The 57,671-nt window shown below is 46.1% G+C and carries 50 protein-coding genes (2 of these 50 cut by a window edge); 31 read left to right on the top strand and 19 right to left on the bottom strand.

The window, feature by feature from the left end:
- The 4 genes from FXO21_RS17760 to FXO21_RS17745 all read right to left on the bottom strand — a co-directional run.
- Window positions 1-666, bottom strand: the 5' portion of a protein-coding gene (locus tag FXO21_RS17760; protein ID WP_149641337.1) for an acetyl-CoA C-acyltransferase. It extends 519 nt beyond the left edge of the window; only the first 666 of its 1,185 coding nucleotides appear in the window; its start codon is at window positions 664-666; its stop codon lies off the left edge, out of view.
- Between the two features lie 4 nt (window positions 667-670).
- Window positions 671-922, bottom strand: coding sequence for a DUF6814 family protein (locus tag FXO21_RS17755; RefSeq protein WP_149641336.1), 252 nt, complete (start codon window positions 920-922; stop codon window positions 671-673).
- A 33-nt stretch (window positions 923-955) separates the two neighbouring features.
- Entirely contained in the window at window positions 956-2,482 is a 1,527-nt protein-coding gene (locus tag FXO21_RS17750) for an MFS transporter (RefSeq protein ID WP_149641335.1), read from the bottom strand.
- Between the two features lie 130 nt (window positions 2,483-2,612).
- A complete protein-coding gene (locus FXO21_RS17745; protein WP_149641334.1) occupies window positions 2,613-2,894 on the bottom strand; it encodes a hypothetical protein in 282 nt (93 codons plus the stop codon).
- Window positions 2,895-3,172: 278 nt separating this feature from the next.
- Here FXO21_RS17745 and FXO21_RS17740 point away from each other — a divergent pair, with 278 nt between their 5' ends.
- From FXO21_RS17740 to FXO21_RS17700, 9 genes are all read left to right on the top strand, one after another.
- Entirely contained in the window at window positions 3,173-3,910 is a 738-nt protein-coding gene (locus tag FXO21_RS17740; protein ID WP_149641333.1) for a carbohydrate-binding family 9-like protein, read from the top strand.
- A gap of 49 nt (window positions 3,911-3,959) precedes the next feature.
- The gene (locus tag FXO21_RS17735; protein WP_310586914.1) at window positions 3,960-5,057 is read left to right on the top strand and encodes a lactonase family protein; all 1,098 of its coding nucleotides are present in this window, start codon (window positions 3,960-3,962) and stop codon (window positions 5,055-5,057) included.
- A gap of 292 nt (window positions 5,058-5,349) precedes the next feature.
- Window positions 5,350-6,570, top strand: a complete 1,221-nt coding sequence (locus tag FXO21_RS17730; RefSeq protein ID WP_149641332.1) for an aminotransferase class V-fold PLP-dependent enzyme — start codon at window positions 5,350-5,352, stop codon at window positions 6,568-6,570.
- Window positions 6,571-6,608: 38 nt separating this feature from the next.
- On the top strand, window positions 6,609-7,859 hold the full coding sequence (locus FXO21_RS17725) for an amidohydrolase/deacetylase family metallohydrolase (RefSeq protein ID WP_149641331.1): 1,251 nt from the start codon (window positions 6,609-6,611) through the stop codon (window positions 7,857-7,859).
- A 206-nt stretch (window positions 7,860-8,065) separates the two neighbouring features.
- A complete protein-coding gene (locus FXO21_RS17720) occupies window positions 8,066-9,808 on the top strand; it encodes a c-type cytochrome (RefSeq protein WP_149641330.1) in 1,743 nt (580 codons plus the stop codon).
- Window positions 9,809-9,925: 117 nt separating this feature from the next.
- Window positions 9,926-10,360 (top strand): c-type cytochrome, encoded by a 435-nt coding sequence (locus FXO21_RS17715; protein ID WP_149641329.1) that lies wholly within the window; start codon window positions 9,926-9,928, stop codon window positions 10,358-10,360.
- A gap of 18 nt (window positions 10,361-10,378) precedes the next feature.
- Entirely contained in the window at window positions 10,379-11,860 is a 1,482-nt protein-coding gene (locus tag FXO21_RS17710) for a PQQ-dependent sugar dehydrogenase (RefSeq protein ID WP_149641328.1), read from the top strand.
- A 33-nt stretch (window positions 11,861-11,893) separates the two neighbouring features.
- Window positions 11,894-12,352: a RidA family protein gene (locus FXO21_RS17705; RefSeq protein ID WP_149641327.1), complete on the top strand. Its 459-nt coding sequence runs from the start codon at window positions 11,894-11,896 to the stop codon at window positions 12,350-12,352.
- Window positions 12,353-12,538: 186 nt separating this feature from the next.
- A complete protein-coding gene (locus FXO21_RS17700) occupies window positions 12,539-13,150 on the top strand; it encodes an RNA polymerase sigma factor (protein WP_149641326.1) in 612 nt (203 codons plus the stop codon).
- 8 nt (window positions 13,151-13,158) lie between these two features.
- Here the strand turns inward: FXO21_RS17700 and FXO21_RS28980 are convergent, their stop codons facing one another.
- The 6 genes from FXO21_RS28980 to FXO21_RS17680 are packed head-to-tail and all read right to left on the bottom strand — an operon-like array spanning window position 13,159 to window position 17,590.
- A complete protein-coding gene (locus FXO21_RS28980; protein ID WP_225865742.1) occupies window positions 13,159-13,740 on the bottom strand; it encodes a T9SS type A sorting domain-containing protein in 582 nt (193 codons plus the stop codon).
- Entirely contained in the window at window positions 13,659-15,161 is a 1,503-nt protein-coding gene (locus tag FXO21_RS28975) for a hypothetical protein (protein ID WP_225865741.1), read from the bottom strand. The genes FXO21_RS28980 and FXO21_RS28975 overlap by 82 nt, the downstream gene beginning before the upstream one ends.
- 51 nt (window positions 15,162-15,212) lie before the next feature.
- Window positions 15,213-16,286 (bottom strand): hypothetical protein, encoded by a 1,074-nt coding sequence (locus FXO21_RS28970; protein WP_225865740.1) that lies wholly within the window; start codon window positions 16,284-16,286, stop codon window positions 15,213-15,215.
- 27 nt (window positions 16,287-16,313) lie between these two features.
- On the bottom strand, window positions 16,314-16,727 hold the full coding sequence (locus FXO21_RS17690) for a hypothetical protein (RefSeq protein ID WP_149641325.1): 414 nt from the start codon (window positions 16,725-16,727) through the stop codon (window positions 16,314-16,316).
- Window positions 16,728-16,747: 20 nt separating this feature from the next.
- Window positions 16,748-17,149, bottom strand: a complete 402-nt coding sequence (locus FXO21_RS17685; protein ID WP_149641324.1) for a carboxypeptidase regulatory-like domain-containing protein — start codon at window positions 17,147-17,149, stop codon at window positions 16,748-16,750.
- Between the two features lie 36 nt (window positions 17,150-17,185).
- The gene (locus FXO21_RS17680; protein ID WP_149641323.1) at window positions 17,186-17,590 is read right to left on the bottom strand and encodes a hypothetical protein; all 405 of its coding nucleotides are present in this window, start codon (window positions 17,588-17,590) and stop codon (window positions 17,186-17,188) included.
- 208 nt (window positions 17,591-17,798) lie between these two features.
- Here FXO21_RS17680 and FXO21_RS17675 point away from each other — a divergent pair, with 208 nt between their 5' ends.
- The 4 genes from FXO21_RS17675 to FXO21_RS17660 all read left to right on the top strand — a co-directional run bounded on the left by FXO21_RS17675 (window position 17,799) and on the right by FXO21_RS17660 (window position 25,167).
- A complete protein-coding gene (locus tag FXO21_RS17675; protein WP_149641322.1) occupies window positions 17,799-18,902 on the top strand; it encodes a FecR family protein in 1,104 nt (367 codons plus the stop codon).
- Window positions 18,903-19,098: 196 nt separating this feature from the next.
- Window positions 19,099-22,533, top strand: coding sequence for a SusC/RagA family TonB-linked outer membrane protein (locus FXO21_RS17670; RefSeq protein ID WP_149641321.1), 3,435 nt, complete (start codon window positions 19,099-19,101; stop codon window positions 22,531-22,533).
- A 15-nt stretch (window positions 22,534-22,548) separates the two neighbouring features.
- A complete protein-coding gene (locus FXO21_RS17665) occupies window positions 22,549-24,108 on the top strand; it encodes a SusD/RagB family nutrient-binding outer membrane lipoprotein (RefSeq protein WP_149641320.1) in 1,560 nt (519 codons plus the stop codon).
- A gap of 132 nt (window positions 24,109-24,240) precedes the next feature.
- A complete protein-coding gene (locus FXO21_RS17660; RefSeq protein WP_149641319.1) occupies window positions 24,241-25,167 on the top strand; it encodes an RraA family protein in 927 nt (308 codons plus the stop codon).
- Window positions 25,168-25,224: 57 nt separating this feature from the next.
- On the opposite strand, the gene FXO21_RS17655 is transcribed toward FXO21_RS17660, so the two are convergent.
- Window positions 25,225-27,108 carry an acyltransferase family protein gene (locus FXO21_RS17655; RefSeq protein WP_149641318.1) on the bottom strand — a complete coding sequence of 628 codons (1,884 nt, stop codon included), beginning with the start codon at window positions 27,106-27,108 and terminating at the stop codon, window positions 25,225-25,227.
- Between the two features lie 123 nt (window positions 27,109-27,231).
- Window positions 27,232-27,735 carry a GNAT family N-acetyltransferase gene (locus tag FXO21_RS17650; RefSeq protein WP_149641317.1) on the bottom strand — a complete coding sequence of 168 codons (504 nt, stop codon included), beginning with the start codon at window positions 27,733-27,735 and terminating at the stop codon, window positions 27,232-27,234.
- Between the two features lie 155 nt (window positions 27,736-27,890).
- Between FXO21_RS17650 and FXO21_RS17645 the strand changes: the two genes are divergently transcribed.
- The 3 genes from FXO21_RS17645 (at window position 27,891) to FXO21_RS17635 (ending at window position 30,717) form a co-directional block, all read left to right on the top strand.
- Entirely contained in the window at window positions 27,891-28,940 is a 1,050-nt protein-coding gene (locus FXO21_RS17645) for a HesA/MoeB/ThiF family protein (RefSeq protein WP_149641316.1), read from the top strand.
- A 138-nt stretch (window positions 28,941-29,078) separates the two neighbouring features.
- Complete coding sequence (locus FXO21_RS17640) at window positions 29,079-30,218, top strand: ATP-binding protein (protein WP_149641315.1); 1,140 nt, start codon at window positions 29,079-29,081, stop codon at window positions 30,216-30,218.
- 28 nt (window positions 30,219-30,246) lie between these two features.
- Window positions 30,247-30,717: an NADH-quinone oxidoreductase subunit A gene (locus tag FXO21_RS17635; protein ID WP_149641314.1), complete on the top strand. Its 471-nt coding sequence runs from the start codon at window positions 30,247-30,249 to the stop codon at window positions 30,715-30,717.
- A 476-nt stretch (window positions 30,718-31,193) separates the two neighbouring features.
- Here FXO21_RS17635 and FXO21_RS17630 read toward each other — a convergent pair whose 3' ends face one another.
- The 3 genes from FXO21_RS17630 to FXO21_RS17620 all read right to left on the bottom strand — a co-directional run bounded on the left by FXO21_RS17630 (window position 31,194) and on the right by FXO21_RS17620 (window position 33,432).
- A complete protein-coding gene (locus tag FXO21_RS17630; protein WP_149641313.1) occupies window positions 31,194-31,625 on the bottom strand; it encodes a hypothetical protein in 432 nt (143 codons plus the stop codon).
- A gap of 567 nt (window positions 31,626-32,192) precedes the next feature.
- Window positions 32,193-32,957, bottom strand: coding sequence for a C10 family peptidase (locus FXO21_RS17625; RefSeq protein WP_225865739.1), 765 nt, complete (start codon window positions 32,955-32,957; stop codon window positions 32,193-32,195).
- 100 nt (window positions 32,958-33,057) lie between these two features.
- On the bottom strand, window positions 33,058-33,432 hold the full coding sequence (locus FXO21_RS17620; RefSeq protein WP_149641311.1) for a Spi family protease inhibitor: 375 nt from the start codon (window positions 33,430-33,432) through the stop codon (window positions 33,058-33,060).
- A 226-nt stretch (window positions 33,433-33,658) separates the two neighbouring features.
- Between FXO21_RS17620 and FXO21_RS17615 the strand changes: the two genes are divergently transcribed.
- A complete protein-coding gene (locus FXO21_RS17615) occupies window positions 33,659-33,994 on the top strand; it encodes a helix-turn-helix domain-containing protein (protein WP_149641310.1) in 336 nt (111 codons plus the stop codon).
- On the opposite strand, the gene FXO21_RS17610 is transcribed toward FXO21_RS17615, so the two are convergent.
- Window positions 33,988-34,743 (bottom strand): hypothetical protein, encoded by a 756-nt coding sequence (locus tag FXO21_RS17610; RefSeq protein WP_149641309.1) that lies wholly within the window; start codon window positions 34,741-34,743, stop codon window positions 33,988-33,990. The two genes, FXO21_RS17615 and FXO21_RS17610, sit on opposite strands and share 7 nt — an antisense overlap.
- Before the next feature lie 135 nt (window positions 34,744-34,878).
- Here FXO21_RS17610 and nuoB point away from each other — a divergent pair, with 135 nt between their 5' ends.
- From nuoB to FXO21_RS17580, 6 genes are all read left to right on the top strand, one after another.
- Complete coding sequence (nuoB, locus tag FXO21_RS17605; RefSeq protein ID WP_149641308.1) at window positions 34,879-35,403, top strand: NADH-quinone oxidoreductase subunit NuoB; 525 nt, start codon at window positions 34,879-34,881, stop codon at window positions 35,401-35,403.
- A gap of 11 nt (window positions 35,404-35,414) precedes the next feature.
- A complete protein-coding gene (locus FXO21_RS17600) occupies window positions 35,415-35,957 on the top strand; it encodes an NADH-quinone oxidoreductase subunit C (RefSeq protein ID WP_149641307.1) in 543 nt (180 codons plus the stop codon).
- 101 nt (window positions 35,958-36,058) lie between these two features.
- Window positions 36,059-37,732, top strand: coding sequence for a hypothetical protein (locus FXO21_RS17595; protein ID WP_225865738.1), 1,674 nt, complete (start codon window positions 36,059-36,061; stop codon window positions 37,730-37,732).
- A 190-nt stretch (window positions 37,733-37,922) separates the two neighbouring features.
- On the top strand, window positions 37,923-39,641 hold the full coding sequence (locus FXO21_RS17590) for a BamA/TamA family outer membrane protein (RefSeq protein WP_225865737.1): 1,719 nt from the start codon (window positions 37,923-37,925) through the stop codon (window positions 39,639-39,641).
- A gap of 198 nt (window positions 39,642-39,839) precedes the next feature.
- On the top strand, window positions 39,840-42,683 hold the full coding sequence (carB, locus tag FXO21_RS17585) for a carbamoyl-phosphate synthase large subunit (RefSeq protein WP_149641304.1): 2,844 nt from the start codon (window positions 39,840-39,842) through the stop codon (window positions 42,681-42,683).
- 10 nt (window positions 42,684-42,693) lie between these two features.
- Window positions 42,694-47,004, top strand: a complete 4,311-nt coding sequence (locus FXO21_RS17580; protein ID WP_149641303.1) for a T9SS type A sorting domain-containing protein — start codon at window positions 42,694-42,696, stop codon at window positions 47,002-47,004.
- Here FXO21_RS17580 and FXO21_RS17575 read toward each other — a convergent pair whose 3' ends face one another.
- From FXO21_RS17575 to bshA, 3 genes are all read right to left on the bottom strand, one after another.
- Complete coding sequence (locus FXO21_RS17575) at window positions 47,005-47,484, bottom strand: hypothetical protein (RefSeq protein WP_149641302.1); 480 nt, start codon at window positions 47,482-47,484, stop codon at window positions 47,005-47,007.
- 145 nt (window positions 47,485-47,629) lie between these two features.
- Window positions 47,630-47,881 (bottom strand): DUF4834 family protein, encoded by a 252-nt coding sequence (locus tag FXO21_RS17570; protein ID WP_149641301.1) that lies wholly within the window; start codon window positions 47,879-47,881, stop codon window positions 47,630-47,632.
- 136 nt (window positions 47,882-48,017) lie between these two features.
- Window positions 48,018-49,157: an N-acetyl-alpha-D-glucosaminyl L-malate synthase BshA gene (bshA, locus tag FXO21_RS17565; RefSeq protein ID WP_149641300.1), complete on the bottom strand. Its 1,140-nt coding sequence runs from the start codon at window positions 49,155-49,157 to the stop codon at window positions 48,018-48,020.
- A gap of 177 nt (window positions 49,158-49,334) precedes the next feature.
- On the opposite strand from bshA, the gene FXO21_RS17560 reads away from it, so the two are divergent.
- The 8 genes from FXO21_RS17560 to FXO21_RS17525 form a co-directional block, all read left to right on the top strand.
- A complete protein-coding gene (locus FXO21_RS17560; protein ID WP_149641299.1) occupies window positions 49,335-50,216 on the top strand; it encodes a geranylgeranylglycerol-phosphate geranylgeranyltransferase in 882 nt (293 codons plus the stop codon).
- Between the two features lie 109 nt (window positions 50,217-50,325).
- Entirely contained in the window at window positions 50,326-51,021 is a 696-nt protein-coding gene (locus FXO21_RS17555) for a TapB family protein (RefSeq protein ID WP_149641298.1), read from the top strand.
- 121 nt (window positions 51,022-51,142) lie between these two features.
- A complete protein-coding gene (purN, locus tag FXO21_RS17550) occupies window positions 51,143-51,712 on the top strand; it encodes a phosphoribosylglycinamide formyltransferase (protein ID WP_149641297.1) in 570 nt (189 codons plus the stop codon).
- Between the two features lie 6 nt (window positions 51,713-51,718).
- Window positions 51,719-52,639, top strand: a complete 921-nt coding sequence (locus FXO21_RS17545) for a hypothetical protein (RefSeq protein ID WP_149641296.1) — start codon at window positions 51,719-51,721, stop codon at window positions 52,637-52,639.
- Window positions 52,640-52,976: 337 nt separating this feature from the next.
- A complete protein-coding gene (locus FXO21_RS17540) occupies window positions 52,977-53,621 on the top strand; it encodes a porin family protein (protein ID WP_149641295.1) in 645 nt (214 codons plus the stop codon).
- 80 nt (window positions 53,622-53,701) lie between these two features.
- Window positions 53,702-55,126, top strand: coding sequence for an ArnT family glycosyltransferase (locus FXO21_RS17535; RefSeq protein WP_192579233.1), 1,425 nt, complete (start codon window positions 53,702-53,704; stop codon window positions 55,124-55,126).
- Window positions 55,127-55,231: 105 nt separating this feature from the next.
- The gene (locus tag FXO21_RS17530) at window positions 55,232-56,560 is read left to right on the top strand and encodes a DEAD/DEAH box helicase (protein WP_149641293.1); all 1,329 of its coding nucleotides are present in this window, start codon (window positions 55,232-55,234) and stop codon (window positions 56,558-56,560) included.
- A gap of 44 nt (window positions 56,561-56,604) precedes the next feature.
- Window positions 56,605-57,671, top strand: the 5' portion of a protein-coding gene (locus tag FXO21_RS17525; protein WP_225865736.1) for an ABC transporter ATP-binding protein. The gene runs 679 nt beyond the window's last position; the window shows 1,067 of its 1,746 coding nt (coding positions 1-1,067); the start codon lies at window positions 56,605-56,607; its stop codon lies off the right edge, out of view.

The raw sequence follows: 57,671 nt of genomic DNA, 5'->3' as shown, positions 1-57,671 counted from the left end.
GAATTCCTCATCTTCACCGACCCGGGCAGGATCGCCGCCTTTCAGAGAAGGGATTTCGACAGGTACCAGCTCTGCCGCAAATGAGCCGTTTTCAGTTGCTTCTGCGCTTCGTTTGTAAGATAAAATAGCGAATTCATCCTGCTCTTCCCGGCTGATCTCATATCTCGCAGCTGTGCGGTCGCCGCATAGCCCCATCCCGATCTGGTCGTAAACGTCGGTCAAGCCGTCCTTTAATAGCCCGTCGATGATCTCGCCGTGACCATATCCGTATCCGTTTCTTGCTTTGGGTAAATAATACGGAATCTGCGACATACTTTCCATCCCGCCCGTCACAACCACCTGCGCGTCGCCCAGTTGAATCGATTGCGCACCGAAAACGGTCGCTTTCATACCCGAAGCGCACACTTTATTGACCGTCGTGCAGATTACACCGGTAGGCAGGCCCGCGTAAATTGCCGCCTGACGTGCAGGTGCCTGGCCTAAATTGGCAGACACTACATTGCCCATCAATACTTCTTCCACCTGCCCCGCTTCCAAACCAGATTTCGCCAGTGCGCCCTGGATCGCAGTGGCGCCGAGCCTGGCCGGGTGTATGGAAGCCAGACTGCCGCCGAAACTGCCGATTGGTGTACGCGCCGCAGACAGGATATATACTTCTTCTTTCATGTGACTACAATTCCGATGAACTTTCCGGCAAGTGTTCGTACTCGCCTTTCCAGGCGTAATAACCGAAAATCACCAGTCCTGCGCAAATCGGAATAAAAATCAATATGATGATAGACCACTGCAAAGTAGTGTTCGTACGGTCTATTCCCTCTGCTGCCAGACCAATCTTATCGGCTGCCTGCATAAATAAAAAGAGGATAATTACAGGTCCCAACAACATCCAGACCAAACCCAGAAATTTCTTTAAAGCATTCATAATTAATTATATATAATTTTTTAGAACAAAATCTCAGTCCATTACATTATTATCCACGCGGTTGTTGATGTAAACTGCGCCGATCACAAACGAGAGCGCCGCAATCCCGATCGGGTACCAAAGCCCCGAAAGCGGCGTAGAGCCGCTGAAAGAAGCGACCAGCGTGGCAATAAACGGTACCAGCCCGCCAAAAACGCCGTTTCCAATATGGTAAGGCAGTGACATGGAGGTGTAGCGGATCTGGGTTGGGAACAGCTCCACCAGGAATGCAGCAATAGGACCGTATACCATGGTAACCAGCAAAACCTGGAAGAAAACGAGGAATATGACCATGATATAAGTCGAGCCGGACAATGTCACATCCTTGATTACAACTTGTTCCGTCACCTCCGAATCAGGTGATATTATTTCTGTCTTCACCTCCCTGAAAGTCATTCCGCTGGCGAGGGTTTTAACGACCATAGTGGTGACGAGCGAGTCGGTTCTATCAGCTGCCAGCCCGCGTTCAATTACCGGTTCTGAAACATTTGCCAGACTGGTTTTTTCAAATTCCCGAACATTGGTAGCGTCAATAAAATATTGATAAATAGGCCGGTAGCAAATAACGCCAAGCAGCATTCCGGTGAGCATGATCCATTTACGCCCTACTTTATCGCTCCACGACCCGAACACGACAAAGAATGGCGTGGCAAAGAATATCGCCCATAGCAAAATATATCTTGATTCATTGAAATCCAGCTTGCAGGTGTTTTCCAGAAACGATTGCGCGTAAAACTGCCCGGTGTACCAGATAACCCCCTGCCCCATTGTAGCCCCGAAAAGTGCCAGCAGTACCATTTTGAAATTGGCCTTTTTCTGAAAACTCTCTTTCAATGGATTTGATGATACTTTCCCCTCCGCTTTCAGTTTGGTAAAAACCGGCGATTCATGCATTTTCATCCGGATATAGATCGACACACCTACCAGAAGGATCGAAACCAGGAAGGGAATCCGCCAGCCCCAGTCAGCAAAAGCTTCACTACCGAGCAAATTTTTAGTCAGCACAATAATGCCCAGCGACAGGAAAAGTCCGAGTGTGGCGGTAGTTTGTATCCAGCTTGTAAAAAAACCTCTCTTTCCCACCGGCGCGTGTTCCGCTACGTAAGTGGCCGCCCCGCCGTACTCGCCGCCCAATGCAAGTCCCTGCACCAGGCGCAATATCAAAACCAGGATCGGAGCTGCATAGCCAATGCTCGAATAAGAAGGTATGAGACCAATCAGAAACGTGGAGCCGCCCATTAAAACCAGCGTAAGCAGAAAAGTGTATTTGCGCCCGATCAGATCCCCTAACCTTCCGAAAACCAATGCTCCAAATGGCCTTACAATGAATCCCGCAGCGAAAATCGCCAGTGTATTGATCAATGCAGAAGCACCGGCGTCGCTGGGAAACAGCTGCTGGCCGATGATGACGGCGAGACTGCCAAAAATGTAGAAATCATACCATTCGATGAGTGTACCAAGTGACGAAGCGGCAATTACCTGGGTAATACTTTGGGTAACGTTTGGGTTGTCGGAACGCATGGGTTTGGGAAAAGTGAGAAAAACAGAATTTAGCTGAATAAGTCAGAACGCCCTTCCCGATACTCATTATAAAAGCAAAAGCCCTCGGGAGTTTGTCCAAAGGGCTTTTAGGTATGATGCTGTAATTGTATCAGATATCATCGTCTTCGTCGTCATCTGCATCGATGATTTCGTCACCGTCTTCGATAACCACTTCCCTGTCTTCGATATCTTCGTCGAACTCGTCAACTGCCTCTTCTTCGTCATCAATCACATCATGATCTTCGTCGTCTTCGTCGCCCCCTATAAGATCCGGATCCTGGGCAACAGGCCTGGATTGCTGGGTATTTTGGGGATAGTCTGGAAAAACCGGCGGTTCAATAATCGGCTTACTTGTATCTGCAATAGCAGGTTCTCCTCTTTCGCGTATCATGGTATTTGAAGTTAAAGTTCCACTAAACATTTGTCTGCATTCCTTTAAATAATCGTTCCAATAAATGCATTACACTACCCTAAAACACGGTCATTTATCAAAAATAAGGTTCTGTTAATCATTTGGTAAAATGTAAAAACCTGTTGAAATTGCCGCACCGGGCCTGGTTATCGTGCACACCCGGCCGATGCACTGGTTTTGGCGGGCGGGTACCACACCTGGCTACAAATGACCACAACCATGACCTACCGTTTCATTCCTAAACCGAACAATTACCCATGAACCGAACAACCGCCTTAGCCTGCTGTTTCCTGTTATGCACGCTTTCCCGGCTTTGCGCTGCCGACATGATTCCTGACTCGGTGCTGATCGTTAAGAAAACAACTGATTTTAAAGTAAACGGCGAAGGTACTGCCAGCAACTGGGCAGCGGCGAAGTGGTTTGATATTACGGTTCAGAAAGGCCCCAAACAAGCCACGCCGGGCAAACAGTTTCCGACCAAAGCCAAGATCATGTATTCCGACAAGGGCTTATATTTTCTATTCGACTGCACCGACCAGAAGCTGACCGCTACGATTATGGAGGATTACGGCATGCTATTCAAGGAAGATGTGGTGGAAGTTTTTCTGTGGCCGGATACCAACGTCCCCATTTACCTGGAATACGAAGTATCCCCGCTCAATTACGAGCTGCCGATCCTGGTACCGAATATCAACGGAAAGGCCCAGGGATGGAAACCCTGGATCTACAACGAAAGTACCCGCGTTCACCACGAAACCAGCGTGCAGGGAGGACAGAAAAAAAGTATGGCTTCGGTAGAAGGCTGGAAGGCGGAGTTTTTTATCCCTTATGCTTTAATGAACCCGATTGTACCCTCGGTCCCGAAAAAAGGTAGCAGGTGGAGAGGCAACTTTTACCGTATTGACTACGATTCCGAAACCGCCTATTATTCATGGCAGAAAACAGGGGGCAGCTTCCACGAATTTCAGAAATTCGGGACACTCGTTTTTGAATAAAAAAAGTGATTAAGCTGGTACTTATTTTAAACCTCATATTACTAAACCTATGAAATTGACCATTCTGACATTATTCTGCCTGATCACTATGACCACATTGGCACAAAAAACAAAAGAGATCCTTTACCTGGGCACTTATACCCAAAAAGGAGAGGGCATTTACGTTTACGAGCTCGATCGCAGTAATATGTCTTTCAAAGAGTTACAGATTGTCACCAGCAAAACGAGCCCGTCTTTCCTTGAATTTCATCCCAACAAAAAGTACCTGTACGCGGCCAATGAAGGCACAGGCACCGTGTCTGCCTATGCGATAGATCCGGCTACCGGAAAGCTGACCGTGATCAACGAGCAACCTTCGCACGGAAGCGGCCCGTGCCACATTGGTGTGGACCCGAAAGGCAGGTTTGTGTATGTTTCCAACTACGGCAGCGGGGACCTGGCTGTATATAAGCTGAATCAGGATGGCAGTATCGGGGCACTTGCCGATACGATCCAGGACAAAGGCGGCCCCGGCCAAAAGCCGCACATGCATTCCATGATCCCTTCTTCCGATGGTAAATTCGTATATGCTTCGGATTTGGGTATTGATAAAATTATGGTCTATGCCGTTGATCCTAAAACAGGTAAACTGACTCCCGGCTCCGTACCGTACGCGGAAGTACAAAAAGGCGACGGCCCGAGGCATTTTGCGATTCACCCGAATGGGAATTTTGGTTACTCGGTGGGAGAGCTGAGTTCTGTGGTCAATTCATTCAAGATCGTAAAAAATTCGGGCGCGCTGGTTCCACTGGAACGGGTTACCATGCTTCCGGCTGATTTTACCGGTAAAAATTCCGCGGCGGATATTCATTTTTCACCCGATGGAAAATTCCTGTATGCTTCCAACCGGGGACATGAAAGTCTCGCGATTTACAGTGTCGATGCTGCGACCGGCAAGCTGACCGTAGTCGGGCATGCAGACACCCATGGCAAGCATCCCCGCAACTTCCTGATCGACCAGAAAGGAGAATTTGCTATCGTTACCAACCGTGATAATGACAATGCCGTGTTTTTCAAAAGAGATCAGGCAACCGGGAAGCTGACGTTTGCAAACAAGGAAATCAGCGTGCCGACTCCTGTTTGCGTAAAGCAGCTTTTCTTGAAATAGCTTTTCAAATACCCTCATCATACCTTAAACAAAGCCTGCCGGAATGCAAGAAATTGCTTCCGGCAGGCTTTTTTGCATCTCAATGTGTTCGAACACCCGTCATAAAAAACCATTATTTACTTCAAAACAAAAGAACTCCAAACACTATATTGACCAAACTTTATTTTATAAATTGCGCAGATCAAAAAAAATAAAGCTACCAGAAGAGTATTCACACATATTTCCTGCATCCTTATTTCAGAGTACCTCAAAAAATCTCAAAATAAGTAATTAAAATCAGTCCTCGACCATTATGATCAATCGCAGAGATCTAATCAAGCATTTGTCCGCCTTTCCTCTTCTGGGCGGTTTTTTAGGGCAGAACGGAGCCGAAACTGCCGGGCTGGTTGCCAAAATGCCGGCCAGAAACCTGGCCAAAGAGCTGGGGATCCGCACATTCATTAATGCCGCGGGCACCTACACAGCTATGACGGGCTCGCTGATGCACGAGGAGGTAATGGAAACAATCCAGGGGGCTGGGAAAGAATTTATGATGCTGGACGAGGTACAGACGAAAGTAGGCGAAAAGATCGCAGCGCTGACGCACGCGGAAGCTGCGGTGGTAACGGCGGGCTGCTTTTCCGCGCTCACCCTCGGGCTTGCAGGCGTACTCACCGGAATGGATCAGAAGAAGGTGGAAGCATTGCCGCATCTGGAAGGTACCGGTATGAAATCGGAAGTGATTATTCAGAAAGGACATAATATCGGCTATTCGCACGCGCTGACCAACACAGGCTGCAAGATCGTTCAGATCGAGACGGTCGAGGAATTACAGAAAGCGATTAATGAAAAAACCGCATTGCTTTGGTTCCTGCATATTCAGTCGGACAAAGGGCAGATCAACCACCAGCAGTGGGTTGAGATTGCGAAAAAGAATGGTATCCCGACGATGATCGATATGGCTGCCGACGTTCCGCCGGTCGAAAACCTCTGGAAATTCAATGATATGGGCTTCGACCTGGTTTGTGTTTCGGGTGGAAAAGCGATGCGCGGGCCACAGAGTGCGGGGATCTTGATGGGCAAAAAACACCTGATCGACGCAGCGCGCCTGAGTATGCCGCCACGTGGCTCGACGATCGGCCGGGGAATGAAAGTGAATAAAGAAGAAATACTGGGCATGTATGTGGCGATCGACAAATTTGTGAAAATGGACCACAAAAAGGAGTGGAAAATGTGGGAAGACCGCGCGGCGCTGATCAGTAAAGCGGCCAAAAGTATTGCCGGTGTAAGTGTGGAAACTTTCGCGCCGGAACTGGGAAACCACACGCCCACCCTGCGGATATCCTGGGATGCAACGAAGGTATCGCTACCGGTAAAAGTATTGCAGCAAAACCTGCGTGACGGAAACCCTTCCATCGAAATTATGCCCGGCGAAAACAATACCCTGACCATTACCACGTGGATGTTGAAGCCGGGAGAAGAAAAGACCGTTGCCAGCAGACTGAAAGAAGAACTGTCAAAAGCAGTAGTTTAAAGCATTTCGACAAAGCAATACCTAAGCCCTTTTTAAAAATGAAATATAAATTTATCACCATCTGCCTGCTATGGGCTGCCAGTTTCGTTGTTGCCAACGCCCAGACTTACAGCATTCTGATCAAAGGCGGAACTGTTATTGACCCGAAGAACAATATCAACCAGGTCATGGATATTGGGATTTTTCAGGGGAAGATCAAAAAAGTAGCCAAAGACATTGACCCCAAGGAAGCCCGTCAGGTGGTGGACGCAAAAGGGATGTACGTCACGCCCGGCCTGATCGATATTCACGGACACGTATTTTTTGGCACGCAGGTCAATCACTACCTCAGCAACGGGTTTATAGCGCTCCCACCCGACGGATTTACTTTCCGGGTAGGCGTCACCACGATCGTCGACGCAGGCGGTGCGGGATGGAATTCTTTTGAGGAATTCAAAAACAATATTATCCTCAACTCCAAAACCCGGGTACTCTCTTTTATGAACATTGTAGGCCAGGGAATGCGCGGCGGCAACTGGGAGCAGGATACCTCTGATATGGACCCGAACCTGGCCGCAGCGGTGGCTTTAAGAAATAAAAACGATGTGGTCGGTTTCAAAGTCGCACACTTTGTGGGGCAGGACTGGAAGCCTGTCGACAACGCTGTGAAAGCCGGAAAGCTGGCCAATATGCCTGTCATGGTCGATTTTGGAGGCAGTAACCCACCACTTCCATTGGAAGACCTTTTCATGAAACACTTGCGCCCTGGTGATATTTTCACACACGCCTACACGCTGCTGGAAGGAAATGTGCGCGAAACGATCGTAGACGAGGCGACCAAAAAAGTGAAACCGTTTGCATTTGAAGCACGTAAAAAAGGGATCGTTTTCGATGTCGGTTACGGTGGTGCAAGCTTCAATTACTCGCAGGCCATTCCGGCTGTCAAAGCGGGTTTTTACCCCAATACCATCAGTACCGACCTCCACACCGGCAGCATGAACGGTTCGATGAAGGACATGCTCAGCATTATGTCGAAGTTTTATGTAATGGGGATGGACCTTCCGGCTGTCATCAAAGCGAGCACCTGGACTCCGGCGCAGGTGATTCACCGCGAGAACCTGGGACATATTTCCGAAGACGCGATAGCCGACGTAGCCATTTTCTCCATGCGCAAGGGAAACTTCGGCTTCTACGACAAAACGGGGTATAAGATGGAGGGCAAAGAAAAACTTGAATGTGAAATGACAATCATGGGCGGCAAGATTGTTTATGACCTGAACGGGATAGCGAAGCCGGTTTATTTGAATTGAGGATTGGCTATTAGCTATTAGCTTTTAGCAGTTAGCCTTTAGGTTTTAGGTTTTAGGTTTTTTTATTAGAGGGGAAATTTTTGGAAGTCATTAAGAATTCGTTTTAGAAAAGTCAAATGCATAAAAAATAGACAACAAAGAGCTAAAAGCTAACAGCCAATAGCTAACAGCTAAAAGCCAACAGCCCACTCCCCCACCCAACGCCAATGAACAAACGTTACCTCAAATACATTCTTACTGCCCTTACCTGCTGCGTGTTGGGTTTCACCCAGCGTGCGGATAAGCAAGTCTCTCCTGTTAATTCCAAAAATGGCGGTTTGTACCTGCCGGAGGGTTTTGAGGCGGTGGTGGTCGTTGACAGTCTGCCTGGCCGTGCGCGACATATTGCAGTGAATGATAACGGGGATATATATGTGAAAGCCAGGTTTGCCGATACCGGCGAGTCGGTGATTGCGTTGCGGGATACGAATGGCGACGGAAGGGCGGATATGATCAAGCGTTTTGGTGGTGTAGGCAGAGAGCGGGCTTATGGAACGGCCATGCGCATTTACAAAGGTTACCTCTATTTCAGCTCTGAGCTGGTGGTGTACAGGTACAAACTCACGCCCGGAGACCTTGTTCCGCAAAGTAAAGAAGAGGTGATATTGACCGACGATCACCCCCACGGGATGCACGAACACATCGCAAAACCGATCACATTCGACGATAAGGGCAATATGTATGTACCTTTCGGGGCCAATTCCAATGCATGTCAGGAAGAGAACAGGATACCGGGTTCACCGGGAATAACCCCCTGCCCGATTCTCGAAGATCATGGTGGCATATGGAAATTCGATGCCAATAAGACGGGACAACTTCAAAAGGACGGGGTGAAATTTGCTACCGGCCTGCGCAGCGTCGTTGGTATGGACTGGAATTTCGCGGATAATAATCTTTACGCATTGCAACACGGCCGCGACGATTTGCTACGTTTGTGGCCTCAGCTTTTTGACGGCTGGCAAAGCGCAATGCTTCCTTCTGAGGAGTTTTTGAGGGTAAAAGAAGGCACGCACGCCGGCTGGCCCTACTGCTATTGGGACCAGATGCAGGATAAAAAAGTACTTAATCCTGAATATGGCGGCGACGGAAAAAAGGTAGGCGACTGCGCGCAGTATGAAAAACCAATCATTGGTTTCCCCGGCCACTGGGCACCTAATGACCTTTTGTTTTACCAGGGTAACCAGTTTCCTGAGCGCTACAAGAATGGATCTTTCATTGCATTTCACGGTTCCACCAACCGCGCGCCTTATCCGCAATCGAGCTATTTCATCGGCTTCGTTCCATTTAAAAACGGTCAGCCGGCGGGAGAATACGAGATATTTGCCGACGGTTTTGCAGGTGTAGACCCGATCGAGAATGTGAGCGACGCAGTATATCGCCCGATGGGGATCGCCATGGGTCCCGACGGTTCCGTTTACATTGCCGAGACTGAAAAAGGGAAGATCTGGAAAGTTACTTATACCGGCGGCAAAAAGAAATTCCCGAAAAAAGCACTGGCCGGAATGGAAAAAAGAAAGACCATGAGCCACATCCGCACACCCGATTTCACCAAAGATAATCTTGACAAAGACAAGCCGGTAGCAGGCGGAATGGTGTATAGCACTTACTGTTCAGCCTGCCACCAACGCAACGGAATGGGCGATTCGCAACGATTCCCTCCGCTTGGCGGCGCGGATTGGGTGACGGGGGATAAGGAAAAGTTGATCAAAGTATTATTAAAAGGTCTTGAAGGACCCATTGAAGTGAAGGGGCAATCATACAATAATGTAATGCCACAACATAGCTTTTTGAAAGACGAAGAGATTTCGGAAGTATTGACACACATTCGCAGCAATTTCGGAAACTCGGCCAGTGCTGTCAGCACGGAGGAAGTGGCTGGTGTGCGGGCTGCTTTGGATAGTTTAAAATAAGGCATTTCTCTTTCCAACCTCATTAAGTGGATATTACTCTCCGGCAATTGAGTATTCCTTTTGGGGGTTGGAGGGAGAAATGCTGATATCTCTATATTCACCTTTTCTGTATACTGAATGCATCAAAACAAGAGTGTCGCCGCAAGCTTTATTTTGTTGTTCGGCCTGGCCCTGGCCGGGTTCTCGTCGCGTAACTTCCAGTATGAAGACAGTCAGCACCAGGATCCCTGGAAGGCGCCTGCCTGGGCTGATACCCTCAAAAATCCACACCACGAAGAGCCGCTCACACTCGCGCAAGGCGAAGAACTTTTCACTTTATACTGCGCTTCCTGCCACGGCGACGAAGGGTATGGAGACGGAGCTGCGGGAGGAGCCCTGGGGCAGAAACCTGCAAATTTTCACGATACGCTGGTTAAAAGTCAGTCCGACGGTGCCTTATTCTGGAAACTATCTACCGGGCGGGGAAATATGCCGCCTTTCAAGGATGTATTTGAAGATGAGCAAAAATGGCAGCTTGTCGCGTACATCCGTCATTTGGGCAAAAAAGAATAACCCTGAACCGATATATCCATGTCAAACCGCAGCAATATTTACAGGTACGGACTAGCAGCCCTGCTTTTACTCGGCAATGCCGGCCACGCATTTTCCCAGGCGAAAGAAACCGGCACGAAAACGCCGGTTGCGCTTCGGAATGATATTACCATTGAGGAATACATGAAGGTAGAGCCCGAAGCAGTGCGGATCATCCGCCATCCATTGACGGGTGAGATCTACTATACTACCTTTTTTGGCGATGTGATCAAAATCGTGGAAGTGGACGGAAAGCCGGAAAGCAAAAAGATTTTTTCGGTTGAAGACCACGGTATCCCGCGACTGCAGGGCGCTGCATTTAATGGCAATACCCTTTTCCTGGCGGGGAACGTGAGTGTCAATAACAACAAGGGAAATAAAGGCCGGATGGTCCGTTATGAAATGACGCCGGGAGTTGAAAAACCCGAAATGACGGTTGTTTTCAATACGGTTGAATACGGGGCTAACAAAACTACTTTTGATCACGGCTGGAATGCGCTGGAAATCAGTCCCGACAAGAAATTCATTTACGTTAATACCGGCGCAAGAACGGACCACGGAGAAGTACAGGACAATGGAGGAGAATACCCAAACGCACGCGACAATGCACTGACTGCCAATATTTTCCGTATTCCCATCACTTCCAAAGATCTGGTATTGACCACAGATATCTCGCAAATGAAAAAGGAAGGATATCTCTTTGCCGAGGGAATCCGGAATGCTTATGATATGGCGTTTGATGCCAAAGGAAATCTTTTTGCGGTATCAAATTCGGGCGATTACGACCACCCGGAAGATATGTTTTGGGTGAGAGAAGGGCACCATTACGGATTTCCCTGGGTCATGGGAGGAATCGACAATCCGCAGCAGTTTCCCGACTACCAGCCCGATCCCGAAAAAGATCCGTTTTTAAGCAAGTTTGCTTTCGCCTGGCTCATGAAGTATTTTCACAATGACCCGGATTTCCCTAAAAGACCGGAAGACGTCAAATTCACCCCGGCAGTACAGAACCTGGGACCCGACGCGAATGAATACCGCGACCGTAAAACCGGGATTGTCATGGATGGAGATACTACGGGCGTTACTGTGGGTACTTTCAATGCCCATTCCTCGCCGCTGGGGTTATTTTTCGATAATGAAAAAGCACTGGCAAAAGATCTGGCGGGGGACGGATTTGTGATCAGATATACCGGCGGGCCCAGAAATGGCATCGCTAACCCGAGCGCGCTGCGCCGGCAGGGCAAAGACCTGCTACATCTTGAAATGATTTACGACAAACCGGCTGATAATTACAAGATAAAAACCACACGCATAGTCGACAATTTCACCTCTCCTACCGATGCATTGCTGGTTGGAAACACTTTGTATGTGATTGAATACGGTGGAAAGCAAGGCGGAAACAAGGCGGGCGGCAGTATCTGGAAAATCACCCTGCCAGCCAGCGACAAACTCACTAAAAAGAGCAAAAAGAAAAGATCCTAAGACAGCTTATTTATAAACTCAATTCAGACAATTATGAAATCCGAAAGAAGATCACTTATCAAGAAACTTTTCGCATCAGTAGCAGGAATAGCCGGCATTGGTGTCGCCGCGAAAGCGAAGGCGGAAGTGGCTCCCGAAAAAGAAGTGGGTAGTGTCGAAATGTACAATGATGTACCCTTATTTTCTGGCCATACCAAATTCAATAACCTTGTTTTTATCGCGGGAAAAGGGGCCCACTTTGAAGGCGATATTACCGCCCACACCAAACACGTGCTCGACGAGCTGGAGAAGGAGCTGATCAAAGCCGGTTCTTCCATGGAAAAAGTACTCAAATGCAGCGTTTTCCTACACGATTTGAATGACTACAAGAAAATGAACGACGCCTACAAAGGCCGTTTCGGCAGCAAACCTCCCTGCCGTACTACTGTGGCTGTATACGGTGGCGTGCCGGGGGATTCGCTGGTCGAGATTGATTGCATTGCTTACGTCTAGTAGTTGATTTGTCAGACTGAGCGGCCCGGTCCGCTTAGTCTGACAAAATATGATCCGTTAAATGATGGATTATATTTGGCTAAAATTCAGTTATGCGGCAGATTATTCTAAATAAAAAAATAAAGTCATCCTTATATTTTAAGTTATTATAAAATAACGGTTTATTTGTTTCATACCTGACAAGATTTGAATAAGAGACAACGCATCGCTGAGGAGAACATGGTTCTTCTGAACCTCTGGCATGAATCCCAGGCCGGAGACAGTCTTGCATTTTGTCAGCTTGCAGACAAGCAATACCGCACGCTTTTCAACTATGCAACCAATTTTACTGCTGACAGGGAGTTTATCAAAGACTCAATCCAGGATTTACTGATCCACATCTGGGAGAAAAGGAGCACTATTCAGATCCAGTTTGTGACTATTTATTTTCTGAGGGCCCTGCGAAATCAGTTGATGCAGGAGTTTAGGAAAAACAACAATGTGCATGCACAAATGGATATTGAAGAAGCCGCAGAACTATCCGATTACCAGACCATTGAAACGGAAATAGAGCAGCATGAGGCTTTTACGGAGAATCAGGTAAAAGTTCGTACTGCGCTTGAAGAATTGCCCCGACGCCAAAAAGAAGCGATATTCCTTAAATACTATGAAGGAATGGACAACGAACAAATCGCCGACCTGATGCAGGTGAACAGGCAATCGGTGGCGAATTTATTGTTCAAAGCGATCAACTCGCTAAAAGTACAAATGCACCTCGTGAGCCAAACCTTGCTTTTGGCCTGCATTTATTTCCAATAGGATCTTCGCTACTTCTTTAGAATTGTGCGGCTTATTTTACTGCCGTCTTGCATTTCAATATGCAAAATATACTTCCCTGCCGGCAACTCTTGTACATTAACTTTTACATCGGCTATGCCTGATTTCAAGACCAGCTTTCCCGCGAGGTCGTAGATACGGACACTTTTAATTCCTTTTTCTCCCAGCAAGATCTGAATGTCACCCTCCGAACCGACCGGATTGGGATACGCGGCAACCTCGGATTCTGTGCCGAATGCTACGGAACGAATCTGGCTGTAAGCGAAAGTCGAATCTCGATCTGTCATTTTGAGCCGGTAATAAATCCGCTTTGCTGTAATATTCTGATCTGTATAGAGATACTCCGCCGATTCACCGGGGATATTTTTTGCCGGAACCAAACCAATAGCAACCCAATCGCGTCCGGTTTCGCTTCGCTCGATTTCAAAATGGCTGCTGTTCAGCTCACTTTCCGTTTCCCATTCCAGCAATGCAGTTGTACCCTCGGCTTTCACCGTGAAAGTTTTGAGCCGGACAGGAAGCGCAATACGCGGATCAATAGCGGCAAACAGCGCTGCAAATTCTTCAAACATCCCGCTCGCAAGCAACGTCGCGCTTGACACGAACGTACCGTTTTCCAGGGTGGCATACAGGATTTTGGGTTGGGGGTATAATGCGCAAATGTGGCCAGCGAGTCGGTGGCGGTAGTGAGTAAAAAGTCATTTTCCCAGACATCGCTTGCTAATACATCCGCTTCCGCCAGGTTAAGCTCTGTTGGAGTTTCGGGATCAGCGGTAACGTCTTTGCAATCGGCAACAAGCATATCGACTGAGTAAGTACTGCTGATATCCCTGCGGTTCGGGTACGTACGCACGCAAGTGATTTGATATACACCTGCGCTTTCAGCCTGAAAAGTTATGTTATCGCCCGTGGTCGTAAAATGTTGGTCACCCGGTGTCACAGTCCAGTTATGAACATACAGCCCATTGGACGGGGTAGCCAGTGATACTATGACAGAGGCTGTGTTGTCCTCGGTGGTCCTCTTTTTATTGAATGGATGGCAAACAGGATAAGTCGTGATTGTCGGCACCGGCGGCAGGGGAATTACCGGACAGGCGCCGACCCATGTTAGTAGGTTTTCGGCGATACCGATGTTGTTCCATTGAATTTCTTCTGGATCCACATGGGGAGTGTTATCATTATTCCCATAAATCGCTGCAAATGGTGTTTTACGATCAATCGTTTCAGCATTTACAGCAGCTACGTTTAACAACTCGCGCTCCGCTTGGGTGACCCTTGGCCCCTGATAATCAATAGCACTAAAAGTAGGCACGAAGCAAAAGTTTAGGCTGTCGGTCGCAAAGAAAAGCTTGTTTGGGACAGAGAAAGTGGAACGCCCTCCCGGCAAAAAATCGTCATTCAATGGGCTATTATACTTCCGGTTGATACCGACAGACTTGGAAAAAATGCCCCAGCTTGCAAAGCGAAGTACATTGGTATTCTGACCAAGTTGATTTGTATGTACATCGATGTTTGTGTTTTGCAAGCCGAACGGTGTCCAGCTTCGTAGTATCCTGTCACCATAATTATATCTTTCAAACAACTCGCGGTCACCCGCATCCATACTGCCATGCGTAACAGCTATATTCCGGCAATTCTGTGGATAACCTCCATTACCAAGAGCTGATAGCTGGGTTCGAAACAGATCAAAATCGGCGTGTTTCCCACCGACATTCGGATGGTTGGTCTGATGCAGCAGGAGCTGTCTGGCGGCAGGCGTTCCCATAGCCTTATAGTAATTGCGCCAGCCTTTCGCGAAAAACTTTAGGATCGCCTTGGTTAGTAATGTAGGACCGGCCTCATGCATCAACTGGGTAAGACCAACTGGTACATTCGCTCCCTGATGGGGTGTATCATAACATAGCATCAGCCGCACCTGATGATCCTGGCCATTTTTCTCCATTTCGGTTAGTGCCCATCGGGCTACGAGCCCGCTCATACTTTCGCCGATCACAATTGATTTTATCGAACCGCTTTTCGTTGCATTTACATGCAGAATCAGCGTTTATAATACTTGAGCATTGTCCTGAATCGCCGCCCGACCATCTGTATAATCAAGAAATACCAGATCATAACCTTCCGTTAAAAATTGGTCTAGCCCGTCTCTGTATTTGGCTTCGAGGTAGTCCAAAAACACGTCCTGTCCTAGGTCAAGACCTTCCGCAATAATGATTGGCTTATTAAAAATCTGATCACACCCCAGAACGATCCTCACATTCCCTCCTGCCAATGCCGCTCTCGCTGATCTGTCGCTATCCGCAATATCGCTATAGATCCTGTTAGCCGAGATTTGAAATTCTGCAAATGGCTTTATGCGCTTCATTTGAAGGACATTCACTTTGGTTTCAAAGCGATAAACAACTTCTCCGGTTGTCAGCCGAATCTGTATCAAATGCTCGCCGTCCGATTCAAAACGATGGGGTATCAGCTGTTCCGAGAGCGGAAAACTACGGTATCCTTTCCCATCCCCAAAATTGATCTCTACCGCTTTTACATGATCATTCTGGTTTGAAAAGTAGAGTCGTGGACTCAATCTAAAAATAACCTCTGCCTGATAAATATGCTCCTGTAGTACCGAGGCAGAAACTATTCTCACCTTTTCGTATTTAGCAAAATCAACATGCCTACTAACCTTTTTTTGAGTTTCGTTTTCCGCAATTTGTGTACCGGTCAGGTATATACCTTCCAGGTTCATTATTCCTATTGGTATCGTGTCGCTCTTGGTGATCTTTTCCGGATCAGTTTCCATCCATTTGTCAAAATTCGCCAATTTCTCTTCTTCCGGTCTTAAATCCGCATCCATTAACCTTTCATACAAATTTTGCCATTCGTCCGAAGTTACACGCTCAGGCCTTTCCAACTGGCTGTTTGACAGCCCTTTGAAATAATCAACTTCCCGCTGGTTGGTTATTCCGGCATTGAGAAAAAGGGTTTTGCCCAGACCGGACAAGTCCAGCGCTTTCAGCCTGATATCCCGTAGCTGATCATAATCCTGAGCTGAAACTGTAGAAACAACACAATGAGAGAGCAGGAGGAAAAGACATAGTTTCCCTCTACTGCATTTTAAGAAATGCATCATGGCAATTGAGTTAAAATTGAAAGTTGACTATTTAGGTATTAGTTGAAAATCATATTTTGTCTTGTTGCCAATCGAAGCAGTACAGCAATTCCTAGTACGTTTATCATTTTTCTCCACATTTACGTCCTTATAATTCTTCTCGTATTTGGGATTATCGACCAGTCCAAAAGGAATTCCAATATCTGCTGAGCCATATTTCCTTGGCACATCTACAACCAGTTCATAGCCACCATCCTCACCCGAATAAACTTGCTTCAACCTCTCGTACTTGAAACCTTTGACACCGTCTATCACTACCAGAATACTATCCACCGGCTGCCCCTCCTCATCCGTAATGGTCCCGTAGACCACTGTGGTACGGTCTTGCTTAAGGAAGCATCCCGTGAGCAAAAAGCTCAGGCAGGCAAGTAAAATGAATGTGGTTTTTTTTCTCTGTCTCATAGTCTGTGTATTCATATCAGTTATTTAGGTATTAGTTGAAAATCATATTTTGTCTTATTGCCAATAGAAGCGCTGCAACAATTTTTCGTAAACTGATCATTTTTAAAAGTTCTCTTGCCTTTATAATTCTTGTCGTATTTCGGGTTTTCGTACGAACCAAATGGTACAGTCACATTAGCTGAGCCATATTTCCTGGGCACATCCACAACCAATTCATAGCTGCCATCTTTACCAGAGTAAACTTCTTTCAACCTTTCATACTTAAAACCCTGCGCCCCTTTGATAACTACCAAAATACTATCCACCGGCTGTCCCTTCTCATCTGTAATTGTCCCGTAAACCACAGTAGTGCGGTCTTGTTTCAAAAAGCAATGCGACAGCAGAAAGGTCAGGCATACACAGATAAAGAATAGTCGAATCATTTTCTGTTTGTTTATAGTTTGTGTTTCATTTTCGATTTATTTAGGTATTAATTGAAAGTCATATTTGGTCTTCTCTCCGATTGAAGCGAAACAACAGTTGCTGGTACGATTACCATTCTTCTCAATCCTAATTCTTTTAAATGGCCTCTCACTTCCGGCAGTGTCGATGGGAGAAGTATCTATTATAATGTTGGTGGAGGAAAATCGCTTAGGCACATCTACAACCAGTTCATAGCTGCCATCTTCACCTGAATAAACTTGTTTCAAAGTTTCGTACTTGAAACCTTTGACCCCGTCGATCACTACCAGAATACTATCCACAGGCTGGTCATTCTGATCAGTAATGGTGCCGTAAACCACAGTGGTACGGTCAATGAAGAGGCCGCAGCCTGACAGGCTGACGAGCAAAATGAAAAATACACTCCGATTGATACAGGCCAAAGAGTCAGGTATTTGGATTAAAATTTGGGTTCCCTATTAACTTCTCTAAATAACCGGGTTAATTCTGATTCCAGCTTTAAAGAATGTGCAAATGGAGTGACCTGGCAATCCATCGGCAATACTTCCCAAAAATAATTTCCACAAAAAGAGTATTACCCCAATATTCCTGCATCCTTATATCAAATAGCCTAATTTTCATTTGCCATTTATGCAGAATTACCGCAATTATCTTCCGGAAGAACTCGCCGCAGATCCTTTGTTCCGGAAATGGGTTTTGTTCCGCGATCCGGTCGCCGCATCGGCCTGGGAGGAGTGGCTGGAACAAAATCCGGATAGGATAGAAGTTGCTGAAAAGGCAAAAGAGCTGCTGACTGCGACAGAGGTCACATTTGACCAGATTTCAGACGAGGAAGTAGCCAACGAAATTTACCGGCTGTCTCACGCAATCGGTGAAAATGCCGCCAGAAGATCGACGCTCTGGCTCAAATTCAGACCGAACTGGTACCATCTGGCCGCCTCAGTGCTTGCGTTGCTTTTTGCAGGATGGTGGTTTAACAAGCAGCGTATCAACACGCAACAGTCCGATCAGTACAAGGTAATCCTGAGCAAAATAGAAGAGCCGCTGGTGGAGCAGCAGAATACAACTACCAGGGTTAAACTGATCACGCTGGATGATGGAAGTACCATTTTACTGCAACCAGACAGCCGCATTACTTATCCCGCCAGGTTCGAGGGGAACAGGCGCGAGGTATTCCTGACTGGCGAAGCTTTTTTTGAGGTGGCCAAAAACCCGAACAAACCCTTCTATGTATACGCACGTTCGCTGGCGACGAAAGTATTGGGTACCAGCTTCCGGGTAAGGGCATTTGAAAACGACAAGGAAGTGAAAGTGGTGGTTAAAACAGGGAAAGTTTCGGTGTTTCCGATGACCAAGGAAGCATTGGCAAGTCAGCATGCCGACGAAAAACTGGGCGGGATGATACTGACGCCGAATCAGCAAATCGTATTTGCCGCCAAAGAGTTACGACTTACCCGCAGCCTGGTACCGGATCCAAAACTGCTCGAATTACCGATTCAGCGACAATCGTTTGAATTCAAAGGAACACCCATTGCCGACGTGTTCGCAACCCTCGAAAAATCATACGGAGTGAAAATTATTTTTGATCCGGAAGTAATGCAGAACTGCTACCTGACGGCCTCCCTTTCTGACGAGCCGCTTTTTGAAAAAATGAACCTGATCTGCAAAACGATCGGCGCTGAATATGAGCAGATGGATGCCAGCATTATTATCAACAGCAAGGGCTGTTACTAACCAATTTCCAAACCAGAATTCTGAAAACACCGCCTATGAGATGAACCGCTACTAATTCTTAACAAAAAAGTCGATGATGCTGCAACACCACCGACCGATTAATCCCCCAAGTTTCCTAAGTATTCCAGGAGCCGTAAAACGGTTCCTGCGGGAATCAATTGATGCCGAATCGTTACAACCCGACAAAACCAAAATTATGCCAAAAACCGAACAATTTCATCATGCTTTACAGAAAATCATGCGCATTACGCTGTATCAAGCCTTGTTTTCCATCGCCTTCGGCACACTAGTCCATGCCGCCGACGTGCGGGGACAGCGAATACTGGAGCAAAAAATTACCCTGCGTATATCCAATTCGGATATTGATAAAACCTTGGAGAAGATCGAGCATGTGGCGAAGGTTAAATTCATGTACAATCCACAGATCTTCAACGATCAAAAAAACAATTTCAAATTTCAGGAAGAGGCACTCTCGGAAGTACTTACAAAGATCCTTGCGCCGCATCGCGTGGTGTATGAGGTAATACAGGACCGCATTATCCTGAAACGCGAGCAGGCTGCGCAGGTTGAGACTTCGGCTGAAAGTAAAGTTTCGCCCAAACGCAACCTCACCGGAAAGGTATCGGACGAAACAGGCGCGGGACTGCCGGGTGTTAGTGTTTTGGTAAAAGGCACGCAGCGAGGCACTTCCTCCGATGCGGAGGGTAAATATGCGATTGATATCCCCGATGCCGAGGTTTCTTCCGCCGTACTGATTTTCAGTTTTGTAGGATATACTTCCCAGGAAGTGGCCGTCGGCAACCAGACGAACGTGGATGTGCAACTTCAGCCTGAAGCAAAGGCGTTGAACGAAGTGGTAGTGACCGCACTCGGTATCGCCAAAGAGAAAAAGGCGCTTGCCTATGCGGTTACCGAGGTAAAGGGTTCTGAATTTACGCAAGCCCGCGAAAACAATATCGGCAATGCATTAACAGGTAAAATCGCCGGTGTGAACGCAACAGGTATGGCAACTGGCCCAGGTGGTTCGAGCCGTATTGTAATCCGCGGGAATGGTTCATTGAATGGTAACAATCAGCCTTTATATGTGATCAATGGTATGCCGATGGATAATTCAACCCCGGGCGGAACTACTGCGGACGGAAATGGGATGAATATTGACCGTGGTGACGGTATTGGTGGTATTAACCCGGATGATATTGAATCCATCAGCGTATTGAAAGGCGGCCCTGCCGCGGCGCTTTACGGCGCACGTGCTTCCAACGGGGTGATTTTGATCACGACAAAAAAAGGCCGTGCGCAAAAGGGGATCGGTGTGGAGATCAACAGTAATACCACATTTGAAACACTCGCTGTAATTCCTGAATGGCAGTACGAGTATGGGCAGGGCGTAGATGGTGTGAAACCAACAGATCTGGATAAGGCGAAAAGTACAGGACGGCTTTCGTATGGCGCAAAAATGGATGGCCAACCGACGATCCAGGTGGATGGACAAATGCACCCCTATTCTCCTCAAAAAGACAACCTGAAAAATTTCTATAACACAGGTACCAACTACATCAATTCTGTCGCATTGACGGGCGGCACGGAAACGGTGAACTTCCGTTTGGGTTTGAACAATACAAAATCCAACAGTGTGGTACCGAATTCCTCATTCGTTCGCCGAATAGCCAATTTGAACCTGAATGCATTTTTGGGCAAAAAGTTAAGCGTTGAAACCGTTTTTCAATACAACCTGGAACAGGGCAACAACCGCCCGAAAGTAGGCTATGCTGATATGAACCCGCACTGGGCTACTTACCTGGTTGCTAACACGGTGGATATCCGCAGCCTTTCTCCGGGATTCGATGCGGTGACCGGCAAAGAAATGGAATGGAACCCGGTACCGGCTGCACCCAATCCGTATTTCGTTATCAACAAATTCAAAAATGACGATACCAAACACCGCTTTTTAAGTCAGGGAAGCCTTCGTTATGACATCCTTGAGAACCTGTATGTCAAAGGCAGTGTGAGCCAGGATTTTTATAGCTTTGCTTCTGAATACGTGCAGCCGACCAACAACGCATTCTTTCCGCGCGGAACTTATGAAGGGAGAAAAACAAGCTCTTCCGAAACCAATGGAATGCTCACATTCAACTATAATAAAGAGTGGGAAAATGTAAGCTTCTCGGCCATGGCCGGTGCGAATGCCCAACGCAGCAATTTTGACGAAACTTTAATCGCCGGCAGCGAGTTCACGATCCCTTATTTTTACAGCTATACCAATTTGGCAATCATAACCACTACGCCAAAGAACCTGAAAAGTGCGATCAACTCGCTTTTCGGATCGGTTGACTTTGGTTACAAAGGTCTGGCTTATCTGACGGTATCCGGGCGCCAGGATTGGTTTTCGGTTTTGAATCCTAAGAGCAATACTATTTTCTACCCATCGATCGGTGGCTCGCTGATTCTTTCGGAAGCTATTGACTTGCCTTCTGCGATCAGTTTCGCAAAGCTGCGCGGTTCCTGGGCGCAAGTGGGCGGTGCTACGGTGAATGCGTATCAGATTTACCAATACTACAATATGCAGCAAGGCGGGCACAATGGTCGCCCGGTTCAGGGCCTCGCTTCTTCCGAAGTGCCAAACCCAGACCTGAAACCATTGACTTCAACGACCTACGAAGGTGGTCTGGAAGCCAAATTCCTCAACAACCGGCTAAGTTTGGACGTCACTTTATATAACCGTAAAACAACCGACGACATTGTTACCACCAACATTGCATTGTCATCCGGATATACATCGGCATTGTTAAATGTAGGTGAGTTAAGTAACAAGGGGGTTGAACTGCTGGTGACGGGAACTCCTGTGCAAAAAACAAACTTCGGCTGGGATGTGAGCTATAACATGGCTTACAACCGAAGCAAAATCGAGCAGCTGGCAGAGGGAATCAATGCACTTGACATTGCTACCGGCGTAGGCGGCGGTGTGGTCCGCAACGCTGTCAACAGGCCATACGGAACGATCTGGGGCTTCCGCAAGAAAACCGATGCCAGTGGAAATGTCGTTTTCAACCCGGCAAGCGGCTACGCAGTACGCGGAGACCTGGAAGAGATCGGACAGGGTACGCCTCCGTTGACAATGGGTATTACCAATAATTTCCGTTACAAAAACTTTTCTTTGAACGTACTGGTGGATGGTAAGTTCGGAAGTATTGTGTATTCGAACCTTTATCAGTATGCCTATCGGTTTGGCTTACCAGTCGAAACGCTGCCAGGACGTGATACCGGCGTAACCGTAGCGGGTGTAACCCCCGAAGGCGCTCCTTTTACTAAAACCTGGGAGAAGAAGGATGTTGATACGTACTACGACAACGACAAGAACTATACGGCGATGTTCATGTTCAACAACGACTTCATCAAACTTCGTCAGGTCGTGCTGAGCTACAATATTCCTGTAAATAAGCTGGCGTTCCTGAAACTGCAGTCGGCTTCGGTATCATTCGTTGCGCGTAACCTTGCGATTCTGTTCAAGGACAAAAAGCAAAACTACTTCGATCCTGAGTCGAGCTACACCAGCACCAATGCACAAGGGCTGGAAGCATTTGGTGTACCAAGAACACGCAGTATGGGCGTGAACCTGATGGTGAAATTCTAAAACATGAACTCTACGATGAAAAGCCTATTTCAAAAATTCATATATGCGGCCCCACTGGCCCTGATGGTTTCCTCCTGTGACAATGGTTTTGAGGAAATGAACGTCGACCCTAATAAATACGACAAGGTTGTTCCCGAATATCTGTTTACCAGGGCGCAGCTGGACGGTGTCGCCACTAACTTTAACGGCGCGGCTTACCTGACGATCGGACAATCGATGCAGCATTTCTCAACATATAAAGAGGTGCCTGCTGCGGGGGATAAATACTTTAATTTCAGCTATTCGCAAGCCAGCTGGAATGCGTACGCCGGTACCGCCCAGGGTACCGGAGCGGTGATCTCGATCAACCAGGTTATTGACGCGGTGCAGGATGATCCTTTGGCTGTGAACAAGCTTTCGGCCGCACGGATCTGGAGAGCCTACATTTTCCACCGGCTTACTGACCTTTATGGGGATATTCCGTATTTCGAATCCGGTAAAGCTTTGTCTGAAAAAAACTACGGCCCGACCTACGACACCCAGCAGGCGATTTACGCGGATATGCTGAAAGAGCTTGAAGAATCCATCGCTGCTTTCGATGCTTCCAAAGCCAATTTCGCAAATGCAGACCTGATGTACAGCGGCAATATTGAGCAATGGAAAAAGTTCGCCTACTCGCTGATGCTCCGCCTAGGAATGCGTTTGACCGAAGTCGACAATGCATCCGCTAAAACATGGGTTGAGAAAGCGATCGCTGGCGGGGTGATCCTGGAAGATTCAGATCGTGCGATTATTACCTATGTAGATGGTTCGCAGACCCTTAGCCGCAATTTTATTGCAAACGGTTTAATGAACACAGACTATATTTCCCCTGGTGGTGACAATGTGGAAGGTGGAAAATTTGCAAAAACGCTGATCGACCATTTGAAAACAACCAAAGACCCGCGCCTTAATGTGATATCCATTGTATGGAGACCAGAAGGATCAACTTTCGTAGCAGACACTTCGACCATATTGCAAAAGGGTATGCCCAATGCAGCATTTAATAGTCGCCCTGCGGATTTCAACGATTATTCGGAGCCAAATCCCGCCACAGTTCTCAGATATGCGGCGCCGCTGATCGTATTTGGAAATGCGGAAACAAACCTTTTGCTGGCAGAAGCCGCAGTTCGTGGCTGGTATAAAGGCAGCACGGCAACGGCGGCGTATAACAATGCTGTAAGAGCAGGCCTGCGTCAATGGTCACTTTTTGGTGCGGCAGGCACCATTTCAGATGCAAAAATCAATGCCTACCTGGCGGCGAATCCCTACAAATCAACTGGTACCGTGGAGCAGCAGATAGAGCAGATCTCGACACAAAAGTGGGTCGCATTGTTTCTGGAAGACGAATATGAAATATTTTCCAACTGGCGCCGCACGGGCTTTCCTAAACTCACCCCAACCAATTACCCGGGTAACCTGACAGGTGGAAAGATCCCTACAAGATTTGTAATCCCTGATTCGGAAGAACAATATAACAGGGCCAACTTCATGGCAGCCCGCGACCGCCAGGGCGGGACCAATACGCTTTCAAGCCTGGTTTGGTGGGACAAGTAAAGCCGCAGTTTTACGTAGTTTAAAATCAGACTTTCCGGGAGCGGGAAGTCTGATTTTCTATCAACTATGCGATGTACTTACCTTAATCCGTATTTTAGCCACCCAAATACCTGATCTCTTTAATCCAGAATTATGAAATTCAAATTATTCAGTTTAACTGCATTTGCTTTTTTCGGTCTTGCCGAAGTGACCGAAGCCCAAACGATCCCCAAAGACGAACTCATTTTTTTAACCTCTGAATGGAAAGGCGAAAGGTTTCCGGATGGTCGCCCGAAAGTGCCGGATGATCTGGTCCGCCGGGTGAAAAATATCACCATTGAAGAAGCCTGGGTGGTACTGCAAAATGAAGGTTACAATTGCCAGTTCGATGGTAACTGGAAATTGCTGAAAGACGATATCGTAGTAGCCGGCCGCGCACTTACGGCACAGTTTATGCCTTCCCGCCCGGACGTTGAAAAATTGATCAAAGACCGTGGTAATAAAAACGGGAGAGCAGGGAATACCAACTCCTGGCCGATCGAGCAACTCAGCAAAGGCGATGTGTACGTGGCCGACGGCTTTGGAAAAATAGCAAGCGGCACACTGATCGGCGACAATCTCGGTACTTCTATTTTTGCGAAATCAGGTAACGGAGTTGTTTTTGATGCTTCCGTCAGGGATCTGGAAGGCTTATCGAAAATTGAAGGTTTCAACGCGTTCGTGCGCGACTTCGACCCTTCCTTTTTAAAAGACGTTTTCCTGACCGGCATGAACGTTCCAATCCGCATTGGCCGCGCGATCGTTCTCCCCGGCGACCTCGTACTTGCAAAAAAAGAGGGTGTAATTTTCATCCCTGCCCACCTCGCCGAAAAAGTGGTATTGACAGCTGAATTTCTCACACTGCGCGACAAATTCGCAATTCAGATGCTGAAAGAAGGAAAGTATAGCCCGGGGCAGATCGATAACCAGTGGACGGATGAACTAAAAGAAAGCTTCCTGAAATGGCTCGACAAAAATCCGAACGAAATCCCGATGAAGCGTTCGGAGCTGGATGAATATATGAAAAAGCGAACCTGGTAATATGCAATTATCCATTTAAAAATAGAGTCCTAAAAGTCAATTCAAAATCACCCGGGATTAATTTGTTGCAACAAGAGACTTAATTTCTGGTTCTAAAAACTTTTTGAATTTCGGATCGTTCACAATCAGATTTGTGACCATGATGGATCCTGAGATAGTATAATGCGTCTTATCTGCCATATACGGTACATTATCTTTTGACAGCTTAGGTACAGACCTCAAATTGTATATATCTACATAATAACGTGGAAGCTTTTCCAACAGCATTTTGTTGACGCGAAAAGAATGTTTTTCTAAAAATCTTTCCTCAAAGTTACGATATCCATATTCGAATGTTCGGGCAGCGATCGAGGGAAATGGAATAGTATACGTTTCGTTCTGGCCAAGCAGAATTACTTTAATATTCAGTTTTTCCAGATAGGCGATAGTATTTTCAATATCTTTGACTAGATCGCTGTCCTGCCTTGCATTTATCCAATTCGCACTGATAATTACTCCTTTAATATATTTAGAATTTTGACGAATGTAATTTGAATAGACATGGTCAATTAACACACTACAAGCGCTTTTTCCGTTTTTTCGTAAAATAGGCATGCAACCCGTTGCTGACGCCTGATTCATATTAATACCTTGCTTCGCCAATGCTTCCCTTAGCGGTGTAGAAAAATGTGCTGAATGGCTATCTCCAATAAGCAAAACGTTTGGTCTGGTCTTATCTATCTTCAAACACTCTATTTCGTTATATGTTTTATTGCTTGGCGATAGAAAGCAGCCGGTCGACTGCGATTCTTTATGACGTTCTTCTCTATGAACCTTTATATAATTCGCGATTGCAACCGTTTCATTTTTGAAAATGATCTGGTTTCCTGTACCAATCCAAAGCCACGCAGATAACCCCGCAATTGCAATAGATATGTATATTGGAGTAAGCTTTTTATTGAACCGGAATGACTCAATATACCTATACGACAGATATCCCAGCAACACAGAAAGTAGCATCAGAGCCAGCCGGTTACCTATAAATGAGGTCAGTCCCAGGTATGAGCCGATCACAAAAACCGGCCAGTGCCAGAGATACAACGAATAGGATATACGTCCGAAGAACTGCACAACAGGCAGCCTTAACACAAACCAGCTATTTTGATTAGCAAGAATGATGAAGAATGTCGCTAAAACAGGCACCAGTGTATACAAACCGGGCCACAGCATTGTTTCCTTTAATAATATCATCCCAAGACCGAGAATCGCATAACCTGCATAAAAATACTTTTTACCGAATGGTTTAATAGTTCCCTCTGCCAGAAAGGCGACTCCGCCGATTAGCATTTCCCAACATCTCGTTGGCAAAAAATAAAAGGATATCTTAGGATAAAACTTTGTAACTACCAATGATCCTAAGAAAAACAGGAGGGTTGCTGAGATAAAAAGGATTAAAAATTTACGTCTGTCATTCTTTAAAAACTTATTCAGGAAAATCAGAAGAATTGGCAGGATCAAATAGAATTGCCATTCGACTGACAAAGACCACGTATGTAAGAATATATTATTTTCAGATGCCGGGCCAAAATAATCATCAAAGTGGTATAAGATATTTGAATAGAAGAGCATACTTGCGTTTGCATTCTTCGCGACTTCCTCAAAATCAGGAGGCAAAAATAACAAAAACGTAATGGCGACAACCAGAGCAATCATCGCCATTAATCCTGGAACAATTCGTTGAATCCGGCGATTGTAAAAATCAGAAATAGAAAATTTATCTTTTGCTAATCCCGCTATAATTATTCTGGTCATTAGATAACCAGAAATCACAAAGAATATATCAACACCAGAAAATCCGCCCTTAAAGAATGGTATATTAAAATGGAATAATACAACTCCTATAACTGCTATTGCCCGGAGTGCGTTGATGTCGTAACGAAAATTAGCTTTACTTTCTGCCATTTGATTGTGTTGAGTAAAATAAATTCTTAAATCTTGTAAAAGTACTAAAAAGAGTGGAGATGTCTTTTGACATCTCTGACAGACCTTCCAATTATTACAGGTGCATTTAACAAATAAGGCGCATTAGTCCTCCTCGATCAACAATTGCATAAAGACAACGTCGAGCCACTGATCGAACTTGAAGGCTATTTCTTTGAGGTACCCTTTTTCTACGAAGCCATACTTTTTGTGGAATTCTATGCTGCCGCGGTTGGCTGCGTCGATTACGCCGATCATCGTATGAACGCCGGACTCTTTGGCGCGCTGGATCAAACTTCCCAACAATTTCCCCCCTACTCCCATCCCACGCGACTTATCGTCCAGATAAATGGAATGCTCCACACTGAATTTATAACCGATTTTCGGCCGGAAGATATTGTAGGAACCGTAGCCGATCACCTTACCTTCCATTTCAGCCACAATAACGGGCATCCCGTCATTGAACATTTTCTCAAACCATGCCTTTTGCTCTTCCAATGTTCTCGGTTCGTAGTCGTAAATGGCTGTTGTATTTAAAATCGCGTGATTGATGATTTCCAGCAAAACAGGTAAATCCTTCGGGGCAGCGCTTCTGATAATAAGATCCATCAAATAATACAGGTCGTTGTCAGGTTAATTGAATGCGTTAAAATTACCTTTTAATTATAAAAAATTAATGCTCATTTCATGATCAAAACCGGGAGTTTGCCTGTTTTCTATGAAAAACAACTAAAATTGCCCGCTTAGCAAATAGTAAGAACACGATGTCAAAACTTGAATCAGGCGAACGCAAACAATATAGCCGGCAAATTCTGCTGCCGGAATTCGGCTTCTCCGCGCAGGAAAAACTGAAAGATGCAAAGGTTTTGGTCATCGGCGCCGGCGGACTGGGCTGCCCGGTACTTCAATATATTACCGCAGCTGGTATCGGGTCAATTGGTATTATCGATCACGATATGGTAGAAGTTACCAACCTGCACCGTCAGATCCTGTACGCGCAGGCGGATGTGGGCAAAAGCAAAGCAATTACCGCTGCCGGGAAGCTAACCGCACTGAATGGATTTGTTAAATTCACAACTTACCCTGTCAAGCTTACCGGAGAAAACGCGCCGGAAATCATTTCAGACTACGATCTGGTTGTTGACGGCTCCGACAATTTCGAGACCCGCTACCTGGTCAATGACGTTTGTGTAGCCTTCGGAAAGCCCTGGATATTTGGCTCCATTTTACGTTTCGAGGGTCAGGTTTCCGTCTTTAATTATGAAAACGGCCCTACCTACCGCTGTCTTTTCCCCGACGCAGAAGAAGGTGACAATTGCGCCGAAGCCGGTGTAATCGGCATTCTGCCCGGTATTATTGGAACTTATATGGCCAATGAAGTGATCAAAATTGCATCCGGAGTGGGCGGTATTTTGTCTGGTGAATTATTGGTAATCAATGCATTGACAAATTCCAATTCGATTTTCAAATTCAACAGAACGGCTCCGCGTTCTCCTTTATATTCGAAAAAACCGCAGATAAAAGAAGAGAGTGCAGAGATCAGGGAATTATCTTTTGAAGAATTTGAGAAAGCCACCGGGGCTGATCCCGGGCATTTTCATTTAGTAGATGTACGGGAAGATTATGAGTATGAAGCAGATAACTTTGGTGGCGTCAATATACCGCTCTCAGAAATCCCCGAAATGATCCCTTCATTTTCGTCCACGCAAAAGGTTGTATTTTATTGTCAAAGCGGCAAACGCAGCAGGCAGGCAGCAAAGCTGCTTGCAAAGAGTGGTTTTTCAGGCGAAGCCTATTGGGCACATAGCTGGTAACAACAGAAAGAATCCGTACTCTATTCAACGAATTTAGCTAAATTGGTTTAGTGAATTCAATGAATTTAGGTAAATTAGTTGAATGCATTCAATAAATTTAGCTAAATTTGCTGAATAGAAAACTGGACTGGAAAAGTTATGTCATATCGAAGGGCTGTTTTTGACACGATCAGCGGCAAGCTCAGGTCAAATAAAGTAATCGTTTTGCTGGGCGCAAGAAGAGTTGGCAAAACGTATTTATTAAACACTGTCCAGAAAGGTTTTGAGGGAAAATCACTGTTCTTAAATGGCGAGGACCTCGATTCCGCTACTATCCTGACGGACAGGCGGGTATCATCATTCCGCCGGTGGGCTACTGACCTTGAACTACTAATAATCGACGAAGCGCAGGTGGTACCGGAGATTGGTAAAACGCTCAAACTTCTTATTGATTCTTTTCCAACATTAACAATTATTGCCAGCGGCTCTTTTGCATTCGAATTATCGAATAGGACGGGCGAGCCTCTTGTGGGGCGACAAATTACGTATCAATTATTTCCTTTGGCACAAATTGAACTTTCAGCTCATGAAAATTACCTGGAAACCAGACAGCAGCTGGAAAACCGGCTCATCTACGGCTCCTATCCCGACGTGCTGCAAATGACTAGTGAAGCGGATAAAAAAGATTACCTCAAAGAACTGGTGAATGCGTATCTGCTTAAAGATATATTGATGTATGAGCAAGTGAAGTATTCTCACAAAATGCTGCAACTACTGCAATTGGTTGCCTACCAAACGGGTCAGGAGGTATCATATGAGGAATTATCAAAATCGTTGCAAATTGACAGAAACACCGTAGAGCGTTACCTTGACTTATTCTCAAAAGTGTTCATTATCTTCAGAACGGGTGGTTTTAGTAAAAATCTCCGAAAAGAAGTTACCAAATCTTCAAAATGGTATTTCTTCGATAATGGAATTAGAAATGCATTGATTAACAATTTCTTACCTCCCCTGCAAAGACAGGACATAGGTTTAATCTGGGAGAATTACCTGGCGGCGGAACGGATGAAATACAATTCATATTCAAGAAAAAATCCGTTCGTATATTTTTGGCGCACCTACGATCAGCAGGAGTTAGACTGGGTGGAGGTCATAGATGATGTGATTAGCGGCTACGAATTCAAGTGGAATGACAGCAAGATCAAATTCCCCAAGGCTTTTGTGGAAGCGTACCCTGATGCTGAAACGCATTGGATCAATCGTGACAATTTTATAGATTTTGTGACCGGGGAGATTTAAAGATTAGATTTGCAAAAAGAACCAAGGTATGATTTCTGATTTTGGCTATATTTTACTTTTCATCATTTCCGGCCTGGTATTGCTGGGCGTAATGCTTCTCATTGCAAAATTCCTTCGTCCCGACAAGCCCAATGAAGAGAAACTGAGCACCTATGAATCAGGGGAAGATCCGCTTGGAAATGCCCAGATCCAGTTCAATGTAAGATTTTATATTGTTGCGCTGGTATTCGTGCTTTTTGAGGTGGAGCTGCTTTTTCTTTTTCCCTGGGCTATTGTATTCGGTAACAAAGATCTAATCGAGCAAACGAACGGAGCTTGGGGCTGGTTTGCGATGGCGGAAATGACTGTTTTCATCGGAATCCTGATCTTAGGCCTCGCATACGCCTGGGCCAAAGGCTACCTCGACTGGGTACGTCCCAAGCAACAACTCCCAGAGATCAAATCGCCCGTACCAGCTGATATGTATAGCAAGGTAAACGAGCGGTATGCTTCGAAGTGATGATTGCTACCACCAGTTTTGAGAATAGTAATATTTGATGGAGTCTTCTTCGCCACCCAGCTCATGCAAATATTGAGAGGCTTCTAGTATTGTAAGTTCTCTTGGAACAATTGTAACCTTAAAGAATCTTTTCCTTCCATCACGCTAATGCATCAGTACAGTCTTATTCTTTGCACTCTTAGCTGGTTTGATGTACCCCGCGCGAAAATTCGTCGCAAATAGCGTATCATCCCGATAAATTTGATCAGCCATATAACCGTTAACTGAGGAGATCGTAAGTTTTTCTGTATAACCTATTTGAGATCCCGTCAAGACTTTTGTCAGAGTGACCACCTTTTCTAAAATCCATGTGCCAGATAAAAATGAGCTGACAGGGCTGTTATCAGGTAGCACATCATCGTAGCGTTTAAAACAACCGACCAGGAGCACACATGAACTAACTATAAGTAATATTGTCACTATAAGCGCACTTCTCATCATCTCCAAATCTCCGTATAATAATACTTAACAGTATCCATTGCACTACCGACTTCGTCCACATAATCAGTTGCTTCAAGATTACCGGGATTTCCCACATGAAATCGAAGTTTGTAAAATCGCTTTAACCCGGAGCGATAGTTAACCAGTATTGTGCTGTGAGAATCATCAATGATAGGACCAGCATTGATTGACCAATATTGGACATTTACCAGTGAATCGCCTTGAAAGGTATTTTCGATATGTTGCTTATCCTTTATGTGAATATCAAGAATCTCGTAAGGTTTGCTGTCTAATTTGCCATTAGTTTTAGAAGAGTCCAGCTGCCATTGACCATGTAAACGTGCCTGAGTGGGCCCACCCGGGCCCCATCCATCGTCACACGAAAAGAAGCTTACTATTGCGAGCATAAAAGCTATTTTATTTTTCATTCTCATAGTTCAAGGCCTAATACCGGTAATTAAATCGCCCGTGCCTGATTTATACAAGCAAGGTAAATGAGCGGTACGCTTCAAAGTGAGATTGCTACCACCAGTTTTGGGAATAGTAATATTTGATGGAGTCTGCTTCGCCACCCAGCTCATGCAAATATGGAGATGCTTCTAGTATCGTAGGTTCTCTTAGAACAATTGTAACCCTGAAGAATCTTTTCCTTCCATCACGGTAATGCATCAGTACAGTCCTATTCTTTGCACTCTGAACCGGTTTTATGTACCCCGCGCGAAAATTCGTGGCAAATAGCGTATCATCCCGATAAATTTGATCCGCCATATATCCATTGACAGATGAAATGATAAGCTTTTCGGAGTAGCCAATTTGTGAACCCGTCAACGTCTTTGTCGGAATTTCGACTTTCTCCAAGATCCAGGTGCCAGATAAAAGTGAACTGACAGAACTATTGTCAGGCAATAGGCTATCGTTTTTTTTGAAACACCCAGCCATTACTAAAAGACTGAACCCTGCTAGGGAGAATCTATAAATTGTTGTTGATTTCATGTTCATGGTCTTATTCCTGTGATCACATGTAGATTTGCGTTATAGTCACCTTCGGCTGGATTGTATTGCCCGAAAGCAAAATATCCATTCGAATCATTACCCCAGCCCCAATTCATATTTAGGTAGCTGTAACTCCACTGATTGCATTGTTTCGTAGTGCAATTGAAATCACTGTAATGATGCTGTAAATAACCATCACATATCCATATATGGTAATCAGAGAAACAATCCAGACAAGTTGAGCCCCAAAAAATGACTGGATGATTTCCATTCAGCTCACTTTTAATTAAAGCAAAATTATAAGCTTCATTTCCATTACCCCCATTTGAAAATCCGAAATCCTTTAATCCGCTTTTGACATTAGCGGGCCAGGTAAAAGTTGCACAAGTTCCCATATAGTTATAGCTGGCCTTCGACTTCGCCCCCATAACTTGCATAAGCGAACCAAGACTAACTTGTCCTGCGTTGACTGCGGTGCAGATACCGTTGGAAACTCTTGGCCTTGCTGGATTTGGGTGATAAAATTCCTCTAATTGCGCCATCGCAACAGGCCCGCAACCTGCAAGTCTTCTGCCACAGTCATCACAGTCCCCACCAGTGCTTAATTGCGTTGTAGACAAGTGACGCTGCCCCCACTCAGTTGTTAGCAGCGGCCCCTTTTGTGTGGAAGTGTATTTACACTGAAACTGACCATACTGATACCATTCAATGCAATAAGTATCCGAAGTTCTCAACTGCCGGGACAAGTATCCTTGCCATTCTTTCAAAACAATCGGATGCGGCGGGTTTGTGTCTTTCTTTGCTTCCCGGATCTTTTCCTTCGCCATTTCCATCCACAGCGATACTCCATTCGGAACGCTATTCAGGTCAACTTCTGATTTTTTCGGAATACGCCAGAACCGGCATTACCCGCATATCAGCCGATACAATCGTAAATCCTTTTCTTTTTTTGAAAATGTAAAACAGAGGCTCGCTGCTGGTCGAGTCGGTGATCGTTTTTCTTTCCAAAACCTCATTGTCGCCTGCAACCACACGAGCAGTCTTATTCGCCACCGAATCGGCTGACAAATGGAATGACGCGACTTCTGCCGCATCGTCCATTGACACCTCAAATTGTGAGACTGATAGTCCGGGAACTTCCCGACCCGGTGTTGCGATCTCGGATCTCTGGCAAGAAGCAAATGTTAAGATAAAAAAAGCGGAGAGAAGCCCCGGAAGCTGGCTACGGTTGATGTTTACCATGTATGTAGATTTAGATTGATGGATGTAAAAATCTCGGAAAACACAAGTGTATTCCTGCGACTCAAAGTGACAGAAAGAATTTTTCACTTCCAACAAACTACGCCCGTAAGTTATAAGCTACACTAATACGCATATAAGTATTACTTATAATCTCAAAAAACAGTTGTTGAAGAATCAGATTTTTTGAATTATTGCAATATAAATCCTCACGAACTCACACACTTAAATGAATACGATCGCAAGCAACCTGCTCGCCAAGCGGGAGGAAAAAAGATTTAAGCAGAGCTATGTGGCCGAGCAATGCGGAATGTCCCAACCTAACTACTCCAATATCGAGAGAGGAGAAACCAGTCCCTCTATCGAGCAGCTCAAAAAGTTTGCAGAAGTATTCGGGACTACCGTGGAAGAACTGATCGCTGACCGGACGGGCAATGACCATGTCAATTTGCCCCTGCTAAAAATCCATAAAAAAAACCTTACCGAGTCCGATAAGGATATTTATATTAAGATTTTAGAAAACCAGGTTCGCACTTTGATGGCAAAGAAGCGAAAGCGTCAGTGAACGCCGTGCATTCCGCCCCACTTTTTATCCTTGCCTGGCTTTGGGAAAATAACCGCCCCGATCTGAAAATAAACCTGGTTCACTTTGAGGTAAGACAAGTCGCTGATCGTCACATTCTCCCCCCTCCATTTTCTCTTGCCCAACAAAGGCTGGTGGTAAGTTACTTTGGCGCTCAGGTAAACTTTATCGTTCACTTTCGGCATCACATTCATTTTATAATCCACACCAATGCCGCCGTGCAGGTTTACATTTCCTGTAAAAAGCTTCACCGCCTGAAACGAGGAAGGATTATTTACCACCTGACCGAGCGTCGCTGAACCATTGCTTTTAATATTCATCCGGTACAGCATCAGATCTACCCCCAGCGGGATCGTCACGTTCCAGCGCGAAGTATTCACCAGCTTCGGGCCACCATCGGTACCAATACCGATTCCTGACAAATAGGCTTTTCGCTGGTCTTTATCCGTGGTATAATTGGTGCTGTTCATGATGATTATCCGCCCTTCCGAAAACCACTTATCCGATTCGGTCCGACGGGCAAGTACCAGCGAACCCATCATGCCTTCAAAAGGTTTGATCTGCAAACGTGAGAGCTGATCCCGGATTACCCTGTTATTCGGCAGCATGCCGAGTTCAGCGTAGATCGCCATACCGGTCTTGAAAATCCGTACGGTCGAGTCGGTTTGCGCGCTTGCAAACTCGGCTGTCGCGATAAAAAAAGAGGCTAAAAGGAGTAATTTGTTTTTCATATTGTTGAAGTTGAATGCATTTGTTTTGTAACGAAGTCTGAAACCGATTCTTGCCAAATATGGTTACTTTTGTACAGCCCGGACATTACTTTAAAGCAATATCCGTACCAAGGAATTTTCCCCCTGAAAAGCAAAATGAGCGAGAGACCGAAAACCGGAGACGGTGGAATTATACTTACGAATGCAGAAGATCTGATGAACTGGGCGCGGCTTTCATCGCTCTGGCCTATGGGGTTCGGACTTGCCTGCTGCGCGATAGAAATGATGGCTGCATATGCTTCCAACTATGATCTGGAACGTTTCGGGATTATGCCAAGACCTTCTCCCCGCCAGTCCGACGTGATGATCGTTGCCGGGACAGTCACTTTTAAAATGGCAGACCGCATCAGAAGGCTCTACGAGCAAATGCCTGAACCGAGGTATGTCATCTCGATGGGTAGCTGCTCCAACTGCGGTGGCCCCTATTGGGAACACGGTTATCATGTGGTGAAAGGGGTTGACAGGATCATACCGGTAGATATATACGTACCCGGTTGTCCGCCCCGTCCGGAAGCGCTCATCGGCGGGTTTTTGAAACTACAGGAGAAAATAAGAAATACTAAAGAAGTCGCGCCCTCCCTGTTTCTTGAAATGGAAGCCGCTGAAATGGCCACTACCTAAATTGCCGAATTATGACTTTTCAAGAGATCAGCGCACTTATCGTTGAAAGATTCCCGGACATTGCGGTTGACGCAGATACAAAAGGGCCACAGCCTATTCTGATTGTTCCGGTTGAGAAAATTGCCGAAATATGTGCGTTTCTGCATCAGGATAACCGTTTATTTTTTGACCATCTTGCCTGCATTACTGCTATCGATAATGGCCCTGGGCTCGCCACTATGGAAGTAATCTATAATCTGACTTCGATTCCGTACCATACCGATCTGGCCATAAAAGCGGTGTTCCCAAGAAATGCCGAGAGCGATCCGCTTCCTTCCGTGCCCACTGTAAGCCACATCTGGCGCACCGCCAACTGGCACGAGCGGGAAGCATTCGATCTGATGGGGATTCACTTCGAAGGGCATCCCGACTTGCGCAGGATATTGCTGCCGGAAGATTGGGAAGGCCACCCGCTTCGTAAGGATTTCACTGTACAGGATCGGTACCACGGGATATATGTTAGGTATGAGGATGGCGCGCCGGGCCAGGAACTTGTCGGTCCCGACCGCACCTGAGCATCTCTTTAATGTCCTGAAACAGGGGAATAAAAGAAACAAATTTGCAGGGGTAAAAAACGCTGGCTATTTTTCGTTATCAAATTTTAATAGCCACGTGCATGCGCTTCATCCTGCTTTCCGTCCTCTTTTCAGGTTTAATACAATTTTGCAGTGCTTCAACCGATTCATTGATCGTAAAAGGCCGTATCCTCAACCTTAACGGGAGGCTCTACCGGCAAGCTCCTGTCATTAATTTTTCCAGAAACAATATTTTGCAACCCCAGTCGGAACTCAGCAAACAGGCTCCGCTGGAAGCCGACGGAAGTTTCAGGGTTTCACTTCCTATGCTGTTTGCGCAGGAAGAGATTTATCTCGATTATGGCGGAAAGGCATTTACCACGTTTCTCGGATCACCGGGAACAGTTGAGATCACATTCAACGGCGATTCCCTGAGCAGCCGGGGAAAGCTGTTCTACTTCGCCGGCGTCAATGCGGATGCCAACAATCAATATGCTGCCTACCAGGCAGAGCTAAACAAAAGATTATCCGAAAACAAGGCCCTGGGCCAGGAATTCTTCAAGTCCTTTTGGGAAAGGAGTGCGAGCCAGGCCAGAAACCTGGCCGAACAGCGAGCCGCACTTCGGATGGGCGCCGTTGAAACGGCAACTCAAAACACAGTTCCGTCGCCGGCATTAGTTCGTTGGGCAAGAGCCAATGCAGAGGAAGAACAGTTGCAGATCCTGTACGAGCATTCGTTGAGCAACCTGTACGAAGTAAGCAGCGCACTGAAAGACAGCCTGAAAAGACTTTCGGAACCGCCACTTACGGGTCAGCGGGTTGTTTGGGCAAGCCGGTTCGGAGATTATGCAGACCTGCTTGTACAACAGCAAAAATTTTCGAACCCCAACAGGACCAACTCGTTACCTGTGCGCCTAATGGCCACTTTAATCAGTAACAATTCCACCAAACTTACCGCAGAAGAAAAACAGCGCCTCGACCAAATCACATTGAATGGCCTTGCCGAAAAAGGTGAGCTTGATTTTCTGAACAAACTGTTTGCCAAAAATGAAGCAGTATTGAACCTGCTTTTCAATTTTGAAAGGGAAAACAGGATTTACGGAGACCTTTTCGACAGCACTGCGACCGAATTTCTGAAAGTGCGTTATCTATCCAAAAATCTTTATAAATACACTTATAAAGAGCAGCTGCTTTTAAATAAACACATTCAATCCAGGACCGGTAGTCCGCAGTTCCGTCAGTCACTCGACGAACTGGTGAAACTGGAAGTGAAGGATAGTACCGAAATTAAGCAGCTCGTTGATTTCAAAGACGTAAGAACAGATCCCACGGAAGTGCTTCCCGATTACTATCTGACCGCGTCCAACGACAGGGGGACCAGCTGGATCAACCGCATTATCGAAGGTTTTAAAGGCAGCCGGATTTACGTTGTCAAATGGAATATGGCGGATGCCCGAAGCCGGGAAGAGCTCGGCTATATCCCCATGTTGCAGGCACGTTTGCCGGAAGACATCGAATTCGTTTTTGTACATCTTCCAGGAGAAGAATATGGATTTTCTGAAGCATTGCTCAGGCAATATGTGATCCGGCACCGACTGAAAGGCGTACATGTATTTCTGGACAACAATCAGATGATGGACCTGCTTTTCCGGCTTAATCCGCTCGATGCAGCGACTTTTTCCATTATCAAGCCAAATGGAAAATTTGCTATGAAAAACGCCCCGGCCCCGAGCGATCTTGAAAAAACGACACGGGCAATACTGGAAGCCAACTAATATCGACATTCCTCCGGCATACCTTGACTCCTTCAATTACGTTAGTTCTATTTAGTGGAATCCGGTTATCCCTATGTGTAAATATTTGTTGCTTTTTTTACTGTTTTCTGCCTTTGCGTCGGCCCAAAACCCCGATAGTGCGGCAGTTTACAGCAGGGATAGCATCAGATATACGAACCTGAAGGCGCGAATGTCGAAAACCAAATTTTCGAAGACGCTTTACAGATTACTGTTCAGGGACGTGTATAACCAGGGCAAGACTACCGAAGTAAAAGCGATCGAAACCAACCCCTTCACTCCCTACGAAGGGATGGTGATCCGCAAAATTCACATCAGGCAGCTGGACATTATAGGCGAGTCAGTATACGATACGACGCGAAAGGGAAACCGTCTCCAAAGATTTCTCAGTAAAAGACTGCACACCAACACGAGAGAAAGTATTATACGAAAATCCTTTCTGCTGTTTTCCGAAGGTGATGACATTCAGGCCCAGGTTTTAAAAGACAACGAGCGTTTACTCAGGGAGAACCGGACAATTCTTGATGCGCGGATTATCGTAGTACCGAGGACCGACGTCACCTGGATGGCCGACGTAGTTGTATTGGTCCAGGATTCGTGGTCGCTCAATTTCGCAGGAGGATTCAGTTCTTTTAATAAATTCAATCTGGCCGTTGAGAATATCAACTTACGCGGCACTACGCATTCCCAACGCACGGGAATACGCTGGGACGCCAATGACCCGACGCAGAAATTTCAGTTCCGGACCATATACACGATCCCCTATATCGGTAAAACCTTCATCACCGGCCGGGCTAATTTCATATTTGAGCGCGATCTGAAAGAACAGTCCATACGCCTTTTCAGGCGCTTTCTGACCAATGAAACCAAATATGCAGGTGCGCTGGAAATTGGTCATACGAAGGTTCAGCAATATAAAAGGCAGCTGGATGATACCGAGGTCGAGATCCGCTATCCTACTGAATACAAGTATTATGACGCCTGGATTGGCCGGTCTTTCAAATTTCCCTTTCCCAATAGCAAGCTCGCTAAGAATTCCCGGATCGTTACGGCAATCCGCCACAGTAAATATGATTTTGAAGAGCGGCCCCCGGTGGCCCCGGATCTCAACAAAATCTACTGGAACCGCAGTGCTACACTGATCAGTCTGGGTTATTCCAACCGTAATTATAAACGCGACGTTTTGATTTATGGCTTTGGTAGAACCGAGGACGTTCCGATCGGACATCTCTTCGCATTGACGATCGGTCAGGAAAACACGCAATTTGGTGCAAGGGGCTATGCCGGGGTCCAATATGCTACCGGCAATTACCTCCCGCACAATCTGGGCTACATGTATGCACTTGCCAATGTAGGTACTTACTCCAAAAACGGAAAAGCCCAGCAGGGTGTCCTCAGTGGCCAGCTCAACTACATCAGCAACCTGATACCTTTCCGTTACAGCTTCTTCCGACAATTTCTGACATTCCGCTACACGCACGGCGTTCGCCGCGACCCGCTCGACTACCTTAATATCAGCGGGGAGCAAGGCATTCGGGGTATTAATAGTGATCAGCTGATAGGCACGAAACGTCTGACAGTAGGAACGGAAACGGTTTTTTTCTCGGATAAAAGTTTGTTGGGATTTCGTATTGCCTATTTCATGTTTGCTGACCTGGGTTTAGTCAACGGAGTTTCTTCATTGTGGGATGGACCGCTTTACCAGGGTTACGGGCTCGGCTTGCGCCTCAGAAATGAGAACCTCACACTCAATACATTGCAGCTTAGAGTCGGATTTTACCCGAATATCCCGGGCAATAATGCTCCCTGGCGATTTGGGGCAAGCGGAAATGTTCCGCTCAGACTGCGCGACTTCGATATCTCTGCACCTTCTATCGTTCCACTTCAATAGAAAATACAAAGTGTTGGTTATCAAAAATTTAAACTAAACTGCTCAATTTTTTGCAGTTATTTCCGCTATCCTACCCTCTTTTTCCGATATGTGAATTAACTTTGTGGAATTTTTGGACGTACCCCCTGCCGCCAGGCTCAGGCAACCCCAGAAGTTGTTAAAGTATTTCCTTTATTTCTACAAAAATTACCATCTACTGTGCCCAAAAATACGAATATCAAATCCGTTCTGATTATCGGTTCAGGTCCCATTGTTATAGGTCAGGCTTGTGAATTTGACTACTCAGGTTCCCAGGCGGCCCGGTCGCTTCGTGAGGAAGGAATCGAAGTGGTCCTGATCAACTCCAACCCGGCAACGATCATGACTGACCCGATCAGCGCAGATCATGTGTATCTGTTGCCATTGGAAAAGAAATATATCGTTGAGATCCTTGAAAAGCACAAAGCACTCGGCAGGCCGATCGACGCGGTGTTGCCGACAATGGGAGGCCAGACGGCGCTAAACCTGGCCATCGATTGCGACAAGGCTGGGGTTTGGAAAAAATATGATGTGGATATTATCGGTGTGGATATCAAAGCGATTGAAACCACCGAGGACAGAGAGAAATTCCGGTTAAAAATGCTGGAACTGGGTGTGAATGTCTGCAAGGGACGCACTGCCAGGTCGTTTTTGGAAGGAAAAGAAATCGCCCAGGAGATTGGTTTCCCACTTGTAATACGTCCTTCATTTACATTGGGCGGCACCGGTGGAGGTTTCGTGGAAAAAGAAGAGGATTTCGACAAAGCACTGAACTACGGTCTGCACGCCTCGCCGGTACACGAAGTACTGGTGGAGCAAAGTGTAATGGGCTGGAAAGAATATGAGCTCGAACTGCTTCGCGACAATAATGGTAATGTGATCATTATCTGTTCGATCGAAAACTTCGACCCAATGGGTGTTCACACAGGTGACAGTATCACGGTGGCCCCGGCTATGACGCTGCCCGATACGCTTTACCAGCAAATGCGTGACCTGGCGATCAAGATGATGAACGGGATAGGAAAATTTGCGGGCGGCTGTAATGTACAGTTCTCGGTAAACCCTGCCGACGATATGATCATCGCCATTGAAATCAACCCTCGTGTTTCACGCTCCTCGGCATTAGCCTCAAAAGCAACAGGTTACCCTATCGCTAAGATTGCCGCCAAAATGGCAATCGGTTATAATCTCGACGAACTGATCAACCCGATTACCGGAAGTACTTCAGCATTTTTCGAACCTTCGATTGACTATGTAATCGTAAAGGTACCACGCTGGAACTTCGATAAATTCAAAGGCGCAGACCGGACACTTGGTCTTCAAATGAAGTCGGTTGGGGAAGCTATGGGTATCGGGCGTAATTTCCAGGAAGCATTGCAAAAAGCGTGTCAGTCGCTGGAAATACGCAGAAATGGTTTAGGAGCGGATGGCCGCGAGTTGCGTGACCAGGAAGCGATCAAATATAGTCTGGCGCATCCGAGCTGGGATCGCCTGTTTCATATATATGATGCATTCAAAATCGGTTTGTCTTTCAAAACAATCCAGAATCTGACTAAGATCGACGCCTGGTTCCTGCGCCAGATCGAAGAACTGATCGAGCTGGAACACCAGATCGAGAAATATGACCTGGAAGACCTGCCCAAGGAGCTTTTGCTTACAGCCAAGCAAAAAGGTTACGCCGACCGTCAGATTGCCCATTTATTAGGTACCAAGGAAAGTAAAGTTTATGACCGCAGGAAAACGCTTGGTATCAAGCGTGTATACAAATGCGTAGACACCTGCGCGGCGGAATTTGAAGCAAAAACACCTTACTACTACTCTACTTTCAATACTTCCCAGGAATATCCTGATAACGAATCGATCGTAAGCGACCGCAAGAAAGTCGTGGTACTCGGCTCAGGTCCAAACCGGATCGGCCAGGGTATTGAATTTGACTACTCCTGCGTGCACGGCGTATTGGCCGCAAAAGAGGCTGGTTACGAGACAATTATGATCAACTGTAATCCGGAGACGGTTTCTACTGACCCGGATATCTCGGACAAACTGTACTTCGAGCCGGTATTCTGGGAGCACGTTTTCGACATTATCGAGCATGAAAAACCGGAAGGTGTGATCGTGCAGCTCGGCGGGCAGACAGCTTTGAAAATGGCTGAAAAACTGGAAAAATATGGTGTGAAGATCATTGGAACCAGCTACCATTCGCTCGACTGGGCAGAAGATCGCGGTCGTTTCTCGTCACTTCTTGAAGAACTCGGAATTCCATTCCCGAAATTCGGAACGGTACGTACTTCCGATGCGGCGGTTGAACTTTCGAGAACTTTGGGCTTCCCGCTGCTGGTTCGTCCGAGCTACGTTTTGGGTGGACAGAGCATGAAGATCGTGATCAATGAAAAGGAGTTGGAACAGCACGTTGTAAAAATCCTGCACGATATACCTGACAACAATATCCTCCTTGACCATTTCCTCGAAGGCGCCCTCGAAGCGGAAGCCGACGCGATTTGCGACGGGGAAGACGCATATATCATTGGTGTAATGGAGCACATTGAGCCCGCAGGTATCCACTCGGGAGACTCACACGCAGCTTTGCCGCCGTTCGATCTTTCGGCAGACGAAATCCGCCAAATTGAGGAACATACGCGTAAAATAGCGCTGGCGATGAACGTGAAGGGGCTTATCAATGTGCAGTTTGCCGTTAAAAATGGTATTGTTTATGTGATCGAAGCGAATCCAAGGGCTTCGAGAACAGTACCTTTCATTTGCAAAGCATACCAGGAACCTTACGTGAATTATGCGACGAAGCTGATGTTGGGTGACAAAAAAGTATCCGATTTCAACTTCAAGCCTGTCAAAAAAGGCTGGGCGATCAAGATTCCTGTGTTCTCTTTTAACAAATTCCCGAACGTCAATAAAGAACTCGGGCCGGAAATGAAATCGACAGGAGAAGCGATCTACTTTATTGATGATTTGCAGGACGAATTTTTCCAGAAAATATATGGAGAAAGAAATCTGTATCTCAGCCGGTAAATTATTATAATTGCAGTTACTTAATACCCAGCCCGACCAAATGGTCGGGCTTTTTAACGACCTCTTCTACATGCGGAAACTTTACGCCATCACTTTTGTGGCGCTTTTGCTATTTACAGCAGGCACAGCGAATGCCCAAAACCCTACAATCCTCATCAATTCCAGCAATTTCTCCTGGTCAACCTGCCTTAACACGAAGTACACGCTACCGATTATTACGAGCGGAACTTTCAATGCAGACAATAAATTTATCGTCCAGATCCGCAAGGGAGAGTTTTCATCCATACTGAAAGAAGTACCTGCTACTTTGAATTCCAATACATTGGAGCTGAGTGTGACTGATTCGCTTACTTTTGCCAATTCCGGGGTTCAAATGAGGGTTGTATCTTCCTCTCCCCGTGTGCAGAGTGAATGGTCCGCCCAGCTTTTCGTACATTCAAAAGGCCGCGTTATCCTGAATCCGTTAGCCGTCACAGATACGTTGAATGCCTATGATGATGCAAGGATTGCCTTCTCGGGATTCAGCTCCACGGAGGTGCGCGTTACGATGGCTGACAGCACCAGATTCTCGTTTTACCCCAGCCCGTATGAATTTAGTACGGTACAATCAATGCTTGTAAAGCAATCCGGTAATTTTAACATTGCGCACGCTGAAAATGTTTGCGGCGCCATGCAGGTTTCCGGCTCTTACCGCGCAGTTGTAAACGCAACATCTGTTAAAGTGATAGCAGCTACGCCTGTCGCCGTTTGCGAGAATGGAGAGATCCGCATCAGCTTTTCCGCCTCTGAAAACGTCTTCACCCCCCAAACAAAATACAAACTTCGTTTTCTGGAAGATGTTTACGGTACTTCTTCCGCCGAAGTAGCTGCCAGAATTGAAGGTAATACACTTATCGCCAAATTTCCGACGCAATACAGGGTGGATGGTTACAGGCAATTTTTCGTACGCATAGTCACCGAGAACCCCGCCACAGTGAGCAGCTGGTCAGAGCAGTCATTCATGGTGGCAGCAGCACCGTCGGCGGTATTTAACTCATCCAGCCAGATTATCGGGATCGGCGAAAATGCTTCTCTTGATATCGTTGCTACCGGATTACCGCCTTTTACAGCCGAGCTTGTGAACGGTATGAAAGTGAGCAGTTTCAGTTCTTCACTCAATTTTCTGGTTAATCCTGCAAGCGATGAATCGTATACTTTAAAGTCGGTCTCTTCCGGCTGCGGTACCATCACTTTTGACAAACCACAGACGGTTGTCATCAAGGTCCGGCCTGGAATCAGGATCGAGGAAATGCCGACGCCGCAGATTATATGCGCGGGAAAAAGAGCACGGATCAAGATTGCGACGAATGTCCAGCTCACGGATGCTACCACCTATCAGGTAAAACTAAGGGATAGCTCCAATGGCGCAGTGAGCACTTTCAATGCATCCAGATCCGGCGATTATATTGAATTTGATCTGCCGTCCAAGCCGGGAGGGTATATAGGAGGTACCTATCAGGTTGTTACGACAAATCCGACCATGCAGTCGCAGGAATCTTACAATATATTAGCTCAGAGTGTGCCCAATATTACGTTTGCAGGCTACAACAACACATTTACCTATGAAATGCCGTCGCAGGTAAGATTGAACTACGTCCTGCTTGGCGGTGGCCCTCACAAACTGGAATACACTGATGGTACTGTGGAAGATGGTCCAACCAGTAACTATTTGTCAGAGGAATTCTTCCTGCGCGAGAGTATGGATTTTAAGATCAAATCGATCAGCAATTCCTGTTACCGCAATGACAATCCGCCCGGCGTACGCCTGACCGTCACCAATGCAGCCAATCCCGGCATTTACCTGGAACCTGTTAAACCGACTGTGTGCAGTACCGACAGCATTGAAGTCGTTTTCGGCGCGGTAGGTCAGTTTGGCGCGGGTAATCAATTTATCGTGCAGGGTTATAATAATTGCTGCACTTTTCAAAATTTTCTGACCGTGGATAAGGCTGGCAAATACAAAGTCAAAATACCTGTTCAATACTATGCGCAGAATAATGGCGCTATCCGCGTTTCCTCTACCAATCCCGTTTTGCTCACGGAGGTGCAGATAATATCGATCCAGACTACCCCAGGCGAATTTTATCTTTATCCTCAATCAAAAGAATATGATCCCTACCGGTTTATGAATACCGACGGGACCAGGGAATTCAGCTTGCAATCCAATGCCGGGCCGCTTACGGAAGTAACCTATACCCTGAACGGCGTGGAACATACTTATACCAACCCTAATGCCAACTCGAGTTATATTCCGATGATTTCCGAAAATGGGCAAACCTCGGTTTATGAATTTAAATCCGCGAAAAACGCATGCGGCAGCACACCGGTCAATATGCTGGGTTATGTGATTAAAATGCCCTACCGCATTCAGCTTTCCAATATGTATAATACCAGGGCATGTGCGGGCGGGCCGATTGCCGTACCTTTCGGAATCGTGGACGGTACTGCCGCAGACAATGCCACCTACTCCCTTCAGCTGAACAAACTAAATTCATCAGATCTGCTCACATTGGTGAGCGGTGTAAAAGACCGGATCCTTCGCGCCGACCTGCCGGCTGATATGAGTGTGGGACACTACCGGGTCCGGGTAATCTCTTCCGACGGCGCTATTTCAGATTACTATGATATACAGGTTGGTGTGCCGCCAACTGTGATCGTGCAGCCGGAAAACGGCGGCTCGGAACAAACTATCGAAGCTGGACAAAACATAGTGGCAAGGCTGATTTTTACCGGTTCTTCCCCGTGGACTACTATCTGGGATGATAATACTGTCATCAGAAACACTTACAGCAGCCCTGAGAATGTGTATTTTCAACCTACAACAAGCAAGACTTATACGATTAAATCGGTAAGTAATTCTTGTGGCTTTGGAACTGCTTCCGGCTCTATTAAAGTCAATGTAAGACCGAGGCTTACAGTTACTTCCGATTCATGGAGTGTATGTGAAGGAGGATCTTCAAAAATCACCTACAGCCTCGACGGAGACGCGGACCTGGCCGATGACTACATTCGCTTCGAACTGGTAGACCTCAGCACCCGCACTTCCCTGTTGCTCGATTCGACGAAGGTACCGGCTGGTCAGCTTGTGCTCAAACTGCCGCAAACGCTCACAGGAAGCCAATATCAGATCGTGGCGACGGTAAAGAAATATGCGTTGCAAAGCATTATCAATATGAGCATTACTACCAAGCCAAACCTCACACTGAGCGGAAATTCGGTTGTGAATAGCGGAGAAGGTACCTACATCATTTTAAAAACGAATAAATACACTTCTGATAGTCCGAAATATGTATTGTCTGATGGCACGACAGGAAACATCTATTCGGGTCAGGGGCAGGTTAATTATATTGAAGTCAGGCCAAAACAGACAACTACATATACTATCACTTCGGTTTCCAATGCCTGCGGAGAGGGAATAAAGAGCGGATCGGCTGTGGTGGAAGTGAACCCGCCTTCCGAGCGAAATATCAGCATTTTGCTGGTCAATTCCCTCAGCAGCAGTGGGATTTGTACAGGTGATACGATTGCCGTTGAATACCGCGCTACCGGTACATTCACTGCGGGTAATAAATTCACAGTTCAGATTTCAGACACGCTCGGCCTTACTTACCGCCAGATTGCTACATTAAATAATACAAGTCCGCTCAAAGCGGTTTTGCCGACCGATCTATTCTCAAACCGGCAATATCGCATTAAAGTGATCGCCAGTGATGCCGGTACAGCGAGCAGTGCATACAGTTACGCGCTAACGGCCGGACAAAAAGCAAAAGCGAGATTCGCTTCCGAATCTGTCATATTTGATGGTAAAACAAACCCGGTGATCACCGTTTTGTTAGAAGGCGGAGCTCCCTGGACATACCAATATGGGACTGACTTCACGTCCTTTACAAGACACACAAGTAATGCAACGGATGTTTTCGAGCTTTTCCAGGCTTCTCCCAATCAATATTACCGGCTATTCCGGGTCGCGAATAGCTGCGGATCCGGAACTATTGAAAATCCGTCGACAGTCAGAGTAGAAGTGATCACGGCGACGGAGCCCGATCCGGTTTTCAAAGTGACAGTAGCCCCTAACCCGGCCCAGGAGTTGCTTACCCTGACTTTTGAGAACACTGCCAGTAAAAATTTAAGTCTGTACGATTTACAGGGCAGGTTGATCATGCAAATGTCGTCGCGCAAGTTGAAGGAAGAGATACCTATCTCTACCCTGACTCCTGGCGTTTATATGATAATGGTAGAATCGAAAGGCAGGAAAAACGTTTTTAAGGTCATCAAGCAATAGCTATGCGCTGAAACCAATCATTCCACTCTGCGCCAGAATCAATAGAACCGAGAAAATAATACCGAGAAACCCGAGCAGAATGCCGGTAAGCGAGCGCCTTTTCGCTTTGACCAGCTTTCGCTTGTCGAGCCCAGGCGGGTTTGCTTTCCTGACTCTGGCGCGGCTCACCAGACCGGTTATCCCTAAAACAATTGCAGCCAAACCAGCGGCAATTCCCATTGAATAAACTGCGTAGGCATTTTCCAGGATACCTTCGAAAGACAATACATTATTCACCAAAACAACGGCCAGCGATGTTATCCCTACCGCAAGTGACATTTTCGGGCCAAGTGAAACGTATTGATCCGGCTCGGAAAGCAATGCCTGCGGAATAGTATCCTGCACCACCCGAAGTTTAGCAAATGTATTTCCGACGATTAAAAAAGTAAAGATAAAGCCAAGTAAGAAAGCTTTCGGAGAGAACGGTAATGTGCTTTGCATTGACGGTCGGGTTTAGCAGGAACTAACATTTCACCAGTACTTCGAAGCCTAAGTTAGTTAACTGATAGCATTTTTACATCCCGGATAAATAAAAAAAACCGGCGCTCGAAAGCACCGGTTTCACATATAATTTCAAAAGAATATATTACTTGACCTCTTCGTAATCTACATATTCACCGCCCCGAAATTTGGAAGAATTGGCATCAGGAGGAACATTATCAACGCGCACGCCATTCTTTGTCCTCTGCTCCTGCTGCTTTTGGTGCGCCCTGAATATCTTTTCCTGCTCCTTTACCAATTTTCGCCCTACCAGCAAATGGAAAATGAAGTTTCTAAAAAAAGGAACGAACGCTATCAAAAGCAAGAATATGAGAATTATGTTAAATACCAGTTTCATTTTTCAAAAGTTTTCTTCTCTGTATAACGCAAACCTAGGTAAAATAGCACACTAATATAAAGAAAATCCTACCAAATGAGGCATTAGGCCTGTAAAAGGTCAGGGCCGGTTATGAGCGGCCAGTTGTACTTTCGCCCTATATTTCAATTGCCCGACTGCTTTCAACCACCTTCTCATAGTAGGATTCGTAGTGTGGCAATATTTTGGCAACATCAAATTCTTTTGCCCGGGCCAATGCATTCGTTTTGAACGTCGGCAAATTGTCGTCTCTCAAAATATAGGCCGCGTGCTTTACCATATCGTCCACATCGCCCACGTTACTCAGAAATCCGGTAACGCCATGCAGGTTCAGCTCGGGCAGTCCGCCGGCATTGGAAGTAATCAGAGGTACCTCACAAGCCAGGGCTTCCAGTGCAGCCAATCCGAAACTTTCTGATTCAGAAGGCATTAAAAACAGGTCTGCTACGGAAAGAACCTCCTCGATCGCATCCAGCTTACCCAGAAAACGGATATCCGAAAGCATATCCAGGTCTTTACAAAGCCGCTCAATGCGGGCCCGGTCGGGGCCATCGCCGACAAGCAACAGCTTGCAGGGTAGTAATTTCCGAAGCTTTTCAAAAATCATCACTACATCATCAATCCGCTTTACCTTGCGGAAATTGGAAGTATGAACAATCAGCTTTTCGTTGTTGGGGCAGATAGCTAGCTTGAAATGGTCTTTCTTTTGCCTGTTAAAGCGGTCCAGATCAATAAAATTCGGGATTACTTCAATGTCCTTCGTTATGTTAAAATGGCTGTAAGTATCCTTTTTCAGCGATTCTGAAACAGCGGTAATGCCATCGGATTGATTGATACTAAACGTCACCACAGGCTCGTAAGACTCATCCTTACCGACCAGCGTGATGTCCGTACCATGTAATGTCGTGATCACCGGTATGTGAATGCCCTGCTGAGCAAGTATCTGTTTTGCTAGATATGCAGACGAAGCGTGGGGAATTGCATAGTGAACATGGAGCAAATCGAGGCCCGCATTCTGCACAACATGCACCATTTCGCTTGAAAGTGCTGATTCGTAGGGTGGGTACTGAAATAATGGATAGGCAGGGATATTTACTTCATGGTAGTAGAGATTCTCGTTAAAAAAATCGAGTCTTTGAGGTTGTGAATATGTTATAAAATGAACCTGGTGACCGGCTTTGGCGAGCGCCTTACCTAGTTCGGTAGCTACCACACCACTTCCTCCGAAGGTTGGATAGCATACAATACCGATTTTCATAATGTTATCGAAATAGTTAAATGTCCCGACTGCCGGAAGAGCCCGGGCGCTTTCATTTCAGCTAACAACAAATAATCGTTTTTTATCCCCTGAATGGATAAAGAAGTAAAGAATTGTCGTTAATGCTTTAAAATGAATAATTTTATCCTCTAAACCTTCTTTTCAGCGTCAACCTGCATGAATGTGTCGGCCAGGTCAAAAATCAGATTGCGGGATTATATCGCGGGAAGCGCGCGGCTTGTCAGGGCAACTAACCTGATCATTGTCGCATTAACACAGTACCTTACCCGCATACTACTTATCGGTCCCCGGCAAGACTGGCGTGCGATCATATCCGACCCCGACCTTTTCCTGCTATCCCTGTCGACAGTTTGCATTGCCGCCGCAGGCTACATTATTAACGATTATTTCGATGTCAAGATAGATATTGTCAACAAACCCGAGCGGGTCGTGGTGGGCAGGTACCTGAAACGGCGCTGGGCAATAGGCGCACATCAGATTTTGAACGTACTGGGTGCCATTCTCGGTCTCGCGGTTAGTCCGTACATCTTCGTTATCAATGTATTTTCAATAACGCTGCTGTGGTTTTATTCCGAGCGGTTTAAGCGGCTGCCTTTCATAGGCAACTTTATTGTGTCACTGCTCACCGCAATGACCCTGCTTATACTGACGGTATATTACCCTGCAAACCGGCATCTGGTATTCATTTACGCCGTTTTCTCCTTTTTCATTTCCCTGGTGCGGGAAATTGTCAAGGATATGGAAGATATCAAAGGCGATCAGGCGCACGGCTGCCGCACATTGCCTATTATCTGGGGGATACCGCGGACAAGGAATTTTCTGTACATCGTGCTGGTACTCTTTGTATTCGCATTGTTTGTGATGGCCCGTGTCCTGAACAACAGCCTGCTCGTCCTGCTTTTTATCCTGCTGCTTCTCCCCCTGTTATATCTCGCATTTAAACTTTCACGGGCGGATACCCGACGTGATTTCAGGGAAATCAGCAGCTTATGTAAAATCATTATGCTCCTTGGACTCCTGACAATGATCTGGGCCTGACTTTCTTTAAAGTTTCCATTAAATCAATATCACCGCAGTTAAGCGGCTAAACGTGTTCAAGAAAGTATATTTACAGGTTTTAAACCAATCACCAATTGACCGACTGACTATGAAAAAGCTTTTACTATGGACAATCATTTGTCTTGTTTCAACAAGCCTGCATACATATGCCCAGGATTGTGCTGGTCTTACGCTCAAAGAAGGCTCGGGATTTGAGATGGACAATTTTGACGCAAAGGGAAGGCCTGCCGGCAAGATGATTTACAAAATCGCAAAGGTCACCAAAGATGGCGCATTCACTATTTTCAAGATCGATATGGAATCTTTCAGCAACAAAGGAAAGTCGGAACTGAAAAATACATACGAAATGAAATGCGACGGAAATGTGATGGTACTCGACGCAAGTTCCCTTGTAAACCAGGAACAAATGAAATCGTTTCAGGGAATGGAGATGAAATTCACTTACGACAACATTGAATATCCTGCCAAATACCAGGTTGGCGACAAACTCAAAGATGCTTCGGTAAAAGGCGAGGCAAAATCGGGCGCGGCACCGGTTTCTTTTAATATGCTGATCAAAAACAGAAATGTAACCAGCCAGGAAAAGCTTACTATTCCGGCGGGAACATTTGATGCCTACAAGCTTTCCGCAGATATGAATATGGAAATGGTGATGGGATTTCCTATTAAAATGGATATGCAAACTATTTCATACCGCACACCCGGCGTAATCTGGGATTTGAAAACAGAAACTTACCGGAAAGGTAAGCTGATGGGTTATAGTGAACTCACTAAAATTTACTGAAAAAGCAGCATTCTCATACGATTTTAGCAAAGAACGGCTTTTGAAGGATTTCCTTAGCCGTTCTTTTTTAGCTTTGTCAGATTATTTCAGATCAGCTCATCGATATAATTTCACTACACCAATGAAAAGAATAGCCATTTTCGCTTCCGGTTCCGGCACGAACGCAGAGAAAATAAGTGAACATTTTGCAGACAGAGAGGATGTTGAAGTTTCGCTGATCTTTACCAACAATCCGATGGCCGGAGTAATCAAAAGGGCGTGCCGCTTACAGATCCCGGTGGTTTTTTTTGACAAAAAAACATTTTACCAAACCGGTAAAATTCCACAGATTCTGCAAAACGAAAGTATTGACCTGGTTGTTCTGGCCGGGTTTATGATGCTTGTACCGCCGGCGCTCGTAGCTGCTTTTCCCAACAAAATCGTCAATATACATCCCGCTCTTTTACCAAAATATGGCGGCAAGGGTATGTATGGGCATTTCGTGCACGAAGCCGTGATCAATGCGGGTGACAAGCAATCCGGCATTACAATACATTATGTAAATGAGCACTATGACGAAGGAAACATTATTTTTCAGGCTTCCTGCGACCTGGACCCCGCCGATACTGCCAATGAGGTGGCTACCCGCGTACACGCCCTGGAATACGAACATTACCCCCGGGTTATAGACGAACTACTTTTCCAGCAATAATCTCAAATGCTCTACTTTGCACTGGCAGTTGCATTCACCGTTGCCCTTTACCTGATTATGCGGGCATATCCGCGTTATCGCATCAATTCATTTCACGCTGTAGTTTTTAATTATTATTCCTGTGTCCTGACAGGCCTTGCCCTTACTTCTGATTTAGCAGTATTCCAAAAAATTGAGTGGCTTTCGCAGGGTACGTTACTTACGCTTTCACTGGGATTGATGTTTGTGACTGCATTCATGCTGATTGGCCTCACTGCCCAAAAAGTGAGTGTAACGGCTACTTCACTGGCTGGTAATATGTCACTGGTTATCCCGGTCCTGTTTGGCCTTTTTATATTCAAAAACAACAATAAAGACTTCACCGTCCTGAACTACGCCGGGCTGGTCTTAGCATTGGTTGCGCTCGCATTGGGAGCGATTCAGACGAAAGATAAAAGTAAGAGCGCTGACCAGAGCGTATTGGGAGCACTGTGGCTATTTCCGGTACTGACATTTCTTGCATCCGGGACGAACAATACCTTAATCAATTTCCTGTCGGTCAAATACTATGAACCTGGCCAGACAACGGTTTTTATGATCATCGCCTGCACAGGCGCAGTGATCATCGGAACGAGCATATTAATCTACCGAATCTTCGCATATAAAGAGAAACTGCTATTCAGAAGCGTGATTGGCGGGCTGATACTGGGTGTTCCGAATTTTCTGTCACTTTATTACCTGCTGCTCGCCCTGGCTTCTTTCGGAAACAGTGCCGCCTTCGTATTTCCGATTTATAATATCCTGACGATGCTTGTCTCCTCTGCGGCGGCCTGGCTTATTTACAGGGAAAAGCTGAATAATTCTAACAAATGGGGACTTGTTTTGGCCGTGATTGCGATTTTGCTCATCTCCTATCAGGAATTAGGCTTTTTCACCAACAACGTTTAACCGAAATGTCGGCGCATTCGTGAAAATCCAAACGCGTGTCTGTGATTCGGGCTGGACAATTCATCGAAATGTTGTTAATAGTGAATGTTGAATTACGGGTCCTACGCCTCTGTATTATTTCAAACCCAATACCCCACTTACTTATTCAATTTTTGAGGTGAACGTATACACTTGTAGACGAATTTCCCCGGTTTTGCCAGATACGGTATAAATATAATTATCCAAATACCATTCATCGCTTGGGCAATAGGATCGCTATCAGCATTATAATCTTTTGGGGTCTCGCTGGTACGCATTTTTCTACGACATTAGTCAAACACACCCAAACTCAACTCAAATGAGAAATTGCATTATTTTACTACTGGTCACATTTGCTTGTGTTCAGCAGTCACAAGCTCAGGAAAACGTTTCCATAGGACCGATCGCCGGCATTTCCATTGCCAATTTTCGAGGCGATATTAACAATACGGCCTGGAAACCGGGATTAACCGTCGGCGGTTTTTATAATTACAGCTCAGAAACAGGCTTTGGTTTCAGCGGTCAGCTTCTTTTTACTCAAATGGGCGCCCAAACAGATGATAAGCGAAATGCAGTCACACTGAACTACATACAGGCCCCCCTTCTGGCAACCTTCTTTTTTGGCAAATACGGTGACGCAGTGCGCCCCAAGATTTTTCTCGGCCCCTCGCTAAACTTCCTTGTAGGAGCACGGGATAAGAATGGTGATAATATTAACGGTGATTCCAACAACCGCGTTTACAGCCCCTTCGACCTCGGCGGAGTGGTCGGTGCGGGAGTAAATTTCAGGTTGCAGGAGAAAATCTGGCTCAACTTTGACGCACGCTATGGATTCGGCCTTCTGGATGTAACCAGGCTGGATAACAATTCAAATATAAAGAACAATAACTGGGGCATTAATGTCGGACTAAGCTTCCCTCTGGGAACTTACAACCGGAACACCGGCCGGCTGCGCACCCGTTAGCACACTATTATTTGAAAAAAAGAAGGGCATCTCAGCTGAGAATGCCCTTTCTTTATTTGATCATTCCAAAACCCAGGTCTGTGCAACACAAGAATTTTGGCAGGTTTATATTTTGGGGAATAGTTGCATCCTGCATTGTAAACATCATCGGGTGGTTTGTAACGTTGCATGAAGGTGAGGCCAGCCGACTGGCAGCGACCACCGCACGAATTCTTCACAATTACCGCCAATCAGGTCTTTTGGAGGGGATTATTAGCAATGCAGGGGAAGCACCGTTTACCTTGTGGGTGTCAGGAATTTTCATGGCAATCCTCGGCCCTAACCACATAGCTTATCGCATACCGGGCTTTCTGGCAATGATTTTTTGTTTGTTTTCGGTAAACAGATTAGCCCGAATTTATTGCACACCCGGCGTGAGCAAACTGGCAACACTTATCACCGCCACGCTGCAAAGTACATTTATCTTAAACGAGAATGTAAATCCCGACACCTACGCCACTGCATTCTATACATTTACGATCTGGCAGCTTGCAGCCTGTCTCCGTGATAAAAGATTGCAAAATTTCATATTAACCTTGCTCGGCCTGGCACTCGTTATTATTTCAAAAGGCACATTGGACGACACGTCATCGCGCTTTACCCCTTTTTCTCTCAGCATCATTTTATTATGGTCATTCAGCCCCTGGACTATTTTTCTGATTCTGGGTATCTGGCAACAATTGAAAGCCGCATGGAAAGACAAGCGTGGCAAAAACGCCGCGTATCGATCGCTTCCACTATATGCATTGCTGGCACCCTTCATATTATTGTCACTGAATCCCTATCAGACGACAACTGATGCTTTTCTGCTTTATCCGTTGGGCGCGATCTTCGCTGCTGAATATATATCCAGGACATTCTATGAGCAACCTGCCCCGGTTTTTGCCAAAAAAATTTATATCATTCAGGTCGTGCTCTGCTATCTGGCGCTGGCCCTGCTTTTCTGGATCGTTTGGTATCCATTCTCCGACAATAACTATTATGGCCTGATCCACTACATGGGCATGCTCAGCATTTTCACATGGCTGGTGTTTTTCTCTTCATTTAGAAACAAGCTGCTGATATGTTGCATCGTGATCGCGATAGGTGGAAACCTGGTGTTGAACAGCTACTACTATCCTAATCTTTCCCGGTACCAGGCGGGATCTACACTTGGCTTACTCGCTAAAACAGATGGTGTCGAGGATAACCGCCTTTTCAGCTATCAGGCAGGCGCGCCCTATACGCTGGAATTTTATTCGGGTGTGCGGATTCGTGAAACGGGTGACTTTAGAAAGCTGATCGCTCAAAAGAATTGTTGGGTATATACCCATCAGCATTTGCTGGAAGAATTCAGGGCATTAAGGCCCGACTTGCGCATTTTGGGAAGCAGCAATGATTTCCCTTTCTCAGGGGTAAATATCACTTTTTTGAACCCCAACTCCCGGAACCAGGTGATTTCCAGGAAAATACTTCTGAAACTTTAAGAATACCTATCACAGATCCGCTCCGCGGAACTTCGCGGTTACCAGGCCCGGAACATTACTTACCACAGATAAGGTTTAACTTTGCGCCTCAATTTGAATTGCGTTATGACATTTGAAGAATTAAACCTGACAAAACCCCTCCTGAACGCATTACATGATTCAGGCTATACATCCCCGACCACCATTCAGCACAAGGTATTTTCTGTGATGATGTCTGGAAAAGACGTATGCGGTATTGCCCAGACCGGAACAGGAAAAACAATCGCTTACCTGCTGCCTACGCTTCGCCAGCTTGAATTTTCAAAGGACAGGCTGCCTCAACTTCTGATACTGGTTCCCACCAGGGAGCTAGTTGTGCAGGTCGTTGAAGAAGTAAGAAAATTAAGCACTTACCTGACGCTCCAAGTAGTTGGCGTTTATGGGGGCGGCAATATCAAAGTCCAGATGGCCGAGCTGCACAATGGGGCCGATGTGGTGGTGGCTACACCCGGCCGCTTGTATGATCTGGCGCTCAATGGTTCGCTGAAAACAAAGGCGATCAAAAAGCTGGTAATTGATGAAGTAGACGAAATGCTGAATCTGGGATTTCGTACCCAGCTCAAAAACATACTCGATCTTTTGCCTCAAAAAAGGCAAAATCTGCTCTTTTCGGCGACACTTTCGCAGGATGTCGAGAATTTGATGCAGGAGTATTTCAATAACCCGGTGCGGGTCGAGGCTGCTCCCGCAGGAACCCCGCTGGACAATATTGAGCAGTATGCCTATGAGGTCCCTAATTTTTACACCAAAGTAAACCTGCTCGACCTCCTGTTGGAACAACACGAAGAAATGAACAAAGTACTGATCTTCGTCGCTACCAAAAAGCTGGCGGATCTGCTATACGGTCAGCTTGAATTGGGCTATCTTAATAAAATCGGCGTAATGCATTCCAATAAGGAGCAAAATCACCGTTTCAATACGATCCGGCAGTTTCACGACGGTACTTACCGGCTATTAATCGCGACTGACATCATTGCCCGCGGCCTCGATATAGCGGAAGTTTCGCACGTTTTTAATTTTGACATTCCCGAATCACCCGAAAACTACATTCACCGAATAGGCCGGACAGGGCGTGCGGACCGGAAAGGGGTTGCAATTTCATTTATCACCGAAAAAGAAAAGGAATATCAGGAAGCAATTGAGGATTTGATGGAATTCAAAATCCCCATTGTGCCACTTCCCGAAAACCTGAAAATTTCCGAAATACTTACGCCTGACGAGGAGCCGAAAATCTTCATGAAGGATATTCTGTTTAAAGCGCCAAAACGCGAAGACGTAGGTCCTGCATTTCATGAAAAACTTGCGAAGAATAAAAAAGTAAATGTCCGCCGTGATCATGCGAAAGAAAAGATGCAGAAATACGGCAGGCCGATCAAAAGGTCGGGTAAGAAATAGTTTAGATGAATATCTGGCAAATTTTTCAGCGTCTCCAACCGTACGTGAAACCGTACCGAAAGCAGATCGCTTTCGCGTTGTTTCTTACTTTACTGGGAGCTGTAACCGCGCAGGTTAACCCCTGGGTGCTTCGGTACACGGTGGATACTGTGCAGTCCCTGCTGGACAATCACTTTGGAATTATCGAGGGCCGGGATTTGCTGATACGCATTTCGCTAATTCTGTTCATCAAAGAAATCGTTAATTCATTTATCGTCTTCGGTCAGCGCTACTTTGGTGAGAAGATCCGGATCAATGTTTCCAGCGATCTTTCACAAAGGGCTGTCAATCAAATACTTTCCTACAATCTCGCATTTTTCAGCGATAATGAGAACCAGAAAGGTAAGCTGCAAACCCGCATTGATCGTGGGGTGGAAAGTCTGACCAAGCTGATCCAGAACTTTTTCATTGATATCCTGCCTCTTTTTGCCAATGCATTGGTTGCGCTCGCTATTATGTTTTCTGCCAATATCTATGTTGGAAGCATTGCACTGGCGATTTTACCCGTGTATTTCTGGGTAAGTTACAGGCAAGCGGAGGAGTTGCAGGGCGTCAGACGGAAGTTGAAACGCCAGCGAGAGAACAAAAGCAGCGGTCTGATCAACCTGATCGAATCCATTATTGTGATCAAATCCTTTGTCAGGGAAAAGCTGGAAGGCAACCGGCAGTACCAGCTTCAGCAGGAACTGATGGAGTCGCAATTGAAGACGCGCAAAACCAATTTCGCCTACGACGGTATTAAGAGCTTCATTGAGCAGATCGGCGTGGTCCTGATCATTATCCTGACTGCTTACCTGGTGCTGGATCAGCAAATGTCAATTGGTGCGATCATGTTCCATATCCTGCTTTTCAATAATGTATCCGCTCCGATCCGGCAGCTGCACAGGATCTACGACGAAATGAACGACGCGTTGACGTATTCAGAAGGTTTCTTCGAAATTCTGGATGCGGATGGTGCTATTGAGAAGAGCGGAAATCTGCCTTCGCCAATCTTTAAAGGTGATTTCGACTTGCAAGATGTTTCATTTACTTACCCGAATGGAACAAAGGCACTTTTCAATATTGACCTGAA

It is taken from the genome of Dyadobacter sp. UC 10, from assembly GCF_008369915.1.
Taxonomy (GTDB): domain Bacteria; phylum Bacteroidota; class Bacteroidia; order Cytophagales; family Spirosomataceae; genus Dyadobacter.
Note: the sequence above shows the minus strand (reverse complement) of the source record. Positions and strands in the feature narration are given on the sequence as shown.

Bases quoted from the DNA above. Each gene is read 5' to 3' on its own strand.
- FXO21_RS17755 (WP_149641336.1), bottom strand. From the start codon at position 922: ATGAATGCTTTAAAGAAATTTCTGGGTTTGGTCTGGATGTTGTTGGGA.
- FXO21_RS17750 (WP_149641335.1), bottom strand. From the start codon at position 2,482: ATGCGTTCCGACAACCCAAACGTTACCCAAAGTATTACCCAGGTAATT.
- FXO21_RS17745 (WP_149641334.1), bottom strand. From the start codon at position 2,894: ATGATACGCGAAAGAGGAGAACCTGCTATTGCAGATACAAGTAAGCCG.
- FXO21_RS17740 (WP_149641333.1), top strand. From the start codon at position 3,173: ATGAACCGAACAACCGCCTTAGCCTGCTGTTTCCTGTTATGCACGCTT.
- FXO21_RS17735 (WP_310586914.1), top strand. From the start codon at position 3,960: ATGAAATTGACCATTCTGACATTATTCTGCCTGATCACTATGACCACA.
- FXO21_RS17730 (WP_149641332.1), top strand. From the start codon at position 5,350: ATGATCAATCGCAGAGATCTAATCAAGCATTTGTCCGCCTTTCCTCTT.
- FXO21_RS17725 (WP_149641331.1), top strand. From the start codon at position 6,609: ATGAAATATAAATTTATCACCATCTGCCTGCTATGGGCTGCCAGTTTC.
- FXO21_RS17720 (WP_149641330.1), top strand. From the start codon at position 8,066: ATGAACAAACGTTACCTCAAATACATTCTTACTGCCCTTACCTGCTGC.
- FXO21_RS17715 (WP_149641329.1), top strand. From the start codon at position 9,926: ATGCATCAAAACAAGAGTGTCGCCGCAAGCTTTATTTTGTTGTTCGGC.
- FXO21_RS17710 (WP_149641328.1), top strand. From the start codon at position 10,379: ATGTCAAACCGCAGCAATATTTACAGGTACGGACTAGCAGCCCTGCTT.
- FXO21_RS17705 (WP_149641327.1), top strand. From the start codon at position 11,894: ATGAAATCCGAAAGAAGATCACTTATCAAGAAACTTTTCGCATCAGTA.
- FXO21_RS28980 (WP_225865742.1), bottom strand. From the start codon at position 13,740: ATGTTTGAAGAATTTGCAGCGCTGTTTGCCGCTATTGATCCGCGTATT.
- FXO21_RS28970 (WP_225865740.1), bottom strand. From the start codon at position 16,286: ATGATGCATTTCTTAAAATGCAGTAGAGGGAAACTATGTCTTTTCCTC.
- FXO21_RS17690 (WP_149641325.1), bottom strand. From the start codon at position 16,727: ATGAGACAGAGAAAAAAAACCACATTCATTTTACTTGCCTGCCTGAGC.
- FXO21_RS17685 (WP_149641324.1), bottom strand. From the start codon at position 17,149: ATGATTCGACTATTCTTTATCTGTGTATGCCTGACCTTTCTGCTGTCG.
- FXO21_RS17675 (WP_149641322.1), top strand. From the start codon at position 17,799: ATGCAGAATTACCGCAATTATCTTCCGGAAGAACTCGCCGCAGATCCT.
- FXO21_RS17670 (WP_149641321.1), top strand. From the start codon at position 19,099: ATGCCAAAAACCGAACAATTTCATCATGCTTTACAGAAAATCATGCGC.
- FXO21_RS17665 (WP_149641320.1), top strand. From the start codon at position 22,549: ATGAAAAGCCTATTTCAAAAATTCATATATGCGGCCCCACTGGCCCTG.
- FXO21_RS17660 (WP_149641319.1), top strand. From the start codon at position 24,241: ATGAAATTCAAATTATTCAGTTTAACTGCATTTGCTTTTTTCGGTCTT.
- FXO21_RS17655 (WP_149641318.1), bottom strand. From the start codon at position 27,108: ATGGCAGAAAGTAAAGCTAATTTTCGTTACGACATCAACGCACTCCGG.
- FXO21_RS17650 (WP_149641317.1), bottom strand. From the start codon at position 27,735: ATGGATCTTATTATCAGAAGCGCTGCCCCGAAGGATTTACCTGTTTTG.
- FXO21_RS17645 (WP_149641316.1), top strand. From the start codon at position 27,891: ATGTCAAAACTTGAATCAGGCGAACGCAAACAATATAGCCGGCAAATT.
- FXO21_RS17640 (WP_149641315.1), top strand. From the start codon at position 29,079: ATGTCATATCGAAGGGCTGTTTTTGACACGATCAGCGGCAAGCTCAGG.
- FXO21_RS17635 (WP_149641314.1), top strand. From the start codon at position 30,247: ATGATTTCTGATTTTGGCTATATTTTACTTTTCATCATTTCCGGCCTG.
- FXO21_RS17630 (WP_149641313.1), bottom strand. From the start codon at position 31,625: ATGAAAAATAAAATAGCTTTTATGCTCGCAATAGTAAGCTTCTTTTCG.
- FXO21_RS17620 (WP_149641311.1), bottom strand. From the start codon at position 33,432: ATGGTAAACATCAACCGTAGCCAGCTTCCGGGGCTTCTCTCCGCTTTT.
- FXO21_RS17615 (WP_149641310.1), top strand. From the start codon at position 33,659: ATGAATACGATCGCAAGCAACCTGCTCGCCAAGCGGGAGGAAAAAAGA.
- FXO21_RS17610 (WP_149641309.1), bottom strand. From the start codon at position 34,743: ATGAAAAACAAATTACTCCTTTTAGCCTCTTTTTTTATCGCGACAGCC.
- nuoB (WP_149641308.1), top strand. From the start codon at position 34,879: ATGAGCGAGAGACCGAAAACCGGAGACGGTGGAATTATACTTACGAAT.
- FXO21_RS17600 (WP_149641307.1), top strand. From the start codon at position 35,415: ATGACTTTTCAAGAGATCAGCGCACTTATCGTTGAAAGATTCCCGGAC.
- FXO21_RS17595 (WP_225865738.1), top strand. From the start codon at position 36,059: ATGCGCTTCATCCTGCTTTCCGTCCTCTTTTCAGGTTTAATACAATTT.
- FXO21_RS17590 (WP_225865737.1), top strand. From the start codon at position 37,923: ATGTCGAAAACCAAATTTTCGAAGACGCTTTACAGATTACTGTTCAGG.
- FXO21_RS17575 (WP_149641302.1), bottom strand. From the start codon at position 47,484: ATGCAAAGCACATTACCGTTCTCTCCGAAAGCTTTCTTACTTGGCTTT.
- FXO21_RS17570 (WP_149641301.1), bottom strand. From the start codon at position 47,881: ATGAAACTGGTATTTAACATAATTCTCATATTCTTGCTTTTGATAGCG.
- bshA (WP_149641300.1), bottom strand. From the start codon at position 49,157: ATGAAAATCGGTATTGTATGCTATCCAACCTTCGGAGGAAGTGGTGTG.
- FXO21_RS17560 (WP_149641299.1), top strand. From the start codon at position 49,335: ATGAATGTGTCGGCCAGGTCAAAAATCAGATTGCGGGATTATATCGCG.
- FXO21_RS17555 (WP_149641298.1), top strand. From the start codon at position 50,326: ATGAAAAAGCTTTTACTATGGACAATCATTTGTCTTGTTTCAACAAGC.
- purN (WP_149641297.1), top strand. From the start codon at position 51,143: ATGAAAAGAATAGCCATTTTCGCTTCCGGTTCCGGCACGAACGCAGAG.
- FXO21_RS17545 (WP_149641296.1), top strand. From the start codon at position 51,719: ATGCTCTACTTTGCACTGGCAGTTGCATTCACCGTTGCCCTTTACCTG.
- FXO21_RS17540 (WP_149641295.1), top strand. From the start codon at position 52,977: ATGAGAAATTGCATTATTTTACTACTGGTCACATTTGCTTGTGTTCAG.
- FXO21_RS17530 (WP_149641293.1), top strand. From the start codon at position 55,232: ATGACATTTGAAGAATTAAACCTGACAAAACCCCTCCTGAACGCATTA.